The following is a 57,671-nucleotide window of genomic DNA, read 5'->3' as shown; positions in this document are numbered from 1 at the left end:
CTGCCAGTTGCGGCCGGAAGCACCCGTGATGTTGCCGTTTTGCGCCAGTTGCTGCACTTGCGGCAGCAGCGGCACCTCGCTCATGGCGATGCGCGCCTGCAACTTGGCGCCGCGCGCCAGTTCCAGGGTGTGGCCCAGCAAGCCGAAGCCCGTCACGTCCGTCAGCGCATGCACGCCGTCGAGCAGGGCCAGTTTCTTGCCCGGGGTATTCAATTTGGTGGTGTTGTCGATCAAGGATGCGTAGCCATCCGCGTCGAGTGCATTCTTCTTCAGCGCGGCCGACAGGATGCCCACGCCGATCGGTTTGCCCAATACCAGTTTGTCGCCGGCCCGCGCGCCCGCGTTGCGTTTCACTTGCGAAGGGTGCACCAGGCCCAGCACGACCAGGCCGTAGATCGGTTCGACGGAATCGATGGTGTGGCCGCCTGCGATGGGGATGCCGGCCTGGGCGCAGATGGTTTCGCCGCCTTTCAAGATGAGGCCGATGGTATCCACCGGCAGCTTGTTGATCGGCATGCCCACCAGGGCCAGCGCCATGATGGGCGTGCCGCCCATGGCGTACACGTCGGAAATGGCGTTGGTGGCGGCGATGCGGCCAAAGTCGAACGGGTCGTCGACGATGGGCATGAAGAAATCCGTCGTGGCGATCAGCGCCTGCTCGTCGTTGAGCTGGTAGACGGCCGCGTCATCCGAGGTTTCTATGCCGACCAGCAATTCTTTCGGCAGGGGAAAGCCGCCGCTGCCCTTTAAAATGTCGGCCAGCACGCCGGGCGCAATTTTGCATCCGCAGCCGCCGCCATGGGCAAATTCGGTCAATCGGATGGGGGTATTTGGTGTTACTGCGCTATCTGACATGGGAGTTCCTGCTGATGTTGTGTACTGCTATGATCATTTTTACCCCAAACGCAAAATCTGGGGTCGGACCCTCAGGGTCCGACCCCGGTATTCTGTCTTTGGGTTCATTGCTTTCCGTCTCCGACGATAGCACATAATGCGCGCGCGGCTTGCTCAAAGGCATGTTCTGAAATATCGGGCAAGACCAGCGGCGTCGCCTGGGCGTAGCGGCTGAAGTTGCGGGCGATCGATTGCCGGTAGACGGGGTCGTAATGCTGCACCAGCAGCTCTTCCACCAGCTCGGCCATGTGGCCCGAGGTCGCCAGTTGCTGCCAGTGGGCAATTTTCTCCTTGCCATGCAGCTGCGTCAACAGGGCCAGCTGCACGTTCAGGCGCGCTGGGTCGCCGACGAAATGCGCATAGTCTTGCATCAGCAATTGCACGCGCTCCCCAATGTCCAGCCGCACATCGGTGCAATCGGCCGCGCGCATCTTTTCCATCAGCGCGTCGGGCACGCGCAGGCGGCCCACTTTCTTGCTTTCGGACTCGATGAAGACGGGCAGTTGCGGGTCGAAATGGCGCAACTGCTGCCACAGCGCGCTTTCAAACGCCTTTTGCGAGGGCTGGTGCGCGTCCGGCAAGCCGCCCAGCACGGAGCCGCGGTGGGCCGCCAGATCTTCCAGGTCGATCACTTGCGCGCCTTGCCTGTCGAGTACCTGCAACAGGCGGCTCTTGCCGCTGCCCGTGGGGCCGCACAGCACGTTGATGAAGTCGAAACGCTCGGGCAGGGTGGCCAGCTCGGCATTCACGTGGCGCCGGTAATCCTTGTAGCCGCCGTCGAGCTGCGTGACGGGCCAGCCGATGCGTGCCAGGATGTGCGCCATGGCGCCGCTGCGGTTGCCGCCGCGCCAGCAGTAGACGAGCGGCGACCAGGAGTGGGGATGAGCGATAAAACCGTCTTCGATGTGCCGCGCGATATTTTTCGCGATCAGCGCCGCGCCCAGTTTCTTCGCTTCGAAGGCGCTCGTCTGTTTATACAAGGTGCCGACGCGCACGCGCTGTTCGTCGTCCAGCACGGGCAGGTTGATAGCGCCCGGCAAATGGTCTTCCGCGAACTCGGACGGGCTGCGCACGTCGATGATGGCATCGAACTCATGCAAGCGGGGCAGGATGTCGCTGAAAGGCAGGACTGCAGGGTATTTCATCGGGGCACGGGTGCTGGCAAGAGGGAAAGGCGTATTATCCCCGATAAACGTCACTGGCGTGGCGGTTTAGCCCAGCAGATGCCCCAGCAGCGGCGCCAGCAGCACCGTGACGATGCCCGAAAAAATCATCGTCAGGCTGGCCACGGCGCCTTCTTCCGTGCCGACCCGGCGCGCCACGGACAGGCCAAAGCCGTGCGCGGCCGCGCCATACGGGGCGCCACGGGCGATGCGCATGCGCAAGGGCAGCAGTTTTAATAGCGGTTTACCGAGCATCAAGCCGAACAAGCCCGTCATCACCACGAAGATGCCCGTCAGCTGGGCCGAGCCGCCCATGTGGCGCGACGCTTCCAGCGCGAACGGCGTCGAGACGGATCGCGCCAGCAGGCTGCGCGCCATGTCGCCGTGCACGCCAAATATCCGGTCCAGCAGCAGGGTGGCGGCCACGGAGGCGACGATGCCGGCGCAGCTGCCCAGCGACAAGGCCAACCAGTGCTTGCGGATCAGCTTGCGCTCCTGGAAGATGGGCAGCGCGAAGGCAATGGTGGCCGGCCCCAGCAGCCACGGCAGCCAGCGCGTCTCGCCGAAATACGTGGCGAACGGCGTCGAGGTGGCCTGCACGATGATGATCAGTATCGCCGAGGTGCAGATGGCGGGCGTCAGCAAGAAATGCGGGTGGCGGCGGTGTAAGGCCTGGTTGGCGTAGAACAAGACCAGGGTCAGCAGCAAAAACAGCAGGGACAGGACCAGGGTGCTCATGCTGCCGCCCTGGCTGCGCGCTGGCGCAGCAGCTTATTCAGACGCAACTTGCGTTCATAACGGCACACCCATTCCACCGTCAACGCCGTGGCCAGCATCACGCTGGCAAAACCGAGGCCGATATTGACGAACAGCATCAGACCTTGCGATTTCAATAGTTGCGTAAATTGCACCACGGACACCACCAGCGGTATGAAGAACAGCAACATGTTGGCCAGCAGCCAGTTCGCGCCCAGTTCGATGGTGGTCGGACGCACCCAGCCCGACAGCAGCAGGGCCACCAGCACGAACAGGCCCACCACGCCGCCGGAAAACGGCAAGTGCAGGGCGGAAGCAGCCTCGTCGGCCAGCCACCAGGCGGCGATCAGTACGCCCACTTGCCATGCGGTCTGCGCGGGCTGGCGCCAGACGGGGATGGAGGGCAGGGCGGCGGTGGAACAGTGCAAGGCTTTCACGGCAGGCTTTCAAACGGCTGGGGGAAGTTTTCATTGTAGTGACCCCACATCAAAAGATAAAATGACTTAAACTCATGATTATCATTCGAGATTGGAATGCATAATGGATATCCGCTCCCTGCGCTACTTCGTCGAAGTGGTCGAACAGAACAGCTTTACGCGCGCGGCCGCCAGGCTGCACGTGACGCAGCCCACCGTCAGCAAGATGATCCAGCAATTGGAACAGTCGCTGGATCTGGCCTTGCTGGACCGCGCCGGTAAGCGTTTTACGCTGACGGACGCGGGCAAGGTGGTGCTGTCGCGCGCGCATACCTTGCTGGCCCTGCACGCGGAACTGAAGGTTGAATTGCGCGACTTGCAACATCTGGAGCGGGGGGAGCTGCGCGTCGGCGTGTCGCCGCAAACCCATTCCACCCTGGCGCCGTGGCTGGCCGAATACCACCAGCGCTATCCGGGCATCGAACTGAAAATGTATGAAAGCGGTACGCAGGCGATCGAGCGCGACTTGCGCACCGGCACAGTGGAACTGGGCACCATGCTCGACTATCCGGGCAATGCGGCCACCTGGCAGGATTTCGAAGCCTTGCCCCTGGTGCGCTCACCGCTGTGCCTGCTGGCGGCGCCCGGCTCGCCATGGCAGGGGCGCGCTTCCGTGGCCCTGGCCGAGCTGGCCGACAGCCCCTTCATTTTCTATGGCGCCGCCTTCGCCCTGAATGACATCGTGCTCGATGCCTGCCAGCGGGCCGGTTTCGCGCCGCGCATCACGGGCCGCAGCGGCCAGTGGGATTTCATCGCCTCGCTGGTGCGGCTGGGCGTGGGCATTTGCCTGCTGCCAAAGATGTATTGCGACACGCTGGATCAAGCGCAATTTGCCGTGATTCCCCTCGATGGCCCGCCCGTGGAATGGAATCTGATGCTGGCCTGGCGCCGTGGCGGGCGCCTGTCGTTCGCGGCACGCGCCTGGCTGGACCTCGTCAGGGCGCACATGGCGGACGCGGCACGTTTACAATAGGCGCTCGCCAACCACCGCCAAGCATATGAAGAACACAGGTAAAACCAGACTGAAACGCACGGCAGGCTCGCTGCTGCTGGGATTGTTATGCACCGTGGGCCTGATGAGCGAAATGGGCTATGCTCAGGCCGCGCTTCCTGTGTATGGATACTTCGTCAAGAATACCTACCCGCACGATCCCCAGGCGTTCACCCAGGGCTTGCTGTTCAAGGATGGCCACCTGTATGAAAGCACGGGCCAGAATGGCCAGTCCTCCTTGCGCAAGGTGGAATTGACGACGGGTAAGGTCTTGCAGAAAAGCATGCTCGACAAAAAAGTGTTCGGCGAAGGCATCACGGACGTGGGCGATGAGATCCTGGGCCTGACGTGGATGTCGCAGACCGGCTATGTCTTCGACCAGAAGACGTTCAAACTGAAACGCACCTTCAGCTACCAGGGCGAAGGCTGGGGGCTGGCCAGCGATGCTAAATTTGTCTACATGAGCGATGGCACTTCTGCCATCCGCGTGCTCAATCCGCAAACCCTGAAGGAAGTGCGCCGCTTCGAAGTGAAGGCGGAAGGCCGCCCCATCGACCGCCTGAATGAACTGGAAATGGTCAACGGCGAGCTGTTCGCCAATGTGTGGGGCGCGGATGCGATCGCCCGCATCGACCCGGCCAGCGGCAAGGTCGTGGGCTGGATCGACCTGACGGGCTTGCTGCCGCCGGAACAGCGGGGCACGGCCAATCCCGACGCCGTGCTCAACGGCATTGCCTGGGATACACGCGGCAAGCGCTTGTTTGTCACGGGCAAACTGTGGCCCAAGCTGTTCGAGATCGAACTGATTGAAATCCAGCGCCGTTGATGTGTTCAATTGGACAGTGTTGCTGACGAGGAATCGTCTATCATGCGTATCCTTCGCCCAGTGCGCCCCACACAGGATGCCATGCTGTCCCTCCCTTTATGCCGCCTGGCGGCCGCCGCCAGCGTGCTTGCCGCCATCTGGCCTGCCGCGCAGGCGCAAACACCCTACGTGCCGGTGATGCAGCAATACGGCGACTTTGTCGTCACGCGTGACCGCCACGACCCGCTCGTTACCTTGACTTTCCGCAAGCACGGCTACTGGCCCGGCGGCGCGCGCGAAGTGGTGGAAGTGCGGCCGATCAAGGCCACGCGCGAGGGCCAGCCCATGCTGCTGGCGTTCACCAAGGGCTATACGGGGCAAGGCACGATATTGATCGGCGTGCAGAACGGCGAACCGCTGATGCGCCCCATCAGTCCCATGCAGCGCGACAGCATGGTACGCACGGAGCGCGACCCCGAATGGGGCGTGCCGCAGCCGGGCAGCCCCGAGGTGCTGCTGTTTCCCCGCGACGGCCGCGCGCTCGATACGGGCACGGGCGAGCTGCTGTGGTTTGACATGCCGGATACCGTCACGGGCGATTACGCGCCCGCCATGCTGGTCTCCGTGTCGCCCGACGGGCGGCGCGGCGCCTATCTCGCCAGGAAACTGACCAAGTTGCAGGTCATCGTCGCCACGCGCGACGACGGCGTGGCCGGGGTCCTGGCCTTGCCGCCCGATACCTATCAACGGTGGCTCAAACCCTTGTCGGAGGCCGCTTCCGAACAGGCGGGCGCCGCCATCAAGGCGCGCCAGGGCCGCACGGATTCGAACCGCATCCGGCGCGAGCTGGAACTGGCCTGGTTCGGCCAGCAATTTCAATGGAAGCAAGGCAAGAATGGCTTGCAAGTGACGGGGCTGGGCCTCATCTCCGCGCCGCCGGAAGGAAAACAGCCATGACAATATCTAAATTGATCGCCGGCTGCTTCGCCGCCTCCTTGCTGGCCGGCTGCGTGCACGGCGAGCTGTTTCCCAAGGATTATCTGGCGCAAGATATCGACAAGCAACAAGCGTTGCTGGAACTGGACGTGGTCTTCGGGCAAGCGCCCGATGACAAGCTGACGTCGCGCGTGACGGCCCGCAACACGGTGGAATACGCGGGCGCGCCGCATATCGTCGTGCCGTTCTACCAGAAGGGCCTCGGTTTCGACCAGGGTTTTGCCGGCACCTACATGTTTGCCGTGGTGTATCCGGTCGCCAAGGTCGAGACGGCCACGGCCAGCAGCCGCGTCTTCGGGCAGAAACTTGAGGGTCAGCAACAGGGCAGCCCCCGCTACCGTTTCCGCGTACCAGGCAAGGCGCAGTGGAACAGCAATGAAACCTTCATGCTGAGCTTTGAGCGCAAGGGTCGCCGCGAAGAAATCACTTTCCGCTTCAGCAACGAGCAAAGCTGCCCGTCCGCCTTCCTGGCCACCACTCCCCAATATGGCTTCCCCATCAAGGTCGTCGCCACCTTCAAGGAAAACAAAGGTTGCCTGAAAGTGTGCGACAGCCGCGACCAGTGGCCCGGCTTTTGCGCCTTCCAGCCGCCGCCGGCCGCTGGACCGGCACGGGGCTGAGCAATACCCGCAGACGTAAAAAAAGGCCGATGACTATCGGCCTCGATGACAATGTGTTGCTTAGCGGTAAAACGCTTCGACTTTGCCATTCAGCTTGATCTGCAGCGGACGGCCGCGGCGGTCCAGCGACTTGGTGGAAGCGACCTTGATCCAGCGTTCGCTGATGCAATATTCTTCCACGTCAAGACGTTCCTTGTCGTTGAAGCGGATGCCGACGTCGTTCTCGAACACGGCTGCAACGTGGTAAGGGCTGCTAGGGTCGATCGACAGGCGATCGGGCAATGGGGGTAAGGTGGTGGTATCGTTCATGGGCGTAATTATCGCCCAGAATGCCGATCCAGACAACGGGGGAGTGCATGCTTATCTGGCCGCCCGCGACATGGCGCCCCCCGTATCTCCTTTCCCTGCCGTCCTTCTGCCCTTACAAATGCCGCGTTTCCTGCGGCGGCGTGTGCCACGCGTCATGCCAGCCATCGACAAAGGTGACGGGCACCTGGGCCAGTTCGGCCACCGCGGCATCGTCGAGGCAGTTCACGCCGATGCCGACAAACGGCCCGCTGCGCGCTGAATCGCCGCGTCCAAATGGACGCACGCCGCAATGGCGGCAAAAATAATGGCGCTCGCGGCCGGCGCCGAAGCGGTATTCGCTCAAGTCCGCTTCTCCGGCCAGCAGGCGGAAAGCCGTGGGCGGCACCAGGCTGGCCCAGCAGCGGATTTTCAGGCAATAGGAACAATTGCAGCGCAAACTCGGGGCCGCCAGGTCGATCTCGGCCGCGAAGCGCACTGCGCCGCAGTGGCAACTGCCATGGTAGGTTTTTTTCATCGTAGCCCACTTTACAGGGTTGCCGTACTGTCATCAACTGCCGGCATGGCGAGGCGCACTATAATGGCGCCTGTTCAAGAGAGAGGAGTCGCAGCATGGACATGCGCATGACCGACAGCCTGCGGCAACAGGCCTATGCACAGGCGGCGGCCTTCGTGCACACGCTCGACCGGCGCGACCGGCTTGCGCTGCAACGCGACTGGTCGCTGTCGCCGGGCGTGGCCGACGAGATCATCGAGATGCTCGGCCGCTATTTTGCGGTGCACCAGGCGCTGTCCCTGGCGCCGCTGGCCGAGGCCTTTGTGCCGGGCAAGGGTGGCCGTCCCGCCGTCGATGTGTATGCCACCGATTGCGGGCCGCTGGGTCTGGAATGCCTGTTGCTGGCCGATGGCAAGCCGGGCGAAGCGATCTTGCACCTGGAAATGTGCAGCGACGATGGCGCGCTGCGCCTGCATTACCAATACATCGGATCCTGAAACACCATGACTCAACTGATCAGCAAAACACAGCAGCGCATCTGCGACAAATTCGGCTTGCCGGCGCAGGCGCCCGAGCCCATGGTGGCCCTGGCCATCGGCAGCCTGGACCAGTCGCCCATCTACGGCACGCGCATCGTGCTGCCGGAAAACGGCACCATCAGCTGGTTCATCCACTGCGGTGTACACGACGACGCCAGCGGCTTCTATCAGCCACTGCATGCGGAACACCTGCAAGACATGCTGCCGCAAGTGGTCGATTACCTGGCCTTGCCCAGCGGCGCCAAATTCATTCTCGACCGCGAAGGCTATGAAGACGTGTGGCTGGAAGAGTAGCTTTCTTACCGGCAAGATTGTCATTGACGTTGATAAATAGGTATGGGATGCTGCGATTCCGTTTTCAATTGTCGAAAGCCGCATAGTGAAGCCACGCCTGCCGTCTGTCCTGTTCGCCCTGGCGCTTGCCGCCGCCCCCGCCAGCCATGTGCAGGCGTCCCCAGCGGAGCACGAAATTGCCGCCTTTGTGCGCAGCGAAATGCGGGAGCGCCAGATTCCAGGACTGCAACTGGCGGTGATCCAGCGTGGCAAGGTCGTGCTGAAACGCAATTTCGGCCTGGCCAGCCTGCAATACCAGGTACCCGTGACGGACGCCAGCCTGTTTTCCATCAATTCGGCAACGAAAGCATTTGCCGGCGTGGCCGTGATGCAATTGGTGCAGCAGGGCAAGATCGACCTGGCCGCACCCATTGGCCAGTACCTGGCGGGCTTGCCTTCATCCTGGCAAGCCGTGACGGTGACGCAATTGCTCAACCATACTTCGGGCTTGCCCGATGTGCTGGACCAGCGCAGCGGCAAGCTGGCAGGGCCGCAGCCGGACGACGCCGATGCGGCGTGGACAGCCGTGCAGGCGCTGCCGGTGGAGGCAAAACCAGGTGAACGCTTCCGCTACAACCAGACCAATTACGTGTTGCTGGCGCAATTGATCGAACGGCAAGGCGGCCAACCCTTTATGACCTTCATCCAGCGCCGGCAGTTTGACGTGGCGGGCATGCCGCACAGCGGCTTTGGCGATGCGAAGGATGTGGTCGCCAATAAGGCCAGTTCCTACGTGCTGAACCGGGGCGGCAACGGCTACCGCAACGTGATCGAAGACTTTCCCGTGTTCATGCGCGCGGGCGCCGGCATCAACAGCAATGCGGGTGAACTGGCGAACTGGCTCATCGCACTGCAGTCCGGGCGCTTGCTGACGCCAGCCAGCCTGGCACGGCTGTGGCAGCCGACCAGCTTGAATGACGGCAAGCCGGCGCCGTGGGCGCTGGGCTGGCCCAGCATCGGCCGCGATGCTCACCGCGCCGTGGCCGGCATCGGCGGCGCCCGCTCAGCCTTTTATGTGTATCCGGATGATGGCCTGGCCGTCATCATCCTCAGCAACCTGGCCGGTGGCCAGCCGGAACAGCTGATCGATACCGTCGCCGGCTTCTATATTCCCGCCCTGCGCCAGCAGCGCGGCGGCGCGTATGCCGCGCACCTGCTGCGCCAGCAGGCGGCCAGCGCTGGTTTCGACGGACTGGACAAGAAACTGGCGGCCATCCGGCGCCAGCATGGGCTGTCTGCGCCCACCGAAGACGACTTGAATGCCTGGGGCTACCGCCTACTGGGCCGGCAGCAGCCGAAACAGGCGCTCGCCGTTTTCCAGCTGGGCGTGCAACTGTACCCGCAAGGGGCGAACGGCCACGACAGCCTGGCCGAAGCCTACGAGGCCGATGGCGCCACGGCGCTGGCCGTCACGCATTACCGCCGTTCGCTGGAACTGGACCCGGGCAACACGCACGCCGTGGCGCGCCTGCGCGTGCTGGCCCCCGACTAGCGTGCTGCCTGGCCGTGCTCGGCCCCGTGCATGGCCAGGTAGGCCGTCAGGTTGTCGTCGTCAATGCCCAGGCTGCGCAGCACTTCCCGCGTAAAACTGACGGGCGCCGTGCCCGGCGCCGTAACGACGCGCTGGTCGGCCACGGCCCACGGTACGTCCTGGTACAGGGCGGCACCCGCATAGCCCGTGTCCATCAGGTTGGCGGCGGAATTCGAGGTGTGACGGACATTGTCGAGCACGCCTGCCTGCGCCAGCACGCGCGTGCCGTCGCAAATGCCGGCCAGCACAATATTCTTGTCGCGGGCGCCGCGCAGCAAGGGGCCCAGGTCGGGCGCCTTGCCGCTTTGCCAGTGGCTGCCGCCACACACCATCAGCAAATCGAGTTCATCGAGCACAATCTCTTCCAGCGCCAGTTGCGGCGTGACCAGCATGCCGCCGGACGAGGTGACGGGCAGGCCGCCCGGCGTGGCGAACTGCGTGTAAAAGCCGTAATACAGGCGCGCCGTGGAATTGATCAGGGCAGTTTCCCAATCGGCAAAGTTCTCGGTCAGTATGGTGATGGCACGTGTCATGAAAAGTCCTGTCGCAGGTGGATATATCAATGTTACAGGCTGGCTAGCCTGCTGGTGCCGAAAGCATAATAAAAAGTACTGACAATTTCTGTCAGGAGCGCACGTGAAATGATGGTACAAACAGCAAGCGACTACGCTACAATCGCTGGCCCGTTCGCGCGGGCTTGCCCCTGTTCAATACTTACTCCCTGTCGCCCCCATGCTGATTCTGTTTTGCCGTGTCCTGCTCAGCATTGCTGGCCTGTTGCTGTTCTTCCTCTTCGATCAGTTAAGTGCGAACGAATGCCTGAAATTGTGCGTCTTGCTGGCGGCCTTTCTGCTGGGCGTGGGCGGCATGCTGCACGCCTGGCGTGGCAGTTCCAGCGCCAGCGCGGTCACCGTGCTGCTGCGCATCGTGGTGCCCGTGTTTTACCTCGACGCTGCTATCAAGGGCTTCTTGCGTGACTATTTTGGCATGCGGCCCAATCCGAATGCCGTTTTGCAGGCCATGTTTGCGACAGATCAAGCCGAGACGGGAGAATTTTTCCTGCACAACAGCATCGCCCTGGCGCAAGCGGCGGGCTGGTTTGTCCTCGTGACGGCGGCCGTGCTGCTGGCCGACCGCCAGCTGTTGCGCCGGCAAGCGGCGCGCGCCAGTCGCGCGCCGGGCCTGGCGCAAAAATGCTTTGCCGTCAGCATGGCCGTCTTTCTCGTGCTGCTGCACGTCAACACCACCATGCGGCGCGAAAATCCAGCCCTGTTCTGGCCGCTACGCTACCAGCAGTACAGTGCGCAGCTGGACGCGATGAAATCCATGCAGCAGGCGCTGACGGCGGCCATGGCCGCGCCGCGCGACTGGCATGTGCGCTATGCGGGCGAGGATGCGCGCACCGTCATCCTGGTGATCGGCGAGAGCACCAATCGCGCCTCGATGTCGCTGTACGGCTACCCGCGCGCCACCACGCCCCGGCTCGATGCCATGCGTGCAAAATTGCTGGTGTTCAATGATGTGATTTCGCCCGCGTCCAGCACGGTGGAATCGATGATGACGATGCTCACGCCGGCCGATATCGGCAACCCCGATGCATGGATGTCCAAGCCGAATTTGCTGATGCTGGCCGAGGCGGCCGGCTACAAGACGTTCTGGGTCTCGAACCAGACGCGCAATGACGGCTGGATCGGCCTGCTGGCGGGCCAGGCCGATGAAAGCGACTTCATCAACTACGGTACTGGCCGCGGCGAAAACAATTTCGACGGCAACCTGTTCCAGCCGTTCGCCCACGCGCTGGCCGATACGGCGCCGAAAAAGCTCATCGTCGTGCATTTGCTGGGCGCCCATCCCAGCTATGACATGCGCTATCCCAGCCGTTTTGCGCATTTCGACCAGGTGCAGGACGCCGTCAGCGCGCAGATGGCCAGCCAGGGCAGGTCCAGCTGGATACGCCACCAGCGCGATGAGTACGATAACGCCATCCGCTATGGCGATTACGTGCTGGGCACCCTGATCGGCATGGCCGATACAGCCAAGGCCGGGCGCGCCGCCTCGCTGCTGTTCGTCTCCGACCATGGACAGGAAGTGGGCTACAGCCGCAATCACGCGGGCCATTCCGCCTCCGACAAGAGCGGCTATGAAATTCCCATGTTGATCTGGAACAACCAGCAAGCGCCGCAATCGGGGGCCGCGCGCACCGCGCTGGAAAGCCGGCCGTACCAGACCGACAAGCTCGATGCGACCGTGCTGGGCTTGCTGAAGATCGAGACGCGCTATTACGCGGCGCATGACGATATCCTCAGTGGCGCCTTTCAGCCCGTGCAGCGCTTCATGAATGGCTTGCAATACCAGCGCGGCACGCCGGCGCTGGTGCGCTGAGCCGCCAATGAAAAAGGCCCGGTCCCGCCGCAAGCTGCGGCGGGACCGGGCCCCTGGCGAACACGATCGATTACTTCTCGGCGAACGCGCGCTCGACAACGAAATCGCCAGGCGTCGAGGTATTGCCTTCCTTGAAGCCACGCGCTTCCAGCATTTCCTTCAGGTCACGCAGCATGTCCGAGCTGCCGCAGATCATGACGCGGTCTTCGGCCGGGTTCAGCTCTGGCAAGCCCAGGTCTGCGGCCAGTTTGCCGTTCTCGATCAGTGCCGTGATGCGGCCCATGTTGCGGAAATCTTCGCGCGTGACGGTAGGGTAGTAGCGCAGCTTGTCGCTGACCATTTCGCCCAGGAATTCATGCTTCGGCAGGTGCTCTTCCAGCAGCTCGCGGTAGGCCAGTTCGTCGACCTGGCGCACGCCGTGCACGAGGATCAGCTGGTCAAAGCGCTCGTAGATGTCCGGATCGCGCACGATGCTGAGGAAAGGCGCCAGGCCCGTGCCCGTCGACAGCATGTACAGGCGCTTGCCTGGCAGCAGGTAGTCGGACACCAGGGTGCCCGTCGGCTTGCGGCCGACGATGACGGTGTCGCCCACTTGCAAATGTTGCAAACGCGATGTCAATGGACCGCCCGGCACCTTGATGCTGAAAAATTCCAGGTGCTCTTCGTAATTCGCGCTGGCGATACTGTAGGCGCGCAGCAATGGCTTGCCATCGACGCGCAGGCCGATCATGGTGAAGTGGCCATTCGAGAAACGCAGCGACGGGTCGCGCGTGGTGGTAAAGGAGAACAGGGTATCCGTCCAGTGGTGCACGCTTAAAACGCGCTCTTCATTCATCGAACTCATAGTATTTGTTGGCTGGTCAAAAAAATGGTTAGTTGCTGGCAACTGCTGGCAAAAGTGAAACCCTGTGTAGGCCCAGACGCTATTGTACTGGCGTCCACACGAAATTGTTACCGTCTATCGCCGCCATTGCTGCCGCATGCGGTGCCGACATTATAGTGCGAATGGCAAGGCGGGGCTGAAATTCGCCCGGAAACGGGCTGTGGGCATGCGGACTCTTGACCTGGCTCAGTTTTTTGCCGGGGGCGTCAGGACGCGGCCCGGCGCTGCCAGAACGGAGCATCGCGCCAGCGCTGCTCGGCGCCGTAGAAGCCGCGCCGCATCTGCAGATAGGTTTCAAACGCGGCGAAGACGCTGCGCCGGTAGCCCGCCGCCATGTCCCGGTCGCCGGCCAGGAACGCCTCCGCCACGCGCGCCGCATGGATGCCCGACGCCATGGCCTGGCCGATGCCCAGCGAGGAGATCGGGTCGAAGCAGGCGGCCGCGTCGCCCGCCGCCGTCCAGTTTTCATCGGCCGGCAGCGACGCCACCCGGCTGTGGATGGCGTAGTGGCGCAGGGCACTTGGCGCTGGCAGGCGCGCCACGATATCGCGCACGTGCGAGGTGTCCGCGGCGGCCTCGCGCCAGGGCGCCGGCTCCTTCAACCGCAGGCGCTTGAGGATGTCGGCATCCGTGATGAAGGCCAGCGCCACGCGCTCGCCCGGCAGGGGCGCCGCGTAATACCAGCCGTGCCGCGTCGTTTCCACCAGGGTGCGGTGCGGCAGGAATTGCGGCTCTGCCAGCTGATAATAGGCGTACAGCGCCACCAGCGAGTCTTCCGTGTGGATGGGGCGTTTGCGCTGGCGCACGATGGCCGCCTGCTTGCCGCTGCAATCGATCAGGTAGCGGGCCGTCAGGTCCGTTTCCTGCCCCTCGCTCGCCACGCGCAGACGCCACGGGTCGCCGTGTTCGAGCTGCACCAGTTGCGCGGGACGCAGCAGCGCCACGCCCGCCAGCCGCGCCTGCTCAAGCAGGATGGCGTCATACCGCCTGCGGTCCAGGTGCAAGCCGTGGCCGTGGCTGCTGAAAACGGCGTCGCGCGACATCAGCTCGGCGCTGCCCCACGCTGCCGCGTGGGAAAACGCGGGCAGCTGGGCGCCGTCCAGCAGGTCGCGCCCAACGCCCAGAAAATCGAGCATCGAAAAGATGGACGACGATACCGTTTCGCCAGCCCGGTAATCGTCGAACAGCTGCTTTTCCAGCAAGGCGACGCGCAAGCCCGTGTAGCGGGCCAGGGTCAGGGCGGCGGCAGTGCCGGCGGCACCACCGCCGACAATGACGACGTCGTAGTCGCGCGATGACGACATGGCTGGCGCGATACTCAATGGGAAAACCGGCGCCGGTTGGCAGGCTGGATTTTCTTCGGCGCGTCATGCACGGCCACTTGCGCGCCGCCGGTGGCAAACAGCTGCGATGCCTTCTCGGGCGCCGTCTGCGGATCCTCGTCCTTGAGGAACCACGCGGGCAGGTAGTTCGAATCGTCGCCCGTGATGAAACTGCTGGCATTGCCGACACCGACACTGGCGGCCACGAACTTGGCGTGATTGCGCTCCTTCTCGACAAAATACGGGTACTGGCGACCCGACTCGGCATCGTGGTTCTGGTTCACGATGAAACCCAGGTAGTGCCAGGAGCTGATCATCTGCGAAAAACTGTTCATGCCGCGGCTGTACATCACCTGCATGCCGGCCGGCACGCCCGCGAGCGCCTGTTCTTCCTTGGTGGTGGCGCCATTGATCACGTTCCACGGGCTTTGCGGCGGCCACCAGTAGGCGTAGTAGGTGGGCGGCACGGGAATGAGCGTGTCGGGATTCTTGACCAGGTCCGGATTATCGAAGTTGATCATCTGCACGGAGCAGTCATAGAAGTCGGCCTGCCACGGGATGGCCATGCGCTTGGTCAGGTCGCCCGGTTCGCAGCCGGTGCCGACGGTCGGGTCGTTCCAGTCCAGCGGTTCGCATTCGTCGCGGCCCGGCGACAGGCCATTTTTTGCGTAGTCGGCATCCACGCGGTGCAGGATGGCGTACGCTTTCGCGTAGATGATGGGATTGCGCACGCTCCACGTCACTTCGATGCCCGGGCACATGGGTTCGCCCACGCAATTGCCGATGGCCGCCTGATCGAGCGGGTCGATGCCCGGCAAGGCCAGGCCCGGCGCATCGGCGGCGAATTTGCCGGCAGCCCATTGCTGCAAAGCAAAATATTGCGTATCCGTCAGCACGGAAAACTTGCTGATGACGTTGTTGCGCACGGAATTGCTGCCCGAATTCAGGGGCACGAGGGGTATGCCCGCGCCGGGGTTCTCCGTGCTGGCTTCACTGAACAATTGGCCGCCCTGGCCGCCCGTGAATCCGGGCGCCTGATCCTGCGTGCCGGGGCGGATGGCCGACGGCTTCCTGAAGTAGCTGAAGAATTTTTCGCGCTGCGGCCGGTTCGCTTCCGATGCATCGGCCACGTCGAAGTTGGGGCGGATGAAGGCCGTCATCGAGGGCACCGTCGCCACCCACTGGTAATCGCCTATCCTGGCAAGGAATGGCGCGATGTCCTGCGCGTAATTGACGACATAGTCGGGATTCCAGCCATCGCTGCCGCTCCAGCGGGCCGTGTCGTAGGCTTCGGGCAGCGCGTTCTTGTATTTGATGGCCATGTCGGCCACGACGTCATCCCAGGTGGAAATGTTCACCAGTTCGGGCGCGAACTTCGGCGAGCCGATGACGACCCAGGCTGTCAGTTCCACGGACGGGCTGCCATCCTTGAAATGGATGGTGGCGCTGACGGGGCCGTCGGCCACATCGTCATTCCACGTGTCGCCACCGCCAAAGCCCGTGATGCTTTCTGAGCCGCCGGCGCGGCCATAGGCGCCGATCACCAGCAGGTTGCCGCGCGAATCCGTACGCATTTCACCGAGGGTACGCACGGGATAGCCTTGCGTGATGGCCTGCGGATCGGGGAAGGACACGTGCGCATAGGAACCGGCGCCATCCTTGTCGAAATGGGCCTTGCCCAGCGGCGCGTCCAGGGTGCGCGGTCCCGGGTCGACGATCAGTTTTTGCCGGGCCGCCTCGCCCGTCACATCGCCATTGCGCAGATTGGTCCAGGACGTGGGTGTCAGATTCCAGGCTGGCGGGGTGTTTTCCCAGGTTTCATAGCTGTTGTAAGGGCCAAACATCAGGTCGCCCAGCAGGGGAATGAAGTTCCACCACGCTGCCTTCTTGTTCGCCACGTGCACTGTCCACTCGATCCTGGCAATGCTCGGGTCTTGCAAGTCGACCAGGACTTTTTCGCCGGGACGGCCCGCCACCGACTTGTAAATGCGAAAGCTGGCGGCCTGGCGCCGCACGCGGCCGGCCGCATCCTTGAATTGGGTCACGCGGACCGGCTTGCCATCGACCAGTTGCGGATCGTTGTTGCCGTCCGCTTCGATCGGCAGCCCGCCGATCGCTTCCGGCGCCAGGTAGAACGAATCATGGCTGTTGCCCACGCGGGCAATGCCGATCGATGGGTGTATCGAGTACTGTTCCGTGCTATTCATCAAGTTTTCCCCTGAAAGGTTGGCAATCCTGGTGGCATATCTGGCGGCAGCTACTGGGAAAGATACAGAGAAAAATTAACAAAAAAGTCACCTATTGTCACTTGCTGCGAATATATTCCGGCCATGTGATGCCGCGCAAGTCAACGATTCTGGAATTTACCGGCCCGCGCTGGCGTAATGGAGCAGGGCAGCGGCGTATGAGGTTGTATGATGTTGCTAAAAAGAACTATCACCAATCCGCGCGGGCGCCACTGCCCGCCAGGATGCCTGTCCAGTAAAGGAAAACCTATGTATAAAACAGTGCGCGACATGTTCCTGCATTTCAAGGAAGCCGTCCCATTCCGCCTCGTCCCCGCCCTGATTTGCACGGCCTTGCTGGTGAGCATGCTATTGCTGCCGGCGCCAGATGGCTTGACGCCCAAGGCCTGGGGCCTGGTGGCGATCTTCCTCACCACGATTCTGGCGATCATCCTGAAAGTCATGCCGATCGGCGTGATGGCCATGATGGCGATCGTCATCGTGTCCTTGTCGCAAGTGACGTCGACCTCGTCCAAGGGCGCCATCACGGATGCGCTCAGCAGTTTTTCGAATCCGTTGATCTGGCTGATCGTCGTGGCGATTCTGATATCGCGCGGCCTGAAAAAGACGGGGCTGGGCAGCCGCATCGGCCTGCTGTTCATCTCCCTGCTGGGCAAGCGCACCATGGGCATCGGCTATGGCCTGGCGATTTGCGAACTGGTGCTGGCGCCATTTACGCCGAGCAACACCGCGCGCGGCGGCGGCATCGTCCATCCCGTCATGAAATCGATTGCCAACGCCTTCGATTCGGACCCTGCCAAGGGCACGGAAGGTAAAGTGGGCACGTATCTGGCCCTCGTCAACTACCACGCCAACCCGATTACGTCGGCCATGTTCCTCACGGCCACGGCGCCCAATCCGCTGGTGGTCGATTTCGTGGCCAAGGCCAGCGGCCAGAGTTTCCACCTGACGTGGACCACCTGGGCCCTGTGCATGCTGCTGCCGGGCCTGGTCTGCCTGTTGGTGATGCCGCTGATTATCTACTGGCTGTCGCCGCCGGAACTGAAAGTCACGCCCGATGCCGTCACCTACGCCAAGGCGGAACTGAAAAGCATGGGCCCGCTGTCGCCGTCGGAAAAAGTCATGCTGGGCACGTTTGCCCTGCTGCTGTTGCTGTGGGCCAACGTTCCTGCCATGCTGTTCGGCCCCGCGTTTTCGCTCGATGCGACGGTGGTTGCCTTCGTCGGCTTGTTCGTGCTGATCATTACCGGCACCATCGACTGGGACGACGTGCTGTCCGAGAAGAGCGCCTGGGATACCCTGGTGTGGTTCGGCGCGCTGGTCATGATGGCCGAGCAGTTGAACAAGACGGGCGTGATCGCCTGGTTCTCGGCCGGCATGAAGGCGGCCATCGTCGCCAGCGGCATGGACTGGCTGCCGATCGCCGGCGTGCTGGTGCTGGTGTTCGTCTTTTCACATTACTTCTTTGCCAGCACGACGGCCCACATCAGCGCCATGCTGCTGGCCTTCCTGACGGTGGGCCTGCACCTGATTCCCGCCCAATACCACGTACCGTTCATGCTGATGATGACGGCCGGTTCGGCCATCATGATGACCCTGACCCACTACGCCACGGGCACCTCGCCCATCATCTTCGGCAGCGGTTTCGTGACGATGGGCAACTGGTGGAGAGTCGGCTTCATCATGTGCGTGGTGGAACTGCTGATCTTCGCCGTCGTCGGCGCGACCTGGTGGAAGGTACTCGGTTACTGGTAAGTGGCAAGGCCGGCTAGGCGGCACGGTTGCCGATTTCGATGCCATGGGGGCCCCGTGGCGGCCGTTGCACGCCCGATTCGAAACGCAGGAAGGCTTCCAGCAAGTGGTCTTTCAGCAGGGTTTCGTCCCACGGCTTGGTGATGAACTTGTACACCGAGCCTTCGTTGATGGCCGCCGTGACCGAATGCAGCTCAGGATAGCCGGACAGCATCACGCGCACGATCTCCGGATAGATGCCCTTGATGCGGCGCAATAGTTCGTTGCCGGACATGCCCGGCATGCGCGCATCCGTGAGGATCACGCCCACCGCGTGGGAGGCGACCAGGTCCAGCGCCACCTGCGGATTGGTGGTGCTGAGTATCTGGTAGCCCTCCTTGCGCAGCGAGCGGCGCAGGGCGGACAGGATATGCTCCTCGTCGTCCACCAGCAGCAGCACGCGCTGCGGCGCCACGGCATGGCAGCTCTCGGGCGGCAAATGGGTGCCGGCATACAACATCAGATCCATCTCGGCGCCGGGCAGGGGGCGGCTGAAGTAATAGCCTTGCATGGCGTCGCAGTGATTGGTATTGAGAAATCCCAATTGTTCCTCCGTTTCCACGCCCTCGGCCACCGTGGTCAGGTGCAGCGACTTGGCCATGGCGATGATGGAGCGGGTCAGCGAAGCGCCGTCCACGCTGTCGGTCACGTCGCGGATGAACGATTGATCGATCTTCACCACGTCGATGGGGAATTGCTTGAGATAGGACAAGCTGGAATAGCCAGTGCCGAAGTCATCCAGCGCCAGGGTGACGCCGATTTCCTTCAACTGTTCCAGCGCCCGCACCACCAGGTCGCGGTTTTGCATCAGCACGCTCTCCGTCAGCTCCAGTTCCAGGCAGTGGGCCGGCAGGCTGCTGTCGGCCAGCACTGCGCGCACCAGTTGCGGCATGTCGACCTGGCGAAACTGACGCGCCGAGACGTTGACGGCCATCGTCAGGTGCGCAAAGCCGTAGGCATGCCACACGCCCAGTTGCGCGCAGGCCGTGCGCAGCACCCATTCGCCGATGGCAATGATCATGCCCGTTTCCTCGGCCAGGGGAATGAAGCGGTCCGGCGGCACCAGGCCGATGCCGGGCCGACGCCAGCGCAGCAGCGCTTCCATGCCATAGATTTGTCCAGTGACAAGGTTGACCTTGGGCTGGTAGTGCAATTCCAGCTCGCCCTGCGCCAGCGCATGGTGCAAGGCGTGTTCGATCTCGGCCCGCTCTTCCACCAGCACGCCCATCTTGTGGTTGTAGAACTGGTAAACGTTGCGGCCCTTGTCCTTGGCGCTGTAAAGGGCCGCATCGGCCGTCTTGAGCAGCATGTCGCCGCTGTCGCCATCGGAGGGAAACAGGCTGGCGCCGATACTGGTGCTGACGTGCAAGGTATGTTCGCCCAGCAAAAAGGGCTCGGCGAACACCGCCAGCACCTTTTTGGCGATGTCCTCGGCCGTGTCGCTATCGGGCAAGTCCGTCAGCAGGATGACGAATTCGTCGCCGCCCTGGCGGGCCACGGTATCGCCTTCGCGCACCGCGTGCTGCAATCGCCGCGCCACTTCCTGCAGCAGCGCATCGCCCACCGGGTGGCCGTAGCTGTCGTTGACGAATTTGAAACGATCGAGGTCCAGCATCAGCGTGGCCAGGTGCAAATGGGTGCGGCGGGCGTGGACGATGGCCTGGCCGATGCGGTCGTTCAGCAACTGGCGGTTGGGCAAGTCCGTCAGCGCATCATGGTTGGCCAGGTATTCGATGCGCCATTCCTGCCGCTTGCGTTCCGTGATGTCCTGCATCGTACCGCGCATCAGCAGCACTTGCTGGCCTTCGCGTACGGCCTCGGCCTGGTGGAACACGATGCACTCGCCGCCGCCCGGCTGCAGCACCTTGTGTTCCAGGCTGTAGCCGGTGCCGCTGGCATGCAGTTCCATGAAGGCCTCGAGCAGCATGGGGCGCTGGTCTTCCGGCAGGCATTGCAACAGGCGTTCGAAGCTGGTGGGGCCGGAATCGGCGTCCAGGCCCAGAATGCGCAACAATTCCGGCGACCAGTAGCCGTCGCCATCGGCAAGCCGGTATTCCCAGTTGCCCAGGCGGGCCAGCGCCTGCGCGTGGCTGAGGCTTGCCTGGATACGGTTCAGCTCGGTCAGCGCGCTGCTGGCGCGCAGCAGGTAGCGCAGCCGGTGCGCCAGCAAACGCCATTGCATCGGCTTGGAGATGAAATCGCTGGCGCCCGCTTCCAGCGCCTGCTTGATGGAGTCATCGTCATCGTTGCCGGTCAGCACGACGATGGGCACGTGCGCGCCACCTGGCAGCCGGCGCAGCTGTGCGCAGCATTCGAAGCCGCTCATGCCGGGCATGGCGACGTCGAGCAGGATCAGGTCGGGCACGCCGCGCTGGAAAGCGGCCAGCGCTTCCAGGCCGCTGGCCGCTTCCTCGATGCGGAAGCCTTCCGGCTCCAGCGCTTCCGTCACCAGGAAGCGCGTCATGGTGTCGTCATCGACCACCAGGACCCGTGCTTGCAGGGGCAGTGCGGTATTCATATTACTTCCTTTTCAATGGCCAGGGCGGCGAGGACACGGTCGAGTTCTTGCTGGATGCCGCGGATATGCTGCAGTGCGCTGGCGACGTCATTGCCGCGCGCGTATTGTTCGATTTCACGGCAGGTGGCCGACAAGCCCAGCGCGCCCACGTTGGCGCAGCTGGACTTGAGCGTATGCGCCGCCAGCTGCAGCGCCGCGGTATCGCTGGCCTCGGCCGCCACTTCCAGCTGGCCCAGCAGGCGCGGGGCGTCGCTGTAGAACAGGTCGATGATGCGGCCCAGCACATCGGGACGGCCGGGACGGCGCATGGCGCGCAGGTTTTGCAGGGCGGCCGCGTCGAGCAGGGCAGCCGGTTCGGCCGGCGCCTGCTGGGCAGCCTGCGCCGTCACTGCCAGCGTCTGCGCTGCCGGCGCCTCCGCTGCCTGTGGTGCGGCGGACGCCGGGCGCCAGCGGGCCAGCACGGCCAGCAGGGCGGCGCGCGTATACGGTTTGGCGAGGTAGTCGTCCATGCCCGCGTCCAGACACAGTTCGCGGTCGCCCAGGATGGCATTGGCCGTCAGGGCGATGATGGGCGTGCGGTCACGGCCTTGCTGGGCTTCCATGCGGCGCACGCGCCGCGTCGCTTCGAAGCCGTCCATTTCCGGCATCTGGCAATCCATCAGGATCACATCGAACGGGTAGCGCTCCCACAGGGCCAGCGCGCGCCGCCCGTTGTCGGCCGGCGTGGGGTCGTAGCCGCTATCTTCCAGCATGGCCAGGGCGATTTCCTGGTTGATCGCATTGTCTTCCACCAGCAGCATGCGCAGCGGCGCCAGGCCTGCGGCCCCGGTGTCAGGCGGAGCGGGCAGGGCAGGCGCCAGCGCTGCCAGCGGCGTGCCGCAGCCGCCGATGGCTTCGATGCAGTGGCGCAATTCCAGCGCCCGTACGGGCTTGGTCAGGCAATATTCCACGCCCAGCGCCGTCACCTGGCGCAGCTGGGCCGAGGCGTCGAGGGAACTGAGCATGATGATTTTCAGCGCCGCCATGCCGGCGTCGGCCTTGATCGCTCGTACCAGTTCGGCGCCATCCATGACGGGCATGCGCATGTCGATGATGGCCAGGTCGAACGGATGCCCGCCGCGCAGCGCGCCTTGCAGCAGGCCCAGCGCCTCGGCGCCGTCGGCGGCGCTGGACGCGGCCATCTGCCAATCGATGGCGTGCTGCAGCAGGATATTGCGGTTGGTGGCATTGTCGTCCACGATCAGCACGTGCAAGGCATCGAGCGCCACGCGCGGCGCCGGCACCGGCGGCGCGTCCTCGGGCGCCACGGTGCCCACGACGACGCTCACGGCGAAGCTGGAACCCTGGCCCGCCACGGAATGGAGCACGATGTTGCCGCCCATCATCTCCACCAGTTGCTTGATGATGGCCAGGCCCAGTCCCGTGCCGCCGTATTTGCGCGAAGTGGTGCTGTCGGCCTGGCGGAATGGCTGGAAGACGGCCGCCGCTGCGTCCGGCGCCATGCCGATGCCCGTGTCGCGCACTTCCAGGCGCAGCTGGCCGGCGGCGGGACAGCTGACATCGACGGAAATTTCGCCCCGTTCGGTGAATTTGGTGGCGTTATTGAGCAGGTTGGTGAGGATCTGGCGCAGGCGCACAGGGTCGCCGCGCACATGCTGCGGCACGTCGGCAGCGATGCGGCAGGTAAATTCGATGGCCTTGCGCTGGATGCCGTTGGCAAACAGTGCCACCACGTCGTCGATCATCTGGCGCAGGTCGAAGGGGATGTGTTCGAGCACCAGCTTGCCCGCCTCGATCTTGGAAAAGTCGAGGATGTCGTCGATGATGCTCAGCAAGCTTTCGCCCGAGCGGTGCACCGTGTGCACGAAACGCTGCTGTTTGGGACTCAGTTCTGTGCGCTGCAGCAATTCCGTCATGCCCAGCACGCCATTCATCGGCGTGCGGATTTCATGGCTCATCTTGGCCAGGAATTCCGATTTGGCGCGGTTGGCGGCGTCGGCCTCGGCCTTGGCTTGCGTGAGCGCCAGGTCGCGCTGTTCCACGTGTTCGAGCATGCCGTTGAAGCCCGTGATCAGCTGCCCCAGTTCATCGCTGCCGTGCTGCGCCACGCGCACCGACAGCGCCTTGCCGTCGCGGATATGCGCGATGGCGTAGGACAGGCGCGCCAGCGGCCTGGCGATGGACGCGCTGATCAGGCCTGTGATGGCCACGCAGGCCAGCAGCAGCACCAGCGCGATGCCGAGGATCAGCACGAAGGCACGCCGCACGCCATCGCGCACGGTGGCCACCGCCTCCTGCTGCTGGCCCGTGATGCGCGCCACTTGCTGTGCGGAATAGGCGGCCTGTTCGCGTTCGAAGGCGCGCACATGGTCGATCACCTCATCCAGCGCCTTTTCGCTATCGAGCACGCTGCCCTTGGCTTGCACCAGCCGCTGTCCCGAGCGCTCCACCGCTTCCAGGTAGGTGTTGACGGTGCGTGTTTCGGCCAGCAAGCCCAGCTGGCCTATGCTTTGCAGCAAGGTCTGCATGGTCGCCATGTCGCGCTGCAGGGCGCTGATGCGCCGGGCGATATCGTCGCCCAGGCGCGTGACGTCGGCGGCGGCCGTGGCGAGCATGACTTCGCCCACGTCGATGCTGATGGCGTCGACGGCCAGGTTGATTTCACCGCTGGCATCTTCAATGCGGGCCGAGGTGTGCATGTAGCGGCTGGCCTGTGCCAGCCGGTCGCGCCCGATCGCCAGTTGCAATTCGATGGGATCGAGTTCCTCGGCCAGGCGCAGGTGGGCGGTGGCCAGGGCGGCGCTGATTTGTTCCTTGAGAGCAAGATAGGCAGCCTGCTGCGCCGCGCTGGCGCCGCCCTCGGCCAGCAGCCCCGCGCGCAAGGCCAGCAAGCCGGCGCCAGGATCGAGCAGCTGGCGCGTCGTGGCCAGCAGTTTCGCCCGCAGGGTCAGCTGCGACGGGCTGATGTCGCGCTCGCTGGTGCCGGCCAGGTGCGCCACGGCCGCGGCCAGGCGCTCGCGCAAGGGGGCGATGCGAAAACGGCTCTGCACGGCCTGCGTTTCGGCCAGCGCAATCTGCATGTCGTAGATGCTCTGGCGCAAATCCGTCAGGTAGCGGGCGTTCTGGTTCAGACGCTGGCTTTGCAGCTGCACCTCGGCGGCCGTGGCCTGGGCCTGGCTGTCGACCAGGCGGATATTGCCGCGCGCGCCCTTGGCGGCCGCCTTGATCTGCGCCAGCAGCTGGCGCATCTCCGTGGCCTGCGCCTTGTAATACGCCTCGTTTTCCAGGCGTTTGCGCACGGCGACGCGCATGCGCTGGAATTCCTGGTCGAAAGCCGCGTGGTAGCGGGGCGCCTGCAATTGGCCATGGCGCCGCAAATCGTCGCTGATGCTCTCGGCGGTCTGGATATTGGCGACGATCTTGTTCGACACCTGCTCCAGCTGTGCCAGGTCTTGCGCCTTGCCCAGCTCGAAAAAGTCCGAGGCCATATCCTGCACGGTATAGCGCAGGCGCAACACGTCCGTGTACAGCGGTACCGTTTCGTCGGTCAAGCCATGCACATGGGTTTCGATGCCCTTCACCAGCAGCAGGCCGGTTGCCGCCATCGCGGCCACGCCCGCCAGCAGGACGGTGCTACTGACGATCAGCTTGGTCTTGATTTTCACGCCATGCTCCAGGGCAGGGTGCGCATCACTTCGCGCCAGGCGCCAGCTCGGCCGGGACGATCCTGCCATCGGCGATGCGGGTCAGGAAAACGGCCGTCGATGCCTGGTGGTCGTCTGCTCGCAGCGTCACCTGCAAGCCGCCGAGATCGAGCCGCTCGAAGGTTTCGAAACTCCGGATCAGGCGTTCGCGCGTGAGGTCCGCGCCCGTGCGGCGCAGCGCCGCCACCATCAGCGTGGCCGAGATGCAGCCCTCGAAACTGACAAACGACAGCCTGGCCGCCGGCACATGTTTGGCCAGCAGGTCGGCGCATTCGGCGGCGATGGGCAGCGTGCGTTCCCCGGGCAGGGGCACCACCTGCGAGATCAGGATGTTGTTGCCTTCCGTGCCCAGCAGTTGCAGCAGGCTGTCCGTGCCGACAAACGATACCGTGGCCAGGGCCGCCTTCAGCTTGGCCTGGCTTGCCTCGCGCACGAACGCCGCCACCGGGGTGTAGGGGCCGGCCATGATGACCACCTGCAAGTCGTGGCCGATCAGGGCCGCCAGTCCCGCCTTGACGGCCGTGGTGCCGCGCTGGAAGGCACCCTTGGCGACGAGTTCCATGCCGCGCCGCTGCAGGGCGCGCACGGTGCCGTCGAGCACGGCATTGCCGAAGCCATCGTCCTGGTACAGGACACCGAAGCGCTTGATGCCCCGGCTGACGAAATACTGCACCAGGGCATCGGACTCATCGTCATAACTGGCACGAAAGTTGATGATTTCATGCACCACGGGGCGGCGCAAGGTCATGGCGCCCGTAAACGCGCCCACCAGCGGCACCTTCATTTCCTGGACGATCGGTATGACGGCGTTGGTCGTGGGCGTCCCCACGTTGCCGAACAGGGCGAATACCTGTTTTTCCTCGACCAGCCTGAGCGTTTCGCTGATGGCCCGGTCCGGGTCGTAGCCATCGTCGGCGACCACCAGCTCGATGCTGCGGCCATGGATGCCGCCGCGCTGGTTTGCTTCCTGGAAAACAGCCATCGCGCCATCGAGCATGGCCCGTCCCAGCCCGGAGGCCGCTCCGGTCTGGGCATTGACCATGCCGAGCCGGATGTGCGTATCGCTCACGCCCGGTTCGGCGGCATGCACTACGCCGGCCGCGACGGTGATAGCGAAGCAGCAGCATTCCGGGAAAAAGCGCGGGAAAAAGCGCATGAGCTACCTTTATTGAGGTTGACCGGTATCAACAGGTACGGGGTTGACAATGAGTATGGAGGAAATTGCCAACGCAAAACTCACACATAGTCACAGTTCCAAAGGCGACTCAGGGAACGGGCATCCGCACCACCACCTTGCCACGCGCGCGGCCTTGCGCCAGGTAGGCCAGCGCCTGTTTCGCCTCAAGAAAGGGAAACACACTGTCGATGACGGGGCGGATGCTTCCCGCTTCGACCAAAGCGGCGATCTGTGCCAGCTGGCCGCCGTCGGGACGCACGAAGTGGAAGGCATAACTGGCGCCGCGCCGGCGCGCCAGGCCGATGATCTTGCGGCTGAGCAAACCAAACACCAGCTTCAGCACCACATTCATGCCGCGCGCGCGGGCGAAAGCGAGGTCTGGCGGGCCGATCAGCGAGACGACGCGGCTGCCAGGCTTGACGATGCGCATGGCCTTTTCGAGCCCGTCGCCGCGCAGCGTGCCCAGCACGGCGTCGTAATCGCGCAGCACCTGTTCGAACGGCTGCTGCTTGTAGTCGATGACTTCATCGGCGCCCAGGCCGCGCACCAGTGCCAGATTCGCCGTGCTGGTGGTGGTGCCCACGCGGGCGCCCAGATGTTTGGCCAGTTGGATGGCGAACGTGCCGATGCCGCCGGACCCGGCCGGGATGAACACTTTCTGGCCCGGCTGCAGCTGCATGCGCTCGTGCATGGCTTGCCATGCCGTCAAGCCCACCATGGGAATTGAGGCCGCTTGCACGAAATCGAGGTTCGCCGGTTTCAGCGCGGCCGCCTGCTCGGGCACGACGGCAAACTCGGCCAGGCTGCCGTATGGCGTGTCGAAAATACTCGCATACACGGCGTCGCCCACGTGAAAACGCGTGACGCCGCTGCCGACTTCCACCACCACGCCGGCCAAGTCGCTGCCCAGGGTGGCCGGCAAGCGCAGTTTCAAGATCGGCTTGAAGTCGCCGTTGGGGATCAGGTTATCGATGGGGTTGAGGCCCACGGCGTGCACCCGCACCAGCAGTTCGCCGGGGCCGGGTGTGGGGCGGGGCAGTTCGGCAAACGCCACATGTTCGGAGCTGCCGTATTTTGTCAATTGCAAGGCTTGCATGATGTTCTCTCTGAATGCTGGAAAAAATGCTGGCGTTCAGGCCAGGCGCAGGTCCTTGCGCAAGCCGGCGTCCAGCAGCGCGGCGGGCAGGAAACGGCGCATCAGGCGCAAGCGTGCCGCCAGCGGCCCGGCCGTGTAGCGTAGCTTGGGCTTGCTTGCCTGCGCCGCCGCCAAAACCGTGTCGGCCACGATGGCCGGGTCATCGGCGCTGGCCATCAGCGCTTGCAGCCGGCTTGTGACGGCCGCGCGCACTTGCCGGTAGGCGGCCAGCGGGGTATCGGGCGCCAGCAGGTTGGCTTCGAACGTGGTTTTCGTGTAGGCCGGTTCGATGACGCTGGCGCGGATGCCCCAGCCGCGCACTTCATGGTCGAGCGATTCAGTGTAGCCCTCGATGGCGTGCTTGGTGGCCGAATACAGCGCGCCGTAGGGCATGGGCAAAAAGCCCACGACGGAACCGATATTGAGGATGCGTCCGCCGCCCTGGGCCCGCATGTGCGGCAGCACGGCCAGGGTCATGCGCAGCACGCCATAAAAATTCGTGTCGAAGATGGCTTGCGCCTGCGCCATGCTGCTTTCCTCGGCCCCCGCCGGGGCCACGCCGAAACCGGCGTTGTTCACCAGCAAGTCGATGCGGCCTGCGCGTTGCATCACCTCGGCGACGGCGGCGGCGACAGACGCATCGCTGGTGACGTCGAGCGCCAGCATCGCATGGCCGGCTGCGGCTGCGCCCGCCTGGCTACCGCGGCGGCTGGTGCCGTACACCGTGTAGCCCGCTTGCGCCAGGCGCCGGGCCGTGGCCGCGCCGATGCCGGACGAGGCGCCGGTGACCAGGGCAATCTTGTTGTTCTTCATGGCAGTCCTTCAGTGGTTGATGGCATAAAATATGACGGTCGTCATATTGTTGTTTGAAAAAAACCCGGGACGGACCCGGGTCATGGGCGTTACGGCTGGTTTGTGTCTTGAAACTGCGCCAGGGTGGCCGCGCACAGCGCGTCCGACAGGGCCGGCTCGTCGACGGCGCGCGCCAGGATGGTGGCGCCGATCATGGCGCACACCGTCGCCATGGCTTGCGCGTGCGCTTCGGGCTGGCCCCAGTTGGGCATCTGGCGCGCGAACAAGTCGATCATTTCCTTGATGTGGATGGTGGCGGCACGCCGCACCTCGGGCGCCTGGCGCGGCATTTCCGAACCCAGCGCCGAGACGGGGCAGCCCACCTCGATGGCGGCGATGTGTGCGGGCGACAGGTAGGCCGCCAGCATGGCCTGCAGCGCCTGGCCCGGCGGGGCGGCAGCCGCCACTCTGGCCGCCAGCGCCACCGATTCGGCGCCTGCGCGGTCGCCCGCTTCGGCCAGCAGCGCGTCGCGCGAGGCGAAGTGCGCATAAAAGCCGCCGTGTGTCAGACCCGCTTCCTTCATGATGTCGGCCACGCCCGTGCCCGCATAGCCGCTGCGGCGGATGGCGCGCGTGGCCACCTCGACGATGCGTTCGTGGGTGGATTCCTTGCGGCTTTGCGCCGATGGTTTCTTGTTAGATGAATTCTGCATGATGATCATCATATCGTAGTTTTCAACAGCGTGCACGCGAGGCGCTCAGGGCAGCTCAGAACAGCCCGGCCGTCCAGTCGGTAAACGCCCGCATCGCCGGCGAGAGAAAGCGCTGATGCGGGTAGAGCAGCGATACCGGCACGGGCGCCGGCCGCCTGTCGGCCAGCACCTCGACCAGTTCCCCGGCCTGCAGCTGGCCGCTTATGAGGATCTCGGCCAGCTGCATCAAGCCATGGCCGGCCAGGCCCAGCTCGATGTACAGCCCCGTTTCGTTGACGGCGACCGTGCCGGGAAGGGGAACGGCGATGCTGGTGCCGTCTTCGATGAAATGCAGGTCGCTGCCACGCCGCATGGTGCTGGAAAAGTAGTGGACGGCACGGTGTCCCGGCAAATCCTCCAGGGTTGCGGGAACACCGTGTTCGGCCAGGTAGGACGGCGCTGCGCAAGTGATCCAGCGCAGCTCGCCCAGGCGGCGCGCGACCAGGGTCGAGTCTTCCAGGCTGCCGGTGCGGATCACGCAATCGACGCCTTCCTGTATCAAGTCCACCTGGCGGTCATTGACGCCGATCATCAGGTAGATATCGGGATAGCGCTGCTGGAATTGCGCCAGCTGCGGCAGGATCACGGCATGGGCAATGCCGCCAGGCATATCCACGCGCAAGCGTCCTTGCGGACGCTCGCTGGAACCTTGCAGGCTCGCTTCGGTGTCGGCGATCAGCTCGATGATCTCGCGGCAGCGGTGGAAGTAACGCTCGCCTTCCGGTGTCAGGCTGAGGTTTCTGGTGGAGCGGTTCAGAAGGCGCGTCTGCAAATGCTTTTCCAGCCGCTTGATGATGGCGGTCACCGACGATGCGGGCAAACCCAGGGTCTCCGCCGCGCGCACGAAACTCCTGCTCTCGACCACGCGAAGGAATACCTGCATTGCTTGTATGCGGTCCATGTCTTGTCTTCGTAGCAGTAGGGGAGACGGCACTATAACCCAATATTATTCGGATTTTCTGCATGGTGAAAACACACGGCGCTACTTTTTCCGCAGGTTTGCCTGCACTAGACTGTGTGCAACCCATTACCTATAGCAGGAATCAAGCATGCATTATCAAGCTCCTCAATTGCTGGCTCCGCTGGCACCAGCCCCGCACAAGATGCTGATCAAAGGCGCCACCCTCATCAGCATGGATGGCAAGGTTGGAAATTTGCCCAAGGGCGACATCCTGATAGCCGATGGCGTCATCGCCGCCATCGGCCAGAATCTGCAAGCCGACGGCGCCGAAGTGATCGATGCCGCAGGGATGATCGCCATTCCCGGCATGGTCGATACTCACCGCCATGCCTGGGAAGGCCAGCTGCGCCGCATCAACCCGAATGCGGCAACGCTCGAGGATTATTGCAACGCCACGCATTTCTCGTTTGCCAAATACTACCGGCCCCGCGACATCTACGTGGGCAACCTGCTCACGGCCCTGGGCGCCATCGATGCCGGCATCACGACCGTGATCGACAACTCGCACAATAGCCGCACGGGGGCGCACTCCGATGCGGCGGTCGAAGCGCTGCTCGATGCGGGCATCCGGGCCGTGCACGCTTCGGGGGCACCCGTGTCGGGCGAGTGGGACAAGGCGCATTGGCCAGGTAACCTGGCGCGCCTGCAGGCCAAGTATTTTACGAATCCCGACAGCCTGGTGACGCTGGCCATGATGGCGCAGCTGGAACCGGAGCAGTGGGTCGTCGCCCGTAAACTGGGTATTCCCATCGTGACCGAGTTTTTTGGCGCTGGCATGGCGACCGAGCTGGCTGGACTGCACCGGCAGGGGCTGCTCGGCAGCGACAACATCTTCAACCACTGCACCTGCCTGCCGGAATCGGGCTGGCGCATCTTGCGCGAGGCAGGCGTGCGCGTCAATGTATGCCCGCGTTCGGATGCCCACTACGGTATCGAGGATGGAATGAACGCCTGGCAGGCGGCGCACCGGCACGGCATACGCCCTGGTCTCAGTGTCGACAACGAGACCTCGTATAGCGGCGATATGTTCATGGAGATGCGCGTGGCGTTCTACCTGCAGCGGGTAATGGGAAATTGCCAGGGACATCGCCATGCGGCCGCGCCCACCGATGCCTTCCGTTTGCTGGAAGCCGCCACGATAGACGGCGCCGCAGTGGCGGGGCTGGAACAGCGTATCGGGAGTTTGAGGCCAGGCAAGCAGGCCGACCTGGTGCTGATACGCACCGGCGACCTCAATTTGTATCCTGTCAATAACGCCATCGGTACCGTCGTGCATGCGACTGAGCGCAGCAATATCGATACCGTCATCATTGGCGGGCGCGTGCGCAAACGCGGTAGCGTCGTGCTGGGCGTGGATCAGGCAAGGCTGCGCGCCGCGATCGACGAATCCTGTGGCCACCTGTTCAGTGCCGCCGCTTACGAGCCCGATCTGTTTGCCCAGTCGTTCGCACCGATCCACCAGGCGTAGACAGCGCCATGTGAGCTCTGCCTACGCCGGTGTTTCAGTCTCAGGCCGGCTTGTGCTTGCCTGCCGAGTAACGGTTCCAGCCATAGCCGGTGACGATGATGGCCAGGATGGCCGCCTGCGCCAGTAGAGTTTCCATGGTCGGCAGGATGCCCAGCAGGTCGACGCGCATGAAGTCGACGGGGGTGACGCCTATCCAGCCCGCTTCCTGCAGCGCGGCCACGCCTTTGCCCATCAAAATCACGGCCAGCACGGCCACGAAGGCGGACGTCCACGAGAAGAACTTGCCAATCGGCATGCGGGCGCTCGTGCGCAGCAAGGCCCAGGCGATCACGACCAGCAGCACGATGGCCACCAGGAAGCCGCCCAGCAGGGCGCCGCCATTGCCGTCCGCCGCCAGGGCGGAATAGAACAGCACGGTTTCAAACACTTCGCGGTAGACGGCGATGAAGGCCAGGGCGAACAGGCCCCAGGCGGAGCGGCGCGTCATGGCCGCCGTGAGTTTCTCGTGCAGGTATTCCTGCCAGCGCCCGGCGCTGCTCTTCTGGTGCATCCACAGGCCCACGCTCAGCAAGACCAGGGCGGCGAACACGGAACCGAGCCCTTCGCTCACTTCCCGGCTGGCGCCGCTGATGGTGACCAGGTACGTTGCCGCCACCCATGTCAGGCCGCCCGCCACCAGCGCGCTGATCCAGCCGCCATGCACGTAGGGCATGACATCGTTGCGCTTGGCCTTGCGCAGGAAGGCGATGATGCCGATCACGATCAGCAGCGCTTCCACGCCTTCGCGCAGCAAGATCGTCAGGGCGCCGATAAAGGTCGTCATCGGCTCGGCCTTGGCGTCGCCCAGCTCCGCTTCCACGTGGGTAAATAGTTGCTGCAGCTTCTCGCCGGCCGCTTCGGCGTCGGCTACCGTGCCCTTGGCAACGGCGGAACGGTAGGCCAGCATGGCGTTTTCCACGGCCAGCAGCAGGGATTTGTTGCGCGCGCCGACCATCGGCTCGATCGGCTCGAAACCGTCCAGGTAGGCCGACAGGCCCAGGCGCGTGGCGCCCGCGCGGTCGCCCGCGTGCACGGCGGCGAGGCTTTCTGCCAGGCGCAGGCGCGACAGGGCCAGGCCCGTCGGCTTGTGCGCCTCGGCCTTGCCAGGGGCGCCGCGCAAGTACGCCGTCAAGGCTTGCGCCTCGTCCGCGCCCAGCTTGGCGGCCACGGCTTCCTGCGTCAAGGTCGTCACGGCGGCCAGGTCCGCATACAGTTTTTTGCTGCGCGGATCGTCCTGCCACAGCTTTTCGCCGCGCGCAATTGCCGCCGCATCGTGCGACATGCCGCCGATATAGAAGGCCAGATCCCAGCGTTCGTTCTCGGACAGTTGGCCGAAACTGGCCATCGACGTGCCCGCCACGCCTTGCGAAATGACCTGGTACAGTGCCATCACGCTGCGCGACTGCGCCCGTTCGCCATCCGTGAAGGCGATCGGTTTCGGTTCCAGACTGGCCGCCAGCGGACCGTCGCCGCCACCGGCCACGCCGTGGCAGGAAGCGCACTGGGCCGCATACAGGGCCGCGCCGCGCGCCAGGTTCGGCAGCACTTTCGGCGCCACGGGAATCGGGTAGGCGGCGATCAGCAAGCCATTCGCATGGTGCGCCAGGCGTTTGACTTCCACGCCGTCTGCCTTGGCGACGACGGCTTGGCGCAGGTCGGCGATGGCGGCGGCGATGGCCGGCTGCGACGCGTGGGCGGGCAGGGCGGCGATCTGTGTCGTCGCGTTGTCGCTAAAATCGAGCATTTCCGCGTATTCCGCTTCGCTGACCACCTTGCCGTGCTCGACAGCGCCGCTGTAATCGACGGCCACATAATCAATCAATTGCCACAATTGCTTGGCACCGGCGCCAGGATCGGCCACTTGCGCCTGCGCGCCACCGGCCATTAGCAGGCTGAGGCTGAGGCTGGCAGCGACGAGCGGATAGCAGGCGAGCCACTTTTTCACTTTAATGAACATGATTCTCATTCTCATTTCTTGTTAACCCGGCGACTATAGGACAGACCGTGCGGGGTGTCAACGGCGCACGGCTGCGCGTGGGCGCAAACGGCGCCGCCCTGGTCAAGAGTATTGGCCAGGGCGGCGTGTTTGTGGAATGGAACGAGATGGATTGAAGGCTACTGCTTCGATGCCGGTTTGGCGTACAAACCCCTGGCCATGCTGCTGTCCGCAGCGTCGACTTTCAGCCCGCCTTTGACGACGCGCAAAGCCAGCTTCTGGAATGCCTGGCCCCTGAGCCACCTGGCGTCGGTGACGGCGAAGGCGGCGAGGCGTTGCTGCGCGCGCTCGGGCGGCACGGCCAGCCATTGATAGTCGGCTGTCGAGCCCTGGCGGCGCAAGCCGGCGCGCACCCAGCGCTCCGACGCCGGCATGCGCACGATGGCGTCGCCGTTCGCCACGCTGACGGCCGTGGCCGTCTTGCCGCTGTGCGCTTCGAATTTTACCTCCACGCCGGGCATCGGTCCCACCTGGGGAAAGCCGACGATGGCCACCCACTGGCCCGCTTCGGCGGGTTTCTGGATGCGCATTTCCGCTTCCTCGAACACGCGGAACTGCGGCTCCTTGCCGCCATTGCCCGCCACCAGGGTCACTGTGTCGCCGGCAACGCGCCACTCGCCGCTGGCTTGCTCGTCGGTATTGCCATAACTGAGCATCCATTCGAACGTGCCATCCTTTTTCAGCAGCAGTTCGGAGCCCGTTTCCATGACGCCTTGCAGGTAATAGTGCCCGGGCAAGGCGGACGCGGCCGGCTCGGCCGCGCTGGCGGGAGCGGCGCAGGCGAGGGCGGCGCAGGCCAGCCGGCAAGCAAGAGAAATTTTCATCGGTGTGTCCTTTGTAATATGCAATTATGGCAACAAAAATGGAATTGCCGTCGCACGACACACCGGCGCAGTTGGCACTCTGCTCAGGCGTAGCTCAATTGCCGCTGAAATCGAGCACCACGCGCGAGGCCACCTTGCCATGCTCCAGACGGCTGAAGATCTCATTGATGGCCGACAGCGGCTGCAATTCGATCCCGGCCTTGACCTTGCCGGTGGCGGCAAAGGCCAGCGCCTCGGCCATGTCCTGGCGCGTGCCCACGAAAGAGCCGCGTATCGTCACGCAATTGGCGACGACGTCGAACAGCGGCGTCGGGAAGTCCCCCGGCGGCAAGCCGACCAATACGCAGGTGCCGCGCTTGCGCGTCATCGCCACGCCTTGTTGGAAGGCATCGATCGACGGCGCCGTGATCAGCACGCCGTGGGCGCCGCCCCCGGTCGCTTCGCGCAGGGCCGCCACGGGGTCGCCCTGGCGCGCGTTGATGGTCACTTCGGCACCGAGGGCGCGCGCGTGTTCGAGCTTGCCTTCATCGATGTCGACGGCCGCCACGCGCAAGCCCATGGCCACCGCATATTCGATGGCCAGGTGGCCCAGGCCGCCGATGCCGGACACGGCCAGCCACTGGCCCGGCCGCGCGCCCGTTTCCTTGATGCCCTTGTAACTGGTCACTCCGGCGCAGATGATGGGTGCTGCCTGCACGGCGGACAGCCCGGCTGGAATATGCGCGACGTAGCGCGGGTCGGCCAGGATGTATTCGGCAAAGCCGCCATTTTTGGTGTAGCCGCCGAACTGCGCCTCGGCGCACACGGTTTCCCAGGCTGCCAGGCAATGTTCGCAATGGCCGCAAGCCGAGTAGAGCCAGGGCACGCCGACCCGGTCGCCCAACTGTACTTCGGTCACGCCCGTGCCCATGGCGACCACCAGGCCGATGCCTTCGTGGCCGGGAATGAACGGCGGTGCAGGCTTGACGGGCCAGTCGCCGCGCGCCGCATGCAAGTCCGTGTGGCACACGCCGCAAGCTTCCGTCTTGACGAGGATCTGGCCGGGGCCGGGCACCGGCACGGGGACGTCGCGCAGCACCAGGGGCTGGCCCAGTTGTTCGACGACGGCGGCTTTCATGGTAGTGGGGATCATGTTATTCCTTATGGAGTTGGAGTGGCGTCAGTCGCGCGCCCTGCCATGGGCTGGTCAACAGACACTTGCGAATGATCATATTCTGCTGCATGCAATTCGAAAATTGATTGATCTACATCAATGTGTGAGCGCACGGTGCCTAAAACTTCAAGCGCAGCGACTCGCGTGCGAAAATCGCCAGCCAGACCGGCGTTGCTATCCCGGTCCGTGGCGTGCGCCTACGCCACCTTGCTCACCACGTAGCGGTACTTGCCCGACGCTTCCGCCGCGATCTCGTCGACTTCCTCGATGGCGATGTCCACCTGCGCGCCCAGCCTGGCCTGGAATCCGGTGACGATGGTGCTGCGCGTGGCGTCGTCCAGGCGCGCCACGCAGACCAGCAGCACGCGCGTGCGCAGCAGGCTTTCCTGGATGATTTTAAAACTGCGCACTTGCGGCAGTTCGCGCACGATGTAGACGAGGGCCAGGCCGTGCATGACGGTGCCGTCGACGGCCGTGAGGAAATCCGTGCTGCGCCCTTCAATCTTGTGCAGCAGGGGCAAACCGCGGCCGCAGGCGCAGGGCTGCGTGCCCAGCGCGCCCACGTCGCCCGTGGCGTAGCGGATGAAGGGGTAGTCCTGCGTGGCCAGGTGGGTGACGACGATGTCGCCCGTGGCCCCTGGCGGCAGCGGCTGGCCATTGCCATCAAGGATTTCCACGATGATGTCTTCGGCCGTGATGTGCATGCCGCCGTCCGGGCATTCGTGGGCGATGAAGCCCGCGTCACGCCCGCCGTAACCATTGGCCACGGGGCAGCCGAAGGCGGCGGCGATCTGCGCGCGCTGCTCGTCGTACAGGCGCTCGGCCGTGACGAACGCCACTTTGACGCCCAGGCCGTCGAGGGGCAGGTCGCGCGCGCCGGCGTGGCTGGCGATGCGGCACAGCGCGGACGGGTAGCCGAACAGCATGCGTGGACGCCAGCGGCGCAAGTGCTGCACGTAGCCATCGAGGCGCGCGGGCGACATGGCAAACGCGGGCAGCAGGGTGGTGCGCAGCAGCGCATCGCGCAGGCGGCGCAGGCGGTCTTGCGCCTGCAGCTCGATGGGCGAGCCCCACAAGACGGCTTCGCGGTCGCCGATATCGACGCCCCACCAGCGCGTGGCGCGCCACTTGGCCGCGATGTCGTGGCTGACCCTGCGCCGTCCCAGGAAAAACTGCAGCGGCTCACCGCTGGAGCCGCCCGTGGCGAACGGGCGCAAGCCCACGGCGCGGGCCGACTTGAAGCTGTCGCGCGCGCCAGCGATATCAGCCTTGCGCAGCAGCGGCAGGCGCGCCAAATCGGCCAGTTGCCGCACCTGTTCCGGGTCGAAGCCGCTGCTGGAAAACAGCGCGCGGTAGTAGGGCACGTGCGCGCCCGCGTGGCGCAGCAGTGCGCGCAGGCGCGCCAGCTGCCACTGCTGCAACTGCTGCGCGCTCCACCACTGCGAGCGTTCCAGCCGGCGCAGCAGGCGTACGCTGTGGTGGCCCTTGAGCCATTCATGCAGGGGAAACAGCCAGCGGGCCACGCAGCGCGTGTAGGCGCCCGGGCGCGGCGCGGCGCGGATGCGGCGGTAATGCGCGGCCAGGCCGGGCGCGATGCCGGGCCAGTCGAAAGTGGCGGCGTGCGCCAGGCCCGCGTCTGCCAGCGTTTGCGCGCGGCTCGGGTCGCGCAGCAGCGCCAGGATGGCCTGCGCCATGGCGGCCGGATCGCCGGGCGGCACCAGCGACGCCGTCACGCCGTCCTGCAGCAGGGCGGGGATGCCGCCCACATTGGTGCTGACGACGGGCACGCCGCAGGCCAGTGCTTCGAGCACGGAAATGGGCATGTTGTCGGCCAGGCTAGGATTGAGGACGATGTCGCTGGCCTGGTACAGGGCCGGCATGGCGGCATTGTCGACGGGGCCGGCAAAGCGCACCGAGGCAAGAACGCCGAGCGACCTGGCCAGGCGTGCCAGCGCCGCGCGCTGCGGTCCGCCGCCGGCCAGCACCAGGCGCGCCCCGGGATAGCTTGCTCGCACGAGGGCAAAGGCGCGCACGGCGCTGGCGTTGTCGTACAGCGCTTCCAGGTGGCGCGCCACGAGAATGCACGGGCCAGCATCGCCAGTCGCACGCGGCGCAACCCTTGTAAAACGCTGCAAGTCCACCACGTTCGGCACGATGTGGGCCGTATGGCCATATTGTTCGAAAATGCCGGCCAGGTAGGCCGAGGGCACGACGATGGCGCTGGCGCGGCGCAGGCTGAATGCCACCAGGCGCGGCGAACGGGCAAAAAAGGCGGCCGCTTCGCCGCCCCGGTAGTTGAGCAGGGCCGGCTTGCCTTTCAGGCTGGCGATCCACAATGCCGGCGCCGCGTGCAGATGCCAGGACCAGCCGGAATTGGCCATGATGTGGAACAGGTCCACCGTATTGGCCGTACGCCACAGGCGCCACAAGTGCACGGGCAGGCGCAGCGCCGCGCGCAGGTAGCGGATGCGCTCCAGCCAGGGTGGTAGCATGGGGCCGTTGACGGCCAGCAGCTGCACTTGCGCGCCGTCGTCGCGCAGCTTGCGCGCCAGTTGCGCCGTCTGGTTCGCCATGCCGCCGGCCGGCGGCGGCAGCGGGCCGACCAGGGCGATGCGCAAGCCAGAGAAGATCATGGCGCCACTCCCGCCACCCTGCGCGCCGCTGCCAGGCGCGCATACACGGGCGCATAGCGGCCCACGCTGGCGCTCCAGCTGCGCTCCGTCTCGACAAAGGCGCGTGCCTGGCGCCGCAGCGCCGCGCAGCTGGCGGGCGCCAGCAGCAGGTGCAATACCGCCAGCGCCAGCGCTTCGGCGTCGCCGGCGCGAAACAGCATGCCCGTCTTGCCATGGTCGACCAGTTCGCGGTGGCCGCCCACATCGGACGCCACCACCAGGCGGCCCTGCGCCATCGCCTCCAACGGTTTCAAGGGCGTCACCAGTTCCGTCAGGCGCATCGGCAGGCGCGGATACACGCAGATGTCGACCAGCTGATAATACGCGGCCACCTGCGCATGCGGCACTCTGCCCGCGAAGACCACGGCGTACTGTATGCCCAGCTGCGCCGCCAGCGCGCGCAGCGCCGCTTCCTGCGGGCCGCCACCGGCCAGCAGCAGCCGCAATGCCGGCTGCGCCGCCAGCAGGCGCGGCATGGCGCGCAGCAGCAGCGCCAGTCCCTCGTAGGCGTAGAACGAGCCGATGAAGCCGATCACAGGATGGCCATCCAGACCCAGCGTGCGTGCCAATGCCGGGTTATCAGGGGCCTTGAAGGCGCCCGCATCGACGGCGTTCGGGATCACCGTGATTTTATGCGCGGGCACGCCGCGCGCGCACAGCTCGCGGCGCAAACCGTCGCAGATGGTGGTGACGGCGTCGGCGCGGCGCAGCGCATAGGTTTCCAGCGCCCGCGTGAGCCGGTAGCGCAGGCCGCCGGGCCGGCTGCTGCCATGGTCGGCGGCCGCGTCTTCCCAGAAGGCCCGCACTTCATATACGACGGGAATGCCCAGCGCGCGGCCCGCATTGATGGCGGCGATGGCGTTCAGGGCGGGCGAATGCGCATGCAGGATGTCCGGCTTGAGCCGCTGCGCCAGCTGGCGCAGGCGTACGGCCAGGCCGAGGATGACGGCCACTTGCCGCAGCACGGGCAGGCGCGCCCACCAGCGTGCATCGGGCGCCGTGCGGTAGAAATGCCAGCCGTCGACCAGCTGCTGCGCGCTGTCGGACGGCCCCTGTTTGGCACTCGTGAGTTGCGTCGTGTGCCAGCCCAGCGCGCGCTGCTGGCGCAGGATGGCCAGGGTGCGAAACGTGTAGCCGCTGTGCAGAGGCAGCGAATGGTCGAGGATGTGCAGGATGCGCATGGATTTACTCCACCGCCATGGCTGGCGCGGGCGCCGGCTCCTGGCGGCCATCGACGGGCAGCACCTGGCGCAAAAAAGCCTCGAACATCAGCAGCGCCCACAAGGGCGCGCTGTAGTCGCGCCGCCCGCTCGCATGCTGCTCGAGCAGCAGGCGCACGTAGTCCATGTCGAACAGGCCGCATTGCGCCAGGGTGGGGCCCAGCAGGCGCTGTTGCAGGCGCTGGCGCAGCGGGCCGCGCAGCCAGTCGGCCAGCGGCACCGAAAAGCCCATCTTCTGGCGGTACAGCAGGGTGTCGGGCAGCAGCGGGCGCAGGGCTTTTTTCAGCAGGTATTTGCCTACACCGCGCCGCAGCTTGAATTGCGGCGGCAGGCCGGACATCCACGCCACCAGTTCATGGTCGAGCAGCGGCGAGCGCACTTCCAGCGCATGCGCCATGCTGGCCCGGTCGACTTTCGTGAGGATGTCGCCGGGCAGGTAGGTTTTCAGGTCCAGGTACTGCACCTGCGACAGCGGATCTTGCGCGGGGCTGGCCAGCGCGTGGCGGCGCAGCACTTCGACGGCGCGGTAGCCGTGCAGGCTGCGCCGCAGCTCGGGGCTGAACAGGCGCGCGCGCATGGCGTCGCCCAACAGGCTGACGCCGTGAAAATACGCGTCCGTCGTGTCGCGCGCCAGGCCTTCGAAGGTGGTCTTGGCGCGCAGGAAGCGCGGCGCCCAGTCGGCCTTCGGGTACAGCCGCCCCAGGGTGCCGAACAGCGACTGGCGCAAGCCGGCCGGCAGCAACGGGTCCATCGCCTTGCGCACTTTTTCTTCGCGCGTGTGCAGGCGGTAACGCCGGTAGCCGGCCAGGCTTTCATCGCCGCCATCGCCCGACAGGGCCACCGTGACCCTCTGGCGCGCCAGCTGGCAGACGCGGTACGTCGGCATGGCGGAACTGTCGGCGAACGGTTCGTCGTACAGATTGGCCAGCAGGTCGATCAGCTCGAAGTCGTCTTGCTCGACCTGGCGCGCGTGGTGCGCCGTGGCGTAGCGGCGCGCCACCAGGTCGGCGTAGCGCGCTTCGTTGTACGCGGGGTCGCCAAACGAGATGGAGCAGGTGTTGACGGGCTTGGCGCTGGCGCCGGCCATCAGCGCCACGACGGCGCTCGAATCGACGCCGCCGGAGAGGAAGGCGCCGAGCGGCACTTCGGCCACCATGCGGATGCGCACCGCTTCGCGCAGGCGCGCCAGCAGTTCGTCGGCCGCCTGCGCCTCGCTGGCGGGGGGATTCGGCGTGAATGGAATGTCCCAGTACGCTTGCGGCGCGGGCAGCGGCTGGCCGGCGCGAATCGACAGGGTATGCCCGGGCGGCAGCTTGCGCGCGTGCTCGAAGATGCTGCGCGGCTCGGGCACGTAGCCGTAGGCGAAATACTCTTCCACGGCCAGCGGATCGAGCGTGCGCGGCATGGCCGGATGCGCGAGCAGGGCTTTGAGTTCTGAGCCGAACAGCAGGGTGCCATCCTGCGCCTCGCCGTAGTACAGGGGTTTCACGCCGAGGCGGTCGCGCGCCAGGAACAGCAGGTGGCGCCGGCGGTCCCACAGGGCGAAGGCGAACATGCCGCGCAGGCGTTGCACGCATTGTTCTCCCCACTGTTCCCAGGCGTGGACGATGACTTCCGTGTCGCTGCTGGTGCGGAAAGTGTGGCCGAACTGGCGCAGTTCCGCCATCAGGCTGCGATAGTTATAGATTTCGCCATTGAAGACGATGGCGATGCTGCGGTCGGCGTTGAACAGCGGCTGCTGGCCGCTGGCCAGGTCGATCACGGACAATCGCCGGTGTGCCAGGCCCAGTCCCGGCTCGCGGTGCAGTCCACCTTCGTCCGGTCCCCGATGGTGCAGGCTGTGGTTCATGCGCGCCAGCAGCAGCACATCGATGTCGCGCTGGCCCTGCAAATCAAAGATGCCGCTGATGCCGCACATGGGAGGCCTTTCAGGGATAAGTGGACAGGGGAGAGGGCTGGCGCGCGCCCGTCAGGCGGTCGTACACGGCCAGGTAGGCGCCGGCCATGGCGGGCAGGCTGTGCTCGGCCAGCACCTGGCGCCGCCCGCGCGCGCCGTGGCGCGGGCCCAGTTCGGGCATGCTGTAGTAGTCGAGCATGGCGTCGGCCAGCATGTCGGGAGAACCGGGTGGCACCAGGGTGCCGCTCCAGCCCGACTGCACCAGTTCCGCATTGCCGCCCACCTGCGTGGCGACGATGGGCAGCCCCGTCGCCATCGCTTCGAGGATGGTGTTCGAACTGCCTTCGGCCAGCGAGGGCAGCACGAACAGATCCATCGCGCGCAGCAGCTGCGCCACGTCGTCGCGCGCGCCGGGCAGCCAGGCCAGATGGGCCACGCCGGCCTGCTGCAGCTGCTCCAGGCACGCCTGGCGGTACGGCCCGTCGCCGACGATGATCAGGCGCAGGCGCGCGCGGGCACCCGGCTGCGCCAGCAACAGCAGGAACGCCCGCACCAGCGAGGCATGGTCCTTGACGGCGGCCATGCGGCCCACGCTGCCGATGACGAAGGCGCCGTTGCACAGGAAGCCGGGCGGCCCGACGGCGGCCGGCGGCCCCAGGCGAGGATGGAATTGCACGCTGTCGACGCCATTGCCGATGTGCGATACCTGTGCGGGCGCCGCGCCGATGCTGTCCACCAGCCAGTGGCCCAGGTCGGCGCTGACGGCAATGAAGTGCTGCACCAGCGGCAGCATGCATTTGCGCAGCAGCCGGTATTTGCGGCGGGTGCCGTGCAAGTCGCTCATGTCGCGCCCGTGTTCGCCATGCACGCGCAGGCGTACGCCGGCCAGGCAGGCCAGCAGTTGCGCTTCGAGGCAGCCCAGGTTGCGCGTGTGCACGAGTGCCGGGCGCAGCTGTTTCAGCACGCGGTACAGGCGCAGGTAATGGCGCCAGTCCTTGCCTTCGTGCTTGTCCAGGCTGATGACGTCGACACCGGGCGTGGTCAGGCGCTGGCGAAACGCGGTGGCGTTCTTCAGGCAGACGATGGCGTGCCGGTAGCGTTCGGGCGGCAGATGGTTGATCAGGTTCACCAGGCCGTTTTCCAGCCCGCCCACGTCGAGCTGGTGGATCACGTGCACGATCAGCGGGGCGGTGCTGGCCGCTTCCGTGCCGCCGGCATCGAGGTCAAGGGCCATGCGGCAGCTCCTGCAAGCGTTGTTCGATGACGGGCAGCGCCGCCTGCAGGAAGGCGTGCAGGCGCGCGCGCGGCGGCGGCGCCAGCTCGTCGTAGGCGGCAAAGACGAGGATGTCGGCGCCATCCTGCCGTCTGCCCAGCAGCTTGGCTTGCGCCAGCAGCAGCTTGACCAGCACGGGCCGCGCCGTAATGATGCCGCCCTGGCGGTAGACGCGCCACACCAGCAGGCGTTCGCCACCGCGCCCCAGCACGCTTTCGCGCACGGCCAGGGCGCCGCCGGCCAGGGTGATGTCTTGCACGCGCTGCGCCAGCGCCATCCAGCGCGCGCCGTATGGCGAGGACTGGTGTGTCAGCAGTTCGGCATCGCGCGCCTGGCGCGCATACCAGTGCAGTTGCAGTCCCACGGGCGCGCCGCTGCCGGTCTGGCGGGCATACGTGGCGGCAAACCGCGCGGGCGTGCCCGCATACGGCGCCTGCCAGGCTGGCGCCGCATCGTGCAGGCGCTGCCAGGCGGGCGGATCGGGCAAGGCCAGCACGGTCGCCGGCATCGCGGCGCCGTCGTCGCGGTGGCTGGCCAGCGCCAGCGCCGGCCACAGCGCCGCCAGCAGCAGGCAAGCCACGCTGGCGCGCACGACGGCGTGCGGGCTGGCGCCGGGCCCGGCGGCGAATGGCACGGCGCGCGCCAGCGGCAATTCGCGCCAGCGCGCGGCCAGCCAGAACAGCAGCAGTACCACCAGGCCGAAGAACAGCCAGCCATAGATCAGATGGTCGACGCCCACTGCCAGGCGCATGTTGCTCAGGTGGCCCAGCATCACGATCAGGTAGGCGCGCACGCCATTGGCGAGGATGGGCACCAGCAGGGCGGCGGCCATGACGGCCAGGCGCCGCCGCGCGCTGTGGCAGTGCACATGGGCGTACAGGGCGCCCAGGGCCAGCGCGGCAATCAGGTAGCGCAAGCCGCTGCACGCTTCCACTACCGACCAGTTACCGGTAGGCAGCGAAAAATTGTTGCCATCGCGAAACACAGGTACGCCCGTCCATTGCAGCGCGGTGACCGTGAAGGCGGCCGTGAAGTCGATCAGGGGATCGAGGAAGACTTCGCCAAACGGCACGGCCAGGAACAGATACGCGAGGGGAAAGGCCAGCAGGCGCACGGCCGGCCAGCCGAGGATGGCCAGCACGCAGGCTGGCAGCATGGCCGTGGCCGCATATTGTTCCACCACGGGCACGTTGGCGGCGTCGGCCAGCAGCCAGGCCAGGCCCAGCGCCCCCAGCAGCAGCAAGCCTTGCCACGACGGCTGGGGCGCCAGCGCAGCCAGGCGGGCGCGCTGGCGCCAGGCCAGCCAGCAGCTGATGGGCACGATCAGGAAACCGTGCGCGAAGGTTTGTGAACGCGACCACAATTCCAGCATCGACCAGAAGGTGGCGTGGTACAGCAGCACGACGGCGGCCAGGGCCAGCAGCAGGGCTGCCAGGGCGGCCTGGCGCCGGCCTTGGCCATGATGCTCATGCGGCAGCACGGCCGCGTCGGGCATGCGGGCGACCTGGTCGAGCTGCAAGCTCATGTGGATGGCTCCCGCACGGGCAGCGTCGGCATGCCGGCAGTGCTGGCTCCCGCATCGGCCTCGGTACCGGCCTCGGCAGGCAGGCCCAGCATGGCGCCCAGGCCGCGCAGATTGCGTTCCCAGTTGTAATCTTGCAATACCAGCTGGCGCGCCGCCGCGCCGATGGCCGCGCCGCTGCCTTCGGCCCCGTCGCCCCGGGCGTTGCGCAGCACGCGCGCCGCATGGTGGATGAATTCGGCGTCGTCGCGCGCCAGCAGCAGTTCCAGGCCCGGCTGGGCGGCGATGCCTTCCAGCGCTTGCGGCGTGGCCAGCACGATCTTGCCCATCGCCATCGCTTCGAGCACCTTGTTTTGCACGCCACGGGCGATGCGCAGCGGCGCCACGGCCAGCGCCGCGCCAGCCAGATAGGGCCGGATGTCGGGCACCTTGCCCGTCACCACCACGCCCCCCACCCTGGCCAGCGCCGTCACGGCGGGCACGGGCGCGCTGCCGACGATATAAAACTGCAACTGGGGAAACTGGCGCCGCAGCGCGGGCCAGACGTGGCGCACGAACCATTGCACGGCGTCGATGTTGGGCCAGTAATCCATGGCGCCCGTAAATACCAGCGCCTGCACGCCGGGCGGATAGATTGCGCTCTGCGCCGGCATCGGCGCGAAATAGTTCGTGTCGACGCCGTTATTGAAAAATCCCGTCTTGCGCCGCGCCATCGGCGCGCACTGGCGGAACAGGGCCGCTTCGGCGGGCGAGACGAAGCTGGCGGCCGTAAACTGCTGGGCGATATGGCGCTCGTACTGCAGCAGCAGTTGCGCTTCGCGCCGGTACAGCAGCGACAGGGGCCACGGCTTGCTGTCGCCGTACTGGCGCCATTTGTCGGAATCGACGTCGACGAAATCGATCACGCGGTGCAGGGCGCGGCCCGCGCTGCCATCGATGTATTGCGCCATGGGCCCGGAAAAGGCCAGCGCATGGCGCACCTTGCCGCTAGATAATAAGCCATCGACCCATTGCAGCAGGCGCGCATCGCGGTAGTACTGCACGCTCATGGCTTGCCGCGACAGCAGCGCCTGCAGGGCGCGCCAGCGGGCCGTGCCGCGCCGCAGTTCAATGAAGCGCGTGCTGGCACACAGGGCGGCCACGGTTTTCGCGTGCTGCCAGTCGTCGTCATCGTCGATGAAACAGCCCAGGTGCACGCGGAAATGCCGGCTCAGGTACTGCAGCATGTGCCACGAGCGTATCTTGTCGCCCTTGTTGGGCGGATACGGCAGGCGGTGGGTGAGGAAGAGCAGTTCGCGCATGGCGTGTCCCCTTGCTTAGCCCAGTTGCCGCACGATGTGCGGCCCCAGCAGGTTAGCCAGCGGCAGCGGCAGGCGGCGCCAGGCGCGGATGAACAGCGCGTATCTGGGATTCAGAGGATTGACTTCCGGCAAGGCTGTGGCACGCACCAACTGGTAGGCGTACGGCAGCGGCTGCGGCGTAAAACCCCAGTTCTTCTTGAAGTCCCAGGCCCCCGTACCGAGCTTGCTGCGGCCGAAATCGAACAGGCGGCAGCCGCGTTCGCAGGCGCGGCGCATCGCTTCCCAGTACATGAAGTCGTTGGCGCCCGTGCTGCGCGCCAGCGGCGTACCGCCGCCGTAATACGGCAGCACTTCATCGCGGAAATAGAACAGCAGCACGCTGGCCTGCGCCTGCTGGCCGTGATATACGGTGAGGATCTCGCAATCGGTGCCGAAGACCGTGCGCAGCAGGGCAAAATGGCGGCGCGCGAAGACGGGCGTGCCCAGCCGGTGCACGCTGGCCGCATAGATCGGGTAAAAGCGCTGCAGGTCATAGTCGATGGCGCCGTGCAGGCCGCCCGCCATGGCCTTGCGCACGACGGCGCGCTGCTTGCGCGGTATCGCCAGCAAGTTCTGTTCGGCATCGGGATGCAGGGGGCGGCGGAAGGTTGCGTACAGCGGTTTGTGCAGCCAGGTTGGGCCCGGGTTTTCTTGCGCATTTCCTTCCACCTCGCGCCAGCGGTATTCCAGGTGCCCCACGCCGAGACGCCGGGCCAGCGCCTGCGCCGCTTCGTCGAGGGCCAGTCGCACGGCCGGGCTGCCGCCGGCGATGCCACCGTACACGCAAAACGGCAGCGAGACGAGGGACGAGCCGAACAGTCGGCTGCGCACATGCGCCAGCGGCAACACGGCGGCGATGCGCCCGTCCTGTTCCGCGTACAGGAAATGGCTGTCGTGTTTAAAACCTTGCTGCAGGATGGTGTGCCAGCCGGCGCGGTGAAAGAAGGTGGCGTCGGGACAAGCCTCGACAAAGGCATCCCAGCGTGCATGCTCGTGCGCCTGCAGGGACCGCACGGCAATGGCGGCGCTGGACGGCGTCCGGTCGGCAGGAAGGCTGGCCTCGTGCATCATGTGCTTTCCAAAAAAATACGGTCCATGCGGTCCCAGGTGAAGTCGGCCGTCAGGCGCGCCAGCCGCGCTTCCATGCGCCCCAGGTTCAGGTAGTGGCGAAAGCGCGTTTTCGCGCTCAGGCCTGGCGGGCGCGGCTGGCCGGGATCGAGTTCCCAAGGATGAAAGTAGAATATGCCAGCTTGCCCGTCGCGCGAATTGATGCGTCGCAAAAGCCAGCGCGACAGTGCATACGGCATCAATCTGAAGTAACCGCCGCCGCCGGCCGGCAGATTGCGCCCGCGCACGCGCACGGTGCTGACGGGCAATTCCAGCATGCCGTGCGGCCCGCGTGGGCGCCAGGCGAAACGGGGAGCATCGGGCATGCCGTAATGGTCGTGGCGGATCGGATAGATGCTGGAACTGTAGCGGTAGCCCGCTTCCTGCAGCACGTCGAAGGCCCACAGATTGGCCGCGCCGATGGAAAAACTGGGCGCCCGGTAGCCGTGCACGGGCAACCCTGTCAATTGCTCCAGGATGGTCTTGCTGCGGTGCACATCGTCGGCGAACTGGGCGGCCGACTGGTCGCAGGCGCGCAGGTGCGCATAGCCGTGGCTGGCCACCTCATGCCCCGCGCCGGCCACGCGGCGCAGCATGGCCGGATAGCGCTCGGCGATCCAGCCCAATGTGAAAAAGGTGGCCTGGATGCGCCGGCGTTCCAGCAGCAGCAGGATGCGCTCGATGTTCGCCTCGACCCGGCATTCCAGACGGGGCCAGTCGGCGCGCGCGATGTGCGGCGCGAAGGCGGACACCTGGAAATAGTCTTCCACGTCGATGGTCAGGGCGTTGCGCAGTATTGCCGGCGGCGTCATGGCGTGTCCCGGAGCGCCGCCAGCCAGGGCGCGATGACGGCGGCGATGCGCGCGGCTGCGTGGCCATCCCACAGCGGCGGAATGCGGCCCCGCTTGCCGCCCGTCTCGAGGATGGCGCGCGCCAGCGCCAGGATGGCGGTCGGGTCAGTGCCGGCCAGGGTATTCGTGCCGGCACTGACGGTGACGGGGCGCTCCGTATTGGCGCGCAGGGTCAGACAAGGCACGCCCAGAGCCGTGCTTTCTTCCTGGATGCCGCCGGAATCGGTCAGCACCAGGCGCGCGCCCTGCATCAGGCCCAGCATTTCCAGGTAGCCCAGCGGCGGCAGGCAGACGATGGCCTGGCGCGCCAGCAATGGTTCCAGGCCCGCCAGGCGCAAGCCGGCCAGGGTGCGCGGGTGGATGGGGAACAGCAGCGGCAGCTGGCATGACAATTGCCCGAGCGCCTGCAGCAGCGCTTGCAGCTGCGCCGCATCATCGACGTTCGACGGCCGGTGCAAGGTCAACAGGCCATACGCGGGCGGACAGGCGTGGCCGTGCGCGCGCAGGGTGGCGGCGGGCTTGACTGCGCGCGGCAGTTGCTGGCGCAGGCTGTCGATCATGACGTTGCCCGTGAAATGGATGCGTTCGGGGGCGATGCCTTCGCGCAGCAGGTTGGCGCGCGCGCCTTCCTCGCTGGTCAGCAGCAGATCGGACAATTGATCCGTCAGCACGCGGTTGATTTCCTCGGGCATGCGCCGGTCGCCGCTGCGCAGGCCCGCCTCGACGTGGATCACGGCAATGTTCCGCTTGGCCGCCACCAGCGCGCACGCGAGGGTCGAATTGACGTCGCCCACCACCAGCACGGCATCGGGCGCCAGCGGCGGATGCGTGTCGAGCACGGCGTCGAAGCGGCGCATGATCTCGGCCGTCTGCTGCGCGTGGTTGCCGGAGCCGACGTCGAGGGCGATGTCGGGCGCGCGCAGGTCCAGATCCGTAAACAGTTGGCTATTCATGGCCGTGTCGTAGTGCTGGCCGGTATGCAACAACGTCACGCGCACGGTGGGCGCCTGGCGCGCCAGGGCGGCCAGGATGGGCGCCATTTTCATCAGGTTGGGGCGCGCGGCCACCACGCACAGCAGGTGCGCGGGCGCGGCGGACGCAAGCGAGGGGTCGGACATTGCAGCCTCCTTAGAATTGCATGGTGAGCGTGGCGCTGACGCCGTTTTCGCGGTAGTTGCCGCCCCGGTTGCTGGCGTGCCGCATGTGCCGCACATCGATGCTGGCCGTCATGTTCGGCTGCAGGACGCGGCTGTAGCCGGCCGTCACGGTGATGTTGTTGTCGCGCCGGGGCACGCTCAGCGAGCGCACGCCGGCGTAGCCGGCATTGACATTCACGCTGGTGCGCGAATTGGCTTGCCAGCTCCAGCCCACGTTGGCGCCGACCTGGCGCGTGCGGTCTTCGCTGCCGAACTCCATGCCGGGTAGCAAGGCGCTGTCGATGCCGCTGGCCGTTTGCGCAGTGCGGTCGATGGCCGTGACGCCGGCGACTAGCGTGCTTTTGGCCGTGGCGCGCGCCATCGTCAGCTTCAGCTGCTTTTGCAGGAAATAGCGGTGGCTGAAGTAATTGATGGCGCCCCGTTCCGGCCCCAGGCTGTTGGCGTAGCGCAGGAAGGCATTGATGCGCAGGCGCCTGTCGCGCGCGTTGGGAAAGATGCCGCGCCATAATTGATCGAGCAGCTGGCCCGCGTCGCGGTCGCCCAGGCGCGCAAACTGCGTGGGCATGGTGGTGATGTCTTCGCTGTAGCTCAGTTGCCAGTTGGTATGGCGCTGCAGGAAGTTGGCATCGAGGCTGTAGGTGGTGCCAAAAAAGCGCTTGCCCGTGCTGAAAGCCAGGCTGGTGCGCGGCGACGGTGTCCACACGCCGCCCAGCGACCAGAAGCGGCCTTCCGGCGCCTTGCCGTTGCTCGATATATAGCCTTCCTTCTCCATGCCGCCGCTGGCCGTGGCCGCCCATTTTCTGCTGAACGGATAGCGCAGGCCCACGCTGCTGCGCTGCATGCGCACGGGCGCCAGCTTGCTGTCCTGCGTGCGGCGCACATCGTGGCTGGCGTTCCAGGACCAGCCGCTGCCGCGCGGCTCGCCGCTGAGCAGCAATTCCATCTCATCGCTGTGCACGGACAGCAACTCGCCGCCGCTGGCTACCGTATTGCGCGTGTAGCGCAGCTCGGCCGTGGCCAGGCCGCGGAAGCGGTGGCGCAGGTAGGGGCTGATGCTGGTGGTGCGTACCGTGCTGGTATTGTCCGTGTCGGGCAGATCATCGATCAGTTGCGGGCCGAACGGCGAGAGGTTGCGCCGGCTCACGCTGGCGTTGGCATCGATGAAGAACCAGTCCTGCACCAGCTCGGCGTCGGCTGCGGCATGCAAGTCGTGGTTGTCGCTATTGCCGCGCTGCCCCGAGAGGTATTTGTGCCAGCTGTAATCGAGGTTTACGCGCAGGCGCGGGCCCGTGCCGATGAGGGCGATGGCGGGCGCGATTTCCGTGATGAAGTCCGCTTGCGCCTTGCCGGGCGGCGCGCGCAGCGCATTGTCCGTATAGCTTTCACGCAGGCGCAGCGACGGTTTCACCAGCCAGTCGACGGCAAAGGCCGGCAGGGGCAGCAGCAAAGACAGCAAAGGCAGCAACGGCGGCAGCGCCAGCGGTAACGACACCCGGCGGCTAGTCGTAATAGCCATAGCCGTAGTAGTCGTTGCCGGGGAACGATTTGGTCTTGTTGTAGATCAAATGAATGTGTTCGCACGCTTCGATCTGGCGCAGCGCTTCCTTGACGGCGTGCTGGGTCGTCGTTTCCGCCTCGACCACCATCACCACTTGGCCCATCTGTCCCACCAGCGCGTGCGCTTCGCTGGTAATGAGCAAGGGTGGCGAATCGAAGACGACGATGCGGTCGCTATAGCGGCTGGCGATCTCGGCCAGCAGCCGGCTCATGGCCCGGCTGGCCAGCAATTCCGTCGCGTGCTTGTTGCTGCGCCCGGCAGGCAGGATGCGCAGGTTGGCCACGTTGGTTTTCAGGATCACGTCCCCCATCGCCAGCTGCGGGTCGAGCAGCACGTCCATCAGTCCAGGCTCGGGCGGCAGGCCCAGCACTTTCAGGACGGACGGGCGCGCCACGTCGGCATCGACCAGCAGCACCGTGATATCCATTTCCATGGCGATGCTCATGGCCAGGTTGACGGCGCAATACGTCTTGCCTTCGCCGGGCATGGCGCTGGTGACGACGATCAGGTTGCCGTGGCGGATGGCCTCGGCGCCGCTGGCGCGCGCCTGGCGCAGCAGCGGGCGCTTGATGATGCGAAAATCTTCGGCCACCGAACTGCGCCCGCCTTCCTGCGTGAGCATGCCTTGCTCCGCCAGGCGGGCCAGGTTCAGGGGGCGGTACTGGGGGGCGGCGGCCGCCGCCGCGCCATCCGCACCATCCGCGACATCTGGACCATAAGCCACGCTGGCCTCGGCCACGCCCAGGATCGTGGATTCCTGCTTGCCGCTGTCCTTGCTGCTCATCGTCGCTCCCTTGGTGGCTCTAGAATTTCAGCAGCGCGGCCGTCATGACCCCGCCGTACAGCAGGAACAGGCTGCCCAGACAGCCGGCAAAGGCATAGCGGGCGCGGCGGCGGCGCACCTGCTGCAGCGGCGTCCAGTTCATCGATACCGTGCCCAGCACATTCAAGCCCGTGGCATCGCGCAGTTCGGCGGGGCTGAGGAAGGTGGGGCGCACCTGGCTGATCAAGAGGGCCGTGGCGATGCCGGCCACCAGCGCCGCGCCCAGCGCTGCGGAAAACAGCAGCGGACGGTTCGGGCCGACGGGCGCATATTGCACCGTGGGCGGGTCGATGATCTTGAAGGCCATCATCTCGGTCGTGGAACTGAGTTCGCCCGACAGCTTGGCCGCTTCGCGCCGGCCGATCAGCTTTTCATAGTTTTCCTTGTTGATGATGTAGTCGCGGTTCAGTTGCGCCAGCTGCGATTCCACCTCGGGTACGGCATTGCTTTGCGCCAGCAGGCGCTCATTGCGCGCGTTGTATTCCTGCACGCGGGCGCGGATGGCGGCCACCTTGGCGTCCGCGTCCGTCAGCGCCACCTTCAACTGCTGCAGCATGGGGCTGTAGTTCTTGCCCGGGTCGCCGGACGCCGTTTTCAGCTTGCTTTCCTCGATTTTGCGCTCTTCCAGCTGGGCAATGAGGCGCTTCGAGGCGATGATGTCGGGATGCAATTCCGTAAATTGCATGCGCAGGCTGTCCAGATTCTTGTTCAGCGAGGCGATGCGCTCATCGAGTTCAGGGTTGGTGATGGCCGCCGCGTTCGGTTCCAAATCGAGCACGGGCTCGTCGCCTTCGATCTGGCTCAGGATGGCCTTGCGCGCCTGTTCCGCCTCGACCAGTTCCAGCTTGGCATTGTTCAGGCTATCGGATGACATCAGCAGCTGGCTGCCATAGTCGATGCCCTGGCGCGGCAGCAGCAGGTTGTTGCGGATCTTGAATTCCTTCACCAGGTTTTCCGCCGCGCTCAGCTTGTCCTCGTAATTCTTGATCTGCTCGTCGATGAATTGCACGGCTTTCTGCGAATCGCCCTTTTTTCCCTGGAAACTGCCTTCGACAAAGATGGTCAGCAGGCTTTGCACCACGTCGCGCACCAGCTTCGGGTCGCGCCCGCTGTAGCTGATGGTGTAGATGTCGTAGGCGCTGGTGCCGCTGATCTTGATGCGGCTCATCAGCTCATCGAGCCGGGCTTCGTGTTCGCGCACGGTCTTCGAATTCAGATCGAGGTCGACCATGCGCATGACGCGCTCCACGTTGGGGCGGCTGAGCAGGGTGCGGCTCATGATGGCCACCTGCTGTTCCGTGTTCGGCACGCTGGTCATGCCGGCCAGCAGCGGCTTGAGGATGGTTTGCGTATCGACAAACACGCGCGCCGACGTCTGGAAGTCGTCGGGTAGCGTAATGACCTTGATGAAGCCACCGATCGCCACCAGCCACGCCACCAGCAGCGCATGCCAGCGGTACTTCCAGATGCCTTTCAGGCTGGAAAGCAGTTGCTGTATCAATTGCTCCATGTCGCTTCCTTCTGGTGACGGTGCTGCACGGTCGATGGCTGGGCGGCGCGGACAACGGCGTCTTGCAAGAAATGCTTGCCTGTTGAGTAAGCAAAGTATAGGGCGCCTGTGGAGCAAGATTTCCCAAGATGATTGCTTCTTGATACGCCTCAAGGTTCACTTGCCGGGTTTTAATAATCATAGGAAGTTCGCGGCCCAGGCTGGTTCTGCGGGGCCGGCCATGGACGCGCCATCGACTCGAAGAGGCCCCGCATGAATCCGTTTCGCCGTGCTTTTGTCTGCCACACGCTGCTCCTGGCCTGTAGCGCCAGCTTGCTGGGGGGCTGCCGCACACGCTATCCGCTGGCGCCCGCCGACGACAGCGCCCCCATGCACGACTATCTGATCGGCCCGGGCGACTCCGTCAACATCATCGTCTGGCGCAATCCGGAAGTGTCGCTGACGGTGGCCGTGCGGCCCGATGGCAAGATCACCACGCCGCTGGTGGAGGATCTGGCCGCCAGCGGCAAGACCTCGACTCAGCTGGCGCGCGATATCGAGCAAGCCTTGGGCAAGTTTATCCAGCAACCGGTGGTGACGGTCATCGTCACCAATTTCTCGGGCCCGTATGGCGAGCAGATCCGGGTCATCGGCGAGGCGGCCAAGCCGCAGGCGCTGCCGTACCGCCTCGGCATGTCGCTGATGGACGTGCTCATCGCCGTGGGCGGCATCACGGACTTTGCCGCTGGCAACAAGGCCAGCATCATCCGCATGCGCGACGGCAGCCAGCAGCAGCTGCGCGTGCGCCTGGACGACCTGCTCAAGAGCGGCGATATTTCCGCGAATGTCATGATGCGGCCGGGCGACGTGTTGCTGATACCGGAGAGCTTTTTTTAGCAGCGGGCTCGGCAATATCAAAACAGTACTTATATTTGTCAATTTGTACTTGCAGGCAAATTTCAGCGTGCAATTTTGCTATTAAATAGCACTATCTTCTGTTTTTTTGCCTGACGCGGGAACTTCTCTGCTTTTTATCTTGTCACAAGGCATTGGCTTCAGTCCGTTTAGACGGCTGCCCAATGAACGTGAGGACAAGATGAGCTTTCAAGATGAACCTATTATTTCCTTCGACACGCCCGGTACTTTCAGTGACCTGGTGGTGGGCGAGGGCCAGATCGACCCGGCCATGGAGCACGAGCTCGACCTGCAGCGCTTTCATATCCGCATGGCCAATTCGCGTGGCCGGCGCGAGGCGGCCAGTTTGCTGATCCGTAAGATGTACGGCTGGCGCGGCTATGCCGTCGATCCCGGCATCGCGCATGCGTTGAATAAAATCACCCTATTTGCGGAAACGGCAGGCTCCACCGTCGGCACCATGACCCTGTGCCTGGACAATGACGAGACGGGCTTGCCCGCCGATGAAAACTTTCGCGACAAGCTCGACGTGCTGCGCGAGGAAGGCCGGCGCCTGTGCGAACCGTCGCGCCTGGCCATCGACAAGGGCGTGAGCAAGCGCGTGTTTGCGGCGCTGATTCATATTTCTTATATCTATGCCCACAATATTCACGGCTTTACGGATTATGTGATCGAAGTCAATCCACGCCATGTGGTGTTTTACAAGCGCATGCTGGGTTTCAAAGATTTTGGCGGCGAGCGAGAGTGCACGCGCGTGGGCGCGCCGGCCGTCTTGCTGCGCCTGGACCTCGACTACATGGGGGCCCAGATCCGCAAATACGGCGGCATGATGGAACAGCATGGGGGTGAACGGTCGTTTTACCCCTTTTTTTTCCCGACATGGGATGAACCAGGCATTACCGACCGCCTCAGGCAGGGGCGCAACTGATTCATTTGTTTTTCAGCAAGATCGCCTGCATGTGGCTGCCCGGAATCGCGTAGGTGATGCCGCTGGGCGCGGTGATGGCCGCCTCTTTCAAGCCCTTCACATACACCATGTTGACGATGCCATAGACGAGACCGGTCTCGGGATCGAACAGGGGGCTGCCGCTGCTGCCCGGATACGCCGTCGCGTCCAGCTGGAATACCGTGTACGGCGCTTTTTGCAGCTGCGCCAGGCGCCGGGTGTCGAGGCGCTGCGCCGTGGCGCTGGGCCTGACCACCGGCGTCAGCGACGATACGGTGGCGCGGTGCGTCACGTGGTGCAGACCCAGCAAGGTACCCAGCGGGAAGCCGGTGAAGGCCATGGCCTGGCCTTCGCGCACCGTGCCCGCGTCGCCCAGCGCCAGGGCCGGCAGGGGTGCGCCCGCCAGGCGCAGCAAGGCCAGGTCGTGCTCCGTGTCCAGCGCCTGGATTTTGGCAGGGCGAAATTGCGCCGCCTCGCCCTGGCCCGTGAGTATGCCGATCACTTCGTTGGGATTGGCATCGAGCAGTTTTTGAATCACATGGGCGCAGGTCAGCACACTCAAGCCGTCGCCCGCCACGAAACCCGTGCCGAGGAAATTCATGGGCGGCGTGCGCGTCGCCTGCAGGCTGCCCACGCCGACGATGGACGGTTTCACGCGCGCAATGACTTGCGCCAGGGCTTGGTCGGCAAGGCAGGGCGCGCTGGCCACAGCCAGGATCAGGCCGGACAGCAGGGCAGAGGAGAATGTCAACGGCAGGGCTTTCATGGCGGCGTGCTTTCAGAGGGAGGAGATGGCGGGGGCTGCAGCAATGCGCACAGCAGCATCAGATAGCACAGCAGGGCGATACGCGGCACGTCGAGCAGGCTGTCGAACAGGCCGACGACGAGAAAACCCAGCAGGGCGGCGGTGCAGGCCAGCGCGCACGGGTTGCCCCCCGTGGCCTGGCGCAGCAGGCGCTGGCCAGCCAGAGAAAGCAAGGCCAGCAGGGACAGGGCGCCACACCAGCCCGTTTCCACCAGCACATGCAGCGCCAGGCTCTTGATATGCCACGGCAAGTGATGGTGGTCGCTGCTGAAAAACCAGTAATTGTTGGCCTGCGTAAAGCGCCCGTTGGCGATCAATTCCTCGCCGCCTGGCGCGCGCAGGCTCAGATTGTCGACGTCGATCACGGACGAGGTGGCCGTGCCGCTGGCCGCCAGTTCCAGCTGCACGGGCGGGCGCAGCAGCCAGGCGCCCGCGCCCAGCCATTTGCTGTCGAACGGCACTTCATAGTGCTGCCAGGCCGGCACGGGATTGCCAGGCGGGGGCACCTGCAGGCGCAGGGGGATAGGCACGCAACCTTGTGCGTACAGCAATTGTCTCTGGCACAGGCGCACCAGCAGCACGGGCATGGGACCGCTTCGGCGCACGTCCAGCGCCAGCGTGTAGTGCGTGGCCGGCTGCAGCGGCAGGCGTTGCAGCAGCCGCAGCAGTTCGCCATAGCCGGCGCTGTAGCCGGGACTGGCCAGGCGCACATAGGTGTTGCCGGCATTGCCAGGCGCGCCCTCTTCTTGCGCATAGGCGATGCTGGCCGGCACGTCGCGTCCCGGATTGTGCCAGTAGTACGTGGCGGGAAAGCTGCCCATGCCCATGCCGAACAGCTGAGCGCCCCAGTCGGACGGCTGCATCGCCAGCACTTGCCGCCAATGGCGCAAGCGGCCTTGCAGGTCGAAGGCTGTGGTGGCGAAACGTTCAGTGGCGTAATAGCTGGCCGAGACGGGGATGGCCAGCAGCAGCAGGATGCCGGCCGCGCCCGCGATGCTCAGGCTGGCCCGGTCCAGCCGCCATAGCGGCGCGCGCAAGCGTCCATTGCACAGCATCAGCATGGCCAGCAACACGACCAGCCCAGCCGGTGCCAGGGCGGGAGCACCGGCCCAGTGCCAGCCTATCCAGACGAGATTGCACGCCAGCATGGTCCACGCCATCATCGCCAGGACCAGCCTGGCAGGCCCTTTGCCGGCAGCGCCGCCCGGCCACAGGGTGCCGGGCAGCAGCGCGCCCGCCAGCAGCACGGCGGCCAGCAGGAACAGGAAATACGGGCCTTTCAGCCAGCCGGTAGCCGGCTGGCCGGCCCCTTCCGGCCACCAGCTGGCCAGCAGCCCCTGCAGGCACAGCGCACACAGCAGGCTGGCCGGCGCCAGGCGCCATGGCAAGGGCCGCGCGGCCAGCACGAAGCTGGCCGTGAGCAGGATGACGGCGGCGAGCAAGCCCCGGTAGCCGGCCAGGCTGAACATGTAGACGAGCAGGACGGTGCCCAGGCCGGCCAGCAGCAGCATCAGCAAGGGTTTGCGCATGGGTCGCCGGCCCGTCGGGCGCCGCGCCGCGCCGGGGGCTGTGCGCAAGGTCTGCCACATGGCCAGCAGCACGGCCAGCAGCACCGCCGCCGCCAGGGCCGCGTACAGGCCCCGTGAAAAGGTGGTACATGCCGCGTGCAGGGCCAGTGCCAGCAGCAGCAAGGCCAGCGCCGCTTGCCAGCGGCTGCGCGCGCGCGCCAGCCACAGTGCCGCAAATGGCAGGCTCAGGGCCAGATAGCCGTCCAGCGCGGCGCCGCCCGTGTGCATGGCGGAAAACGGCGCCGTGATGCGATAGTCGCTGGAGAGGTTCGTCAAACCGGGAAACACGGCCCGTTCCCACAGCGCGAACAGCGACACCATGGCCAGCCCGGCCAGCATGCCTGGCAGTGCGTAGCGGCGCAGGGTGGACGGCTCCCCGTCGCGCAGCAGCAGCGGCAGCAGCAGCATGCTCCAGGCCCAGGCCTTGCCCAACCGCAAGCTGTTGTAGGGGCTCAGGTAATTATCCCAGGCATACACATCGAGGGGCGGCAGCGGCAGCACGCCGCGCAGCAGCGCCGCCAGCCAGGCCAGGCTGCACAGCAGCAGGCAGGCGCGGGCGGCGGGCGACAGCTGCGCCGCAGCGCTCCGGGCCGGTTCGCCCAGGCGCCAATAGCCGCAGGCTACCGTCAGCAACAGCAGCACGTCGATTTCTTCGAGGAAGAACCAGCCCGTCCACGGCGCCAGGTCCAGCACGGGCAGCAGGGCGGGCACGCAGAACAGCCAGCAGGCGGGACGCCAGCACAGCAGCAGGAAATAGGCGGGCAGCAGGGCGGCAAACACCAGGCCGGGCCAGCCGTGGCCCAGCGGATAATGGCGCAGGGCCAGCATGCAGGCCGCGCCCGCCAGCAAGGCCAGCAGCCGTGCTGCCAGGCCGGGCAGGGCCGTGTGCGCCAGCATGGCCTAGAGCTGGGTCAGCAAGGCCTGCGCCTCGGCCCGCTGCGGGAACTCCTTGTTGGCGGCAAGCAGCTGTTCCAGTTGCTTGCGCGCCCCCGGCTTGTCGCCCGATTTCGCCAGCGCCGCAGCCAGGTGGTACTGGACTTCGGGCAACTTCGGCGCCAGGCCGGCCGCCTTGCGCAGCAGGATGGTCGCGCGCTTGACGTCGCCCTGTTCCAGCACGATCCAGCCCAGGGTGTCGAGCACGATGGGGTTGTCCGGCACCAGCTTGAGCGCCTGCTCGGCGGTCGCCAGCGCGCGCGGATCTTTTTCCTGCTGATACGCCCAGGCCAGGTCGTTCAGCGCTGCCACATTGGCCGTGTCCTTGGCCACGATGTACTGCAGCTGTTCGATGGCCGCGCCGTATTGCTTTGCCGCCAGCTTGGCCCCGGCCAGGTAGCTGCGCACGCCCAGGTCATCGGGCTTGTCCTTCAGCCAGGCCGCCATGCGCGTATCGGCCTCGCGCACCTGGCCCGCGGCCAGCATGGCGCGGTGCAACTGCACCTGCATGGGGCCGATATTGCTGAGCTGAATGGCGTGTTGGTA

47 protein-coding genes (2 of these 47 only partly in view) are annotated in these 57,671 nt (G+C 65.4%); 12 read left to right on the top strand and 35 right to left on the bottom strand.

Going from position 1 to position 57,671, the window contains the following annotated elements:
• The 4 genes from selD to C8C92_RS15355 all read right to left on the bottom strand — a co-directional run.
• Positions 1-855, bottom strand: partial view of a selenide, water dikinase SelD gene (gene selD / locus C8C92_RS15370; RefSeq protein ID WP_116744477.1) — the 5' portion only. The gene continues 210 nt to the left of window position 1, outside the view; the window shows 855 of its 1,065 coding nt (coding positions 1-855); its start codon is at positions 853-855; its stop codon lies off the left edge, out of view.
• Positions 856-959: 104 nt separating this feature from the next.
• Positions 960-2,039, bottom strand: coding sequence for a tRNA 2-selenouridine(34) synthase MnmH (gene mnmH, locus C8C92_RS15365; RefSeq protein WP_116744476.1), 1,080 nt, complete (start codon positions 2,037-2,039; stop codon positions 960-962).
• Between the two features lie 66 nt (positions 2,040-2,105).
• Positions 2,106-2,795, bottom strand: coding sequence for an LrgB family protein (locus tag C8C92_RS15360; protein WP_116744475.1), 690 nt, complete (start codon positions 2,793-2,795; stop codon positions 2,106-2,108).
• A complete protein-coding gene (locus tag C8C92_RS15355; RefSeq protein WP_099763735.1) occupies positions 2,792-3,250 on the bottom strand; it encodes a CidA/LrgA family protein in 459 nt (152 codons plus the stop codon). The genes C8C92_RS15360 and C8C92_RS15355 overlap by 4 nt, the downstream gene beginning before the upstream one ends.
• Positions 3,251-3,353: 103 nt before the next feature.
• On the opposite strand from C8C92_RS15355, the gene C8C92_RS15350 reads away from it, so the two are divergent.
• The 4 genes from C8C92_RS15350 to C8C92_RS15335 all read left to right on the top strand — a co-directional run bounded on the left by C8C92_RS15350 (position 3,354) and on the right by C8C92_RS15335 (position 6,701).
• Positions 3,354-4,262, top strand: coding sequence for a LysR family transcriptional regulator (locus C8C92_RS15350; RefSeq protein WP_116744474.1), 909 nt, complete (start codon positions 3,354-3,356; stop codon positions 4,260-4,262).
• A 25-nt stretch (positions 4,263-4,287) separates the two neighbouring features.
• Positions 4,288-5,106: a glutaminyl-peptide cyclotransferase gene (locus C8C92_RS15345; protein WP_207781010.1), complete on the top strand. Its 819-nt coding sequence runs from the start codon at positions 4,288-4,290 to the stop codon at positions 5,104-5,106.
• Between the two features lie 81 nt (positions 5,107-5,187).
• Positions 5,188-6,042, top strand: a complete 855-nt coding sequence (locus tag C8C92_RS15340) for a hypothetical protein (RefSeq protein WP_207781009.1) — start codon at positions 5,188-5,190, stop codon at positions 6,040-6,042.
• On the top strand, positions 6,039-6,701 hold the full coding sequence (locus C8C92_RS15335) for a hypothetical protein (protein ID WP_133250764.1): 663 nt from the start codon (positions 6,039-6,041) through the stop codon (positions 6,699-6,701). Before C8C92_RS15340 ends, C8C92_RS15335 begins: the two co-directional genes overlap by 4 nt.
• Before the next feature lie 60 nt (positions 6,702-6,761).
• Here C8C92_RS15335 and C8C92_RS15330 read toward each other — a convergent pair whose 3' ends face one another.
• Together C8C92_RS15330 and C8C92_RS15325 are read right to left on the bottom strand one after the other, a co-directional pair.
• The gene (locus tag C8C92_RS15330) at positions 6,762-7,010 is read right to left on the bottom strand and encodes a DUF3297 family protein (RefSeq protein WP_099763738.1); all 249 of its coding nucleotides are present in this window, start codon (positions 7,008-7,010) and stop codon (positions 6,762-6,764) included.
• Positions 7,011-7,122: 112 nt separating this feature from the next.
• Positions 7,123-7,524: a GFA family protein gene (locus tag C8C92_RS15325; protein WP_116744472.1), complete on the bottom strand. Its 402-nt coding sequence runs from the start codon at positions 7,522-7,524 to the stop codon at positions 7,123-7,125.
• A gap of 95 nt (positions 7,525-7,619) precedes the next feature.
• Between C8C92_RS15325 and C8C92_RS15320 the strand changes: the two genes are divergently transcribed.
• The 3 genes from C8C92_RS15320 (at position 7,620) to C8C92_RS15310 (ending at position 9,867) form a co-directional block, all read left to right on the top strand.
• Positions 7,620-8,000, top strand: a complete 381-nt coding sequence (locus C8C92_RS15320) for a hypothetical protein (protein WP_116744471.1) — start codon at positions 7,620-7,622, stop codon at positions 7,998-8,000.
• 6 nt (positions 8,001-8,006) lie between these two features.
• On the top strand, positions 8,007-8,336 hold the full coding sequence (locus tag C8C92_RS15315; protein WP_116744470.1) for a hypothetical protein: 330 nt from the start codon (positions 8,007-8,009) through the stop codon (positions 8,334-8,336).
• A gap of 85 nt (positions 8,337-8,421) precedes the next feature.
• On the top strand, positions 8,422-9,867 hold the full coding sequence (locus tag C8C92_RS15310) for a serine hydrolase domain-containing protein (protein WP_116744469.1): 1,446 nt from the start codon (positions 8,422-8,424) through the stop codon (positions 9,865-9,867).
• Here the strand turns inward: C8C92_RS15310 and C8C92_RS15305 are convergent.
• Entirely contained in the window at positions 9,864-10,439 is a 576-nt protein-coding gene (locus C8C92_RS15305) for a type 1 glutamine amidotransferase family protein (protein WP_116744468.1), read from the bottom strand. The genes C8C92_RS15310 and C8C92_RS15305 overlap by 4 nt on opposite strands.
• A gap of 199 nt (positions 10,440-10,638) precedes the next feature.
• On the opposite strand from C8C92_RS15305, the gene C8C92_RS15300 reads away from it, so the two are divergent.
• The gene (locus tag C8C92_RS15300) at positions 10,639-12,288 is read left to right on the top strand and encodes a phosphoethanolamine transferase (RefSeq protein WP_116744467.1); all 1,650 of its coding nucleotides are present in this window, start codon (positions 10,639-10,641) and stop codon (positions 12,286-12,288) included.
• Positions 12,289-12,358: 70 nt separating this feature from the next.
• Here C8C92_RS15300 and C8C92_RS15295 read toward each other — a convergent pair whose 3' ends face one another.
• The 3 genes from C8C92_RS15295 to lodA form a co-directional block, all read right to left on the bottom strand.
• A complete protein-coding gene (locus C8C92_RS15295; RefSeq protein ID WP_096235479.1) occupies positions 12,359-13,132 on the bottom strand; it encodes a ferredoxin--NADP reductase in 774 nt (257 codons plus the stop codon).
• A 245-nt stretch (positions 13,133-13,377) separates the two neighbouring features.
• Positions 13,378-14,475 carry an FAD-dependent oxidoreductase gene (locus C8C92_RS15290; RefSeq protein ID WP_116744466.1) on the bottom strand — a complete coding sequence of 366 codons (1,098 nt, stop codon included), beginning with the start codon at positions 14,473-14,475 and terminating at the stop codon, positions 13,378-13,380.
• A gap of 14 nt (positions 14,476-14,489) precedes the next feature.
• The gene (gene lodA / locus C8C92_RS15285) at positions 14,490-16,700 is read right to left on the bottom strand and encodes a CTQ-dependent lysine 6-oxidase LodA (RefSeq protein WP_116744465.1); all 2,211 of its coding nucleotides are present in this window, start codon (positions 16,698-16,700) and stop codon (positions 14,490-14,492) included.
• 288 nt (positions 16,701-16,988) lie between these two features.
• Here lodA and C8C92_RS15280 point away from each other — a divergent pair, with 288 nt between their 5' ends.
• The gene (locus tag C8C92_RS15280; protein WP_116744464.1) at positions 16,989-18,494 is read left to right on the top strand and encodes an anion permease; all 1,506 of its coding nucleotides are present in this window, start codon (positions 16,989-16,991) and stop codon (positions 18,492-18,494) included.
• A 13-nt stretch (positions 18,495-18,507) separates the two neighbouring features.
• Here the strand turns inward: C8C92_RS15280 and C8C92_RS15275 are convergent, their stop codons facing one another.
• The 7 genes from C8C92_RS15275 to C8C92_RS15245 form a co-directional block, all read right to left on the bottom strand.
• Positions 18,508-21,048: an EAL domain-containing protein gene (locus tag C8C92_RS15275; RefSeq protein ID WP_116744463.1), complete on the bottom strand. Its 2,541-nt coding sequence runs from the start codon at positions 21,046-21,048 to the stop codon at positions 18,508-18,510.
• Positions 21,045-24,713 carry a response regulator gene (locus C8C92_RS15270; protein WP_165829453.1) on the bottom strand — a complete coding sequence of 1,223 codons (3,669 nt, stop codon included), beginning with the start codon at positions 24,711-24,713 and terminating at the stop codon, positions 21,045-21,047. The genes C8C92_RS15275 and C8C92_RS15270 overlap by 4 nt, the downstream gene beginning before the upstream one ends.
• A gap of 25 nt (positions 24,714-24,738) precedes the next feature.
• Positions 24,739-25,908 (bottom strand): ABC transporter substrate-binding protein, encoded by a 1,170-nt coding sequence (locus C8C92_RS15265; protein ID WP_116744461.1) that lies wholly within the window; start codon positions 25,906-25,908, stop codon positions 24,739-24,741.
• Positions 25,909-26,017: 109 nt separating this feature from the next.
• On the bottom strand, positions 26,018-27,025 hold the full coding sequence (locus C8C92_RS15260) for an NADP-dependent oxidoreductase (protein ID WP_116744460.1): 1,008 nt from the start codon (positions 27,023-27,025) through the stop codon (positions 26,018-26,020).
• Positions 27,026-27,061: 36 nt separating this feature from the next.
• Positions 27,062-27,877 (bottom strand): oxidoreductase, encoded by an 816-nt coding sequence (locus C8C92_RS15255; protein ID WP_099763752.1) that lies wholly within the window; start codon positions 27,875-27,877, stop codon positions 27,062-27,064.
• 89 nt (positions 27,878-27,966) lie between these two features.
• A complete protein-coding gene (locus C8C92_RS15250) occupies positions 27,967-28,581 on the bottom strand; it encodes a TetR/AcrR family transcriptional regulator (RefSeq protein ID WP_116744459.1) in 615 nt (204 codons plus the stop codon).
• Between the two features lie 43 nt (positions 28,582-28,624).
• A complete protein-coding gene (locus C8C92_RS15245; protein WP_116744458.1) occupies positions 28,625-29,509 on the bottom strand; it encodes a LysR family transcriptional regulator in 885 nt (294 codons plus the stop codon).
• 148 nt (positions 29,510-29,657) lie between these two features.
• On the opposite strand from C8C92_RS15245, the gene C8C92_RS15240 reads away from it, so the two are divergent.
• Entirely contained in the window at positions 29,658-31,037 is a 1,380-nt protein-coding gene (locus tag C8C92_RS15240) for an amidohydrolase family protein (RefSeq protein WP_116744457.1), read from the top strand.
• Between the two features lie 40 nt (positions 31,038-31,077).
• Here the strand turns inward: C8C92_RS15240 and C8C92_RS15235 are convergent, their stop codons facing one another.
• From C8C92_RS15235 to C8C92_RS15165, 15 genes are all read right to left on the bottom strand, one after another.
• Positions 31,078-33,033 carry a cytochrome c/FTR1 family iron permease gene (locus C8C92_RS15235; RefSeq protein WP_116744456.1) on the bottom strand — a complete coding sequence of 652 codons (1,956 nt, stop codon included), beginning with the start codon at positions 33,031-33,033 and terminating at the stop codon, positions 31,078-31,080.
• Between the two features lie 158 nt (positions 33,034-33,191).
• Positions 33,192-33,896, bottom strand: coding sequence for a hypothetical protein (locus C8C92_RS15230; RefSeq protein WP_116744455.1), 705 nt, complete (start codon positions 33,894-33,896; stop codon positions 33,192-33,194).
• Between the two features lie 94 nt (positions 33,897-33,990).
• Positions 33,991-35,025 carry a zinc-dependent alcohol dehydrogenase gene (locus C8C92_RS15225; protein WP_205704624.1) on the bottom strand — a complete coding sequence of 345 codons (1,035 nt, stop codon included), beginning with the start codon at positions 35,023-35,025 and terminating at the stop codon, positions 33,991-33,993.
• A 221-nt stretch (positions 35,026-35,246) separates the two neighbouring features.
• The gene (locus tag C8C92_RS15220) at positions 35,247-37,682 is read right to left on the bottom strand and encodes a glycosyltransferase (protein ID WP_116744454.1); all 2,436 of its coding nucleotides are present in this window, start codon (positions 37,680-37,682) and stop codon (positions 35,247-35,249) included.
• Entirely contained in the window at positions 37,679-38,902 is a 1,224-nt protein-coding gene (locus C8C92_RS15215) for a TIGR04063 family PEP-CTERM/XrtA system glycosyltransferase (protein WP_116744453.1), read from the bottom strand. The genes C8C92_RS15220 and C8C92_RS15215 overlap by 4 nt, the downstream gene beginning before the upstream one ends.
• A 4-nt stretch (positions 38,903-38,906) precedes the next feature.
• Positions 38,907-40,859 (bottom strand): XrtA/PEP-CTERM system amidotransferase, encoded by a 1,953-nt coding sequence (locus C8C92_RS15210; protein ID WP_116744452.1) that lies wholly within the window; start codon positions 40,857-40,859, stop codon positions 38,907-38,909.
• Between the two features lie 10 nt (positions 40,860-40,869).
• Positions 40,870-42,072, bottom strand: coding sequence for a TIGR03088 family PEP-CTERM/XrtA system glycosyltransferase (locus C8C92_RS15205; protein WP_116744451.1), 1,203 nt, complete (start codon positions 42,070-42,072; stop codon positions 40,870-40,872).
• Positions 42,062-43,636: an exosortase A gene (gene xrtA / locus C8C92_RS15200; protein ID WP_116744450.1), complete on the bottom strand. Its 1,575-nt coding sequence runs from the start codon at positions 43,634-43,636 to the stop codon at positions 42,062-42,064. Before xrtA ends, C8C92_RS15205 begins: the two co-directional genes overlap by 11 nt.
• On the bottom strand, positions 43,633-44,934 hold the full coding sequence (locus C8C92_RS15195; RefSeq protein ID WP_116744449.1) for a TIGR03087 family PEP-CTERM/XrtA system glycosyltransferase: 1,302 nt from the start codon (positions 44,932-44,934) through the stop codon (positions 43,633-43,635). Before C8C92_RS15195 ends, xrtA begins: the two co-directional genes overlap by 4 nt.
• A gap of 15 nt (positions 44,935-44,949) precedes the next feature.
• Positions 44,950-46,044 (bottom strand): FemAB family XrtA/PEP-CTERM system-associated protein, encoded by a 1,095-nt coding sequence (locus tag C8C92_RS15190; RefSeq protein WP_116744448.1) that lies wholly within the window; start codon positions 46,042-46,044, stop codon positions 44,950-44,952.
• Positions 46,041-46,892: an XrtA system polysaccharide deacetylase gene (locus C8C92_RS15185; RefSeq protein ID WP_116744447.1), complete on the bottom strand. Its 852-nt coding sequence runs from the start codon at positions 46,890-46,892 to the stop codon at positions 46,041-46,043. Before C8C92_RS15185 ends, C8C92_RS15190 begins: the two co-directional genes overlap by 4 nt.
• Positions 46,889-48,049, bottom strand: a complete 1,161-nt coding sequence (gene wecB, locus C8C92_RS15180) for a UDP-N-acetylglucosamine 2-epimerase (non-hydrolyzing) (protein ID WP_116744446.1) — start codon at positions 48,047-48,049, stop codon at positions 46,889-46,891. Before wecB ends, C8C92_RS15185 begins: the two co-directional genes overlap by 4 nt.
• Positions 48,050-48,059: 10 nt before the next feature.
• Positions 48,060-49,604 (bottom strand): TIGR03016 family PEP-CTERM system-associated outer membrane protein, encoded by a 1,545-nt coding sequence (locus C8C92_RS15175; RefSeq protein ID WP_116744445.1) that lies wholly within the window; start codon positions 49,602-49,604, stop codon positions 48,060-48,062.
• Positions 49,588-50,430: an XrtA-associated tyrosine autokinase gene (locus C8C92_RS15170; RefSeq protein WP_116744444.1), complete on the bottom strand. Its 843-nt coding sequence runs from the start codon at positions 50,428-50,430 to the stop codon at positions 49,588-49,590. The genes C8C92_RS15175 and C8C92_RS15170 overlap by 17 nt, the downstream gene beginning before the upstream one ends.
• Before the next feature lie 19 nt (positions 50,431-50,449).
• Complete coding sequence (locus C8C92_RS15165) at positions 50,450-51,979, bottom strand: XrtA system polysaccharide chain length determinant (RefSeq protein ID WP_116744443.1); 1,530 nt, start codon at positions 51,977-51,979, stop codon at positions 50,450-50,452.
• Positions 51,980-52,231: 252 nt separating this feature from the next.
• Here C8C92_RS15165 and C8C92_RS15160 point away from each other — a divergent pair, with 252 nt between their 5' ends.
• The gene (locus C8C92_RS15160) at positions 52,232-52,855 is read left to right on the top strand and encodes an XrtA/PEP-CTERM system exopolysaccharide export protein (protein WP_116744442.1); all 624 of its coding nucleotides are present in this window, start codon (positions 52,232-52,234) and stop codon (positions 52,853-52,855) included.
• 199 nt (positions 52,856-53,054) lie between these two features.
• Positions 53,055-53,801, top strand: a complete 747-nt coding sequence (locus C8C92_RS15155) for a long-chain N-acyl amino acid synthase (RefSeq protein WP_096235454.1) — start codon at positions 53,055-53,057, stop codon at positions 53,799-53,801.
• A 1-nt stretch (position 53,802) separates the two neighbouring features.
• On the opposite strand, the gene C8C92_RS15150 is transcribed toward C8C92_RS15155, so the two are convergent.
• The 3 genes in view from C8C92_RS15150 to prsT are tightly spaced (at most 3 nt apart) and all read right to left on the bottom strand, a layout consistent with a single transcriptional unit that may run on beyond the window.
• The gene (locus C8C92_RS15150) at positions 53,803-54,585 is read right to left on the bottom strand and encodes a serine protease (protein WP_116744441.1); all 783 of its coding nucleotides are present in this window, start codon (positions 54,583-54,585) and stop codon (positions 53,803-53,805) included.
• Positions 54,582-57,089, bottom strand: coding sequence for a hypothetical protein (locus C8C92_RS15145; protein ID WP_116744440.1), 2,508 nt, complete (start codon positions 57,087-57,089; stop codon positions 54,582-54,584). The genes C8C92_RS15150 and C8C92_RS15145 overlap by 4 nt, the downstream gene beginning before the upstream one ends.
• Positions 57,090-57,092: 3 nt before the next feature.
• On the bottom strand, positions 57,093-57,671 hold the end of the coding sequence (prsT, locus tag C8C92_RS15140; protein WP_116744439.1) for an XrtA/PEP-CTERM system TPR-repeat protein PrsT. It continues 2,205 nt past the right edge of the window; the window shows 579 of its 2,784 coding nt (coding positions 2,206-2,784); the start codon falls outside the window, past its right edge; the stop codon is at positions 57,093-57,095.

It is taken from the genome of Janthinobacterium sp. 78, from assembly GCF_003096775.1.
GTDB lineage: Bacteria > Pseudomonadota > Gammaproteobacteria > Burkholderiales > Burkholderiaceae_D > Janthinobacterium > Janthinobacterium tructae.
The sequence above is the reverse complement of the archived record's forward strand: the minus strand, read 5'-3'. Positions and strand labels throughout refer to the sequence as shown.

Coding starts and splice junctions, on each gene's coding strand:
- xrtA (WP_116744450.1), bottom strand. CDS start 43,636: ATGAGCTTGCAGCTCGACCAGGTCGCCCGCATGCCCGACGCGGCCGTG.
- C8C92_RS15145 (WP_116744440.1), bottom strand. CDS start 57,089: ATGCTGGCGCACACGGCCCTGCCCGGCCTGGCAGCACGGCTGCTGGCC.
- C8C92_RS15265 (WP_116744461.1), bottom strand. CDS start 25,908: ATGCGCTTTTTCCCGCGCTTTTTCCCGGAATGCTGCTGCTTCGCTATC.
- C8C92_RS15305 (WP_116744468.1), bottom strand. CDS start 10,439: ATGACACGTGCCATCACCATACTGACCGAGAACTTTGCCGATTGGGAA.
- C8C92_RS15315 (WP_116744470.1), top strand. CDS start 8,007: ATGACTCAACTGATCAGCAAAACACAGCAGCGCATCTGCGACAAATTC.
- C8C92_RS15165 (WP_116744443.1), bottom strand. CDS start 51,979: ATGGAGCAATTGATACAGCAACTGCTTTCCAGCCTGAAAGGCATCTGG.
- C8C92_RS15275 (WP_116744463.1), bottom strand. CDS start 21,048: ATGAATACCGCACTGCCCCTGCAAGCACGGGTCCTGGTGGTCGATGAC.
- C8C92_RS15335 (WP_133250764.1), top strand. CDS start 6,039: ATGACAATATCTAAATTGATCGCCGGCTGCTTCGCCGCCTCCTTGCTG.
- C8C92_RS15220 (WP_116744454.1), bottom strand. CDS start 37,682: ATGATCTTCTCTGGCTTGCGCATCGCCCTGGTCGGCCCGCTGCCGCCG.
- C8C92_RS15185 (WP_116744447.1), bottom strand. CDS start 46,892: ATGACGCCGCCGGCAATACTGCGCAACGCCCTGACCATCGACGTGGAA.
- C8C92_RS15245 (WP_116744458.1), bottom strand. CDS start 29,509: ATGGACCGCATACAAGCAATGCAGGTATTCCTTCGCGTGGTCGAGAGC.
- C8C92_RS15150 (WP_116744441.1), bottom strand. CDS start 54,585: ATGAAAGCCCTGCCGTTGACATTCTCCTCTGCCCTGCTGTCCGGCCTG.
- C8C92_RS15320 (WP_116744471.1), top strand. CDS start 7,620: ATGGACATGCGCATGACCGACAGCCTGCGGCAACAGGCCTATGCACAG.
- wecB (WP_116744446.1), bottom strand. CDS start 48,049: ATGTCCGACCCCTCGCTTGCGTCCGCCGCGCCCGCGCACCTGCTGTGC.
- C8C92_RS15160 (WP_116744442.1), top strand. CDS start 52,232: ATGAATCCGTTTCGCCGTGCTTTTGTCTGCCACACGCTGCTCCTGGCC.
- lodA (WP_116744465.1), bottom strand. CDS start 16,700: ATGAATAGCACGGAACAGTACTCGATACACCCATCGATCGGCATTGCC.
- C8C92_RS15295 (WP_096235479.1), bottom strand. CDS start 13,132: ATGAGTTCGATGAATGAAGAGCGCGTTTTAAGCGTGCACCACTGGACG.
- C8C92_RS15155 (WP_096235454.1), top strand. CDS start 53,055: ATGAGCTTTCAAGATGAACCTATTATTTCCTTCGACACGCCCGGTACT.
- C8C92_RS15240 (WP_116744457.1), top strand. CDS start 29,658: ATGCATTATCAAGCTCCTCAATTGCTGGCTCCGCTGGCACCAGCCCCG.
- C8C92_RS15210 (WP_116744452.1), bottom strand. CDS start 40,859: ATGTGCGGCATCAGCGGCATCTTTGATTTGCAGGGCCAGCGCGACATC.
- C8C92_RS15170 (WP_116744444.1), bottom strand. CDS start 50,430: ATGAGCAGCAAGGACAGCGGCAAGCAGGAATCCACGATCCTGGGCGTG.
- C8C92_RS15250 (WP_116744459.1), bottom strand. CDS start 28,581: ATGATGATCATCATGCAGAATTCATCTAACAAGAAACCATCGGCGCAA.
- C8C92_RS15195 (WP_116744449.1), bottom strand. CDS start 44,934: ATGCGCGAACTGCTCTTCCTCACCCACCGCCTGCCGTATCCGCCCAAC.
- C8C92_RS15215 (WP_116744453.1), bottom strand. CDS start 38,902: ATGCGCATCCTGCACATCCTCGACCATTCGCTGCCTCTGCACAGCGGC.
- C8C92_RS15290 (WP_116744466.1), bottom strand. CDS start 14,475: ATGTCGTCATCGCGCGACTACGACGTCGTCATTGTCGGCGGTGGTGCC.
- C8C92_RS15325 (WP_116744472.1), bottom strand. CDS start 7,524: ATGAAAAAAACCTACCATGGCAGTTGCCACTGCGGCGCAGTGCGCTTC.
- C8C92_RS15235 (WP_116744456.1), bottom strand. CDS start 33,033: ATGTTCATTAAAGTGAAAAAGTGGCTCGCCTGCTATCCGCTCGTCGCT.
- C8C92_RS15175 (WP_116744445.1), bottom strand. CDS start 49,604: ATGGCTATTACGACTAGCCGCCGGGTGTCGTTACCGCTGGCGCTGCCG.
- C8C92_RS15360 (WP_116744475.1), bottom strand. CDS start 2,795: ATGAGCACCCTGGTCCTGTCCCTGCTGTTTTTGCTGCTGACCCTGGTC.
- C8C92_RS15340 (WP_207781009.1), top strand. CDS start 5,188: ATGCTGTCCCTCCCTTTATGCCGCCTGGCGGCCGCCGCCAGCGTGCTT.
- C8C92_RS15190 (WP_116744448.1), bottom strand. CDS start 46,044: ATGATGCACGAGGCCAGCCTTCCTGCCGACCGGACGCCGTCCAGCGCC.
- mnmH (WP_116744476.1), bottom strand. CDS start 2,039: ATGAAATACCCTGCAGTCCTGCCTTTCAGCGACATCCTGCCCCGCTTG.
- C8C92_RS15345 (WP_207781010.1), top strand. CDS start 4,288: ATGAAGAACACAGGTAAAACCAGACTGAAACGCACGGCAGGCTCGCTG.
- C8C92_RS15330 (WP_099763738.1), bottom strand. CDS start 7,010: ATGAACGATACCACCACCTTACCCCCATTGCCCGATCGCCTGTCGATC.
- C8C92_RS15205 (WP_116744451.1), bottom strand. CDS start 42,072: ATGGCCCTTGACCTCGATGCCGGCGGCACGGAAGCGGCCAGCACCGCC.
- C8C92_RS15300 (WP_116744467.1), top strand. CDS start 10,639: ATGCTGATTCTGTTTTGCCGTGTCCTGCTCAGCATTGCTGGCCTGTTG.
- C8C92_RS15280 (WP_116744464.1), top strand. CDS start 16,989: ATGTATAAAACAGTGCGCGACATGTTCCTGCATTTCAAGGAAGCCGTC.
- C8C92_RS15230 (WP_116744455.1), bottom strand. CDS start 33,896: ATGAAAATTTCTCTTGCTTGCCGGCTGGCCTGCGCCGCCCTCGCCTGC.
- C8C92_RS15255 (WP_099763752.1), bottom strand. CDS start 27,877: ATGAAGAACAACAAGATTGCCCTGGTCACCGGCGCCTCGTCCGGCATC.
- C8C92_RS15350 (WP_116744474.1), top strand. CDS start 3,354: ATGGATATCCGCTCCCTGCGCTACTTCGTCGAAGTGGTCGAACAGAAC.
- C8C92_RS15260 (WP_116744460.1), bottom strand. CDS start 27,025: ATGCAAGCCTTGCAATTGACAAAATACGGCAGCTCCGAACATGTGGCG.